At 44.2% G+C, this 44,652-nt stretch carries 41 protein-coding genes; 17 read left to right on the forward strand and 24 right to left on the reverse strand.

Annotated features, from left to right (window positions below):
• On the reverse strand, positions 1-1,851 hold a 1,851-nt coding region (gene yicI, locus FC82_RS14795), incomplete at its 3' end, for an alpha-xylosidase (RefSeq protein ID WP_235809254.1).
• A 278-nt stretch (positions 1,852-2,129) separates the two neighbouring features.
• Between yicI and FC82_RS14800 the strand changes: the two genes are divergently transcribed.
• The 5 genes from FC82_RS14800 (at position 2,130) to FC82_RS14820 (ending at position 9,570) form a co-directional block, all read left to right on the forward strand.
• On the forward strand, positions 2,130-3,536 hold the full coding sequence (locus FC82_RS14800; protein WP_082620395.1) for an MFS transporter: 1,407 nt from the start codon (positions 2,130-2,132) through the stop codon (positions 3,534-3,536).
• A gap of 28 nt (positions 3,537-3,564) precedes the next feature.
• A complete protein-coding gene (locus FC82_RS14805; RefSeq protein ID WP_056997388.1) occupies positions 3,565-4,722 on the forward strand; it encodes an ROK family transcriptional regulator in 1,158 nt (385 codons plus the stop codon).
• A 234-nt stretch (positions 4,723-4,956) separates the two neighbouring features.
• Positions 4,957-6,399, forward strand: coding sequence for a 6-phospho-beta-glucosidase (locus FC82_RS14810; RefSeq protein ID WP_056997389.1), 1,443 nt, complete (start codon positions 4,957-4,959; stop codon positions 6,397-6,399).
• 10 nt (positions 6,400-6,409) lie between these two features.
• Positions 6,410-7,318, forward strand: coding sequence for an ROK family protein (locus FC82_RS14815; protein WP_235809255.1), 909 nt, complete (start codon positions 6,410-6,412; stop codon positions 7,316-7,318).
• A 26-nt stretch (positions 7,319-7,344) separates the two neighbouring features.
• On the forward strand, positions 7,345-9,570 hold the full coding sequence (locus FC82_RS14820; protein WP_056997390.1) for a glycoside hydrolase family 3 C-terminal domain-containing protein: 2,226 nt from the start codon (positions 7,345-7,347) through the stop codon (positions 9,568-9,570).
• A gap of 306 nt (positions 9,571-9,876) precedes the next feature.
• On the opposite strand, the gene FC82_RS14825 is transcribed toward FC82_RS14820, so the two are convergent.
• Positions 9,877-10,428 carry an MIP/aquaporin family protein gene (locus FC82_RS14825; RefSeq protein ID WP_082620396.1) on the reverse strand — a complete coding sequence of 184 codons (552 nt, stop codon included), beginning with the start codon at positions 10,426-10,428 and terminating at the stop codon, positions 9,877-9,879.
• The gene (locus FC82_RS17500; protein WP_369404336.1) at positions 10,367-10,591 is read right to left on the reverse strand and encodes an aquaporin; all 225 of its coding nucleotides are present in this window, start codon (positions 10,589-10,591) and stop codon (positions 10,367-10,369) included. Before FC82_RS17500 ends, FC82_RS14825 begins: the two co-directional genes overlap by 62 nt.
• Positions 10,592-10,800: 209 nt before the next feature.
• On the opposite strand from FC82_RS17500, the gene FC82_RS14830 reads away from it, so the two are divergent.
• The 3 genes from FC82_RS14830 to FC82_RS14840 all read left to right on the forward strand — a co-directional run bounded on the left by FC82_RS14830 (position 10,801) and on the right by FC82_RS14840 (position 12,686).
• Positions 10,801-11,226 carry a hypothetical protein gene (locus tag FC82_RS14830; RefSeq protein ID WP_054760224.1) on the forward strand — a complete coding sequence of 142 codons (426 nt, stop codon included), beginning with the start codon at positions 10,801-10,803 and terminating at the stop codon, positions 11,224-11,226.
• Between the two features lie 109 nt (positions 11,227-11,335).
• The gene (locus FC82_RS14835) at positions 11,336-12,037 is read left to right on the forward strand and encodes a hypothetical protein (RefSeq protein WP_056997392.1); all 702 of its coding nucleotides are present in this window, start codon (positions 11,336-11,338) and stop codon (positions 12,035-12,037) included.
• A 271-nt stretch (positions 12,038-12,308) separates the two neighbouring features.
• Complete coding sequence (locus FC82_RS14840; protein ID WP_056997393.1) at positions 12,309-12,686, forward strand: hypothetical protein; 378 nt, start codon at positions 12,309-12,311, stop codon at positions 12,684-12,686.
• A 161-nt stretch (positions 12,687-12,847) separates the two neighbouring features.
• On the opposite strand, the gene FC82_RS14845 is transcribed toward FC82_RS14840, so the two are convergent.
• Positions 12,848-13,330: a C39 family peptidase gene (locus tag FC82_RS14845; protein ID WP_082620397.1), complete on the reverse strand. Its 483-nt coding sequence runs from the start codon at positions 13,328-13,330 to the stop codon at positions 12,848-12,850.
• Between the two features lie 226 nt (positions 13,331-13,556).
• On the opposite strand from FC82_RS14845, the gene FC82_RS14850 reads away from it, so the two are divergent.
• On the forward strand, positions 13,557-15,179 hold the full coding sequence (locus tag FC82_RS14850) for a peptide ABC transporter substrate-binding protein (protein WP_056997395.1): 1,623 nt from the start codon (positions 13,557-13,559) through the stop codon (positions 15,177-15,179).
• A gap of 408 nt (positions 15,180-15,587) precedes the next feature.
• Here FC82_RS14850 and FC82_RS14855 read toward each other — a convergent pair whose 3' ends face one another.
• Positions 15,588-17,285 carry an MFS transporter gene (locus FC82_RS14855; RefSeq protein WP_056997396.1) on the reverse strand — a complete coding sequence of 566 codons (1,698 nt, stop codon included), beginning with the start codon at positions 17,283-17,285 and terminating at the stop codon, positions 15,588-15,590.
• Between the two features lie 105 nt (positions 17,286-17,390).
• On the opposite strand from FC82_RS14855, the gene FC82_RS14860 reads away from it, so the two are divergent.
• Positions 17,391-17,951, forward strand: a complete 561-nt coding sequence (locus FC82_RS14860) for a TetR/AcrR family transcriptional regulator (RefSeq protein WP_056997397.1) — start codon at positions 17,391-17,393, stop codon at positions 17,949-17,951.
• A gap of 24 nt (positions 17,952-17,975) precedes the next feature.
• Here FC82_RS14860 and FC82_RS14865 read toward each other — a convergent pair whose 3' ends face one another.
• From FC82_RS14865 to FC82_RS14890, 4 genes are all read right to left on the reverse strand, one after another.
• Entirely contained in the window at positions 17,976-18,932 is a 957-nt protein-coding gene (locus tag FC82_RS14865; protein ID WP_054760232.1) for an alpha/beta hydrolase, read from the reverse strand.
• A gap of 590 nt (positions 18,933-19,522) precedes the next feature.
• Positions 19,523-20,725, reverse strand: coding sequence for an acetate/propionate family kinase (locus tag FC82_RS14880; RefSeq protein WP_056997400.1), 1,203 nt, complete (start codon positions 20,723-20,725; stop codon positions 19,523-19,525).
• A 475-nt stretch (positions 20,726-21,200) separates the two neighbouring features.
• Positions 21,201-21,608, reverse strand: coding sequence for a hypothetical protein (locus tag FC82_RS14885; RefSeq protein WP_054760234.1), 408 nt, complete (start codon positions 21,606-21,608; stop codon positions 21,201-21,203).
• A gap of 320 nt (positions 21,609-21,928) precedes the next feature.
• The gene (locus FC82_RS14890; RefSeq protein ID WP_082620398.1) at positions 21,929-22,582 is read right to left on the reverse strand and encodes a histidine phosphatase family protein; all 654 of its coding nucleotides are present in this window, start codon (positions 22,580-22,582) and stop codon (positions 21,929-21,931) included.
• Positions 22,583-22,714: 132 nt separating this feature from the next.
• On the opposite strand from FC82_RS14890, the gene FC82_RS14895 reads away from it, so the two are divergent.
• Together FC82_RS14895 and FC82_RS14900 are read left to right on the forward strand one after the other, a co-directional pair.
• Positions 22,715-23,500, forward strand: a complete 786-nt coding sequence (locus FC82_RS14895; RefSeq protein WP_054760237.1) for a carbon-nitrogen family hydrolase — start codon at positions 22,715-22,717, stop codon at positions 23,498-23,500.
• 158 nt (positions 23,501-23,658) lie between these two features.
• Entirely contained in the window at positions 23,659-24,135 is a 477-nt protein-coding gene (locus tag FC82_RS14900; RefSeq protein ID WP_054760239.1) for an S-ribosylhomocysteine lyase, read from the forward strand.
• 171 nt (positions 24,136-24,306) lie between these two features.
• On the opposite strand, the gene FC82_RS14905 is transcribed toward FC82_RS14900, so the two are convergent.
• On the reverse strand, positions 24,307-24,849 hold the full coding sequence (locus tag FC82_RS14905; protein WP_056997401.1) for a PadR family transcriptional regulator: 543 nt from the start codon (positions 24,847-24,849) through the stop codon (positions 24,307-24,309).
• Positions 24,850-24,928: 79 nt separating this feature from the next.
• Complete coding sequence (locus FC82_RS14910) at positions 24,929-25,465, reverse strand: phenolic acid decarboxylase (protein WP_054760243.1); 537 nt, start codon at positions 25,463-25,465, stop codon at positions 24,929-24,931.
• A gap of 711 nt (positions 25,466-26,176) precedes the next feature.
• Here FC82_RS14910 and FC82_RS14915 point away from each other — a divergent pair.
• From FC82_RS14915 to FC82_RS14935, 5 genes are all read left to right on the forward strand, one after another.
• Complete coding sequence (locus FC82_RS14915; protein WP_056997402.1) at positions 26,177-27,262, forward strand: glutathione S-transferase C-terminal domain-containing protein; 1,086 nt, start codon at positions 26,177-26,179, stop codon at positions 27,260-27,262.
• Positions 27,263-27,406: 144 nt separating this feature from the next.
• Positions 27,407-28,318: a DUF1684 domain-containing protein gene (locus tag FC82_RS14920; RefSeq protein WP_056997403.1), complete on the forward strand. Its 912-nt coding sequence runs from the start codon at positions 27,407-27,409 to the stop codon at positions 28,316-28,318.
• 53 nt (positions 28,319-28,371) lie between these two features.
• Positions 28,372-28,944, forward strand: a complete 573-nt coding sequence (locus tag FC82_RS14925; RefSeq protein WP_056997404.1) for a GNAT family N-acetyltransferase — start codon at positions 28,372-28,374, stop codon at positions 28,942-28,944.
• Positions 28,945-29,082: 138 nt separating this feature from the next.
• On the forward strand, positions 29,083-29,877 hold the full coding sequence (locus tag FC82_RS14930; protein WP_054760251.1) for a transporter substrate-binding domain-containing protein: 795 nt from the start codon (positions 29,083-29,085) through the stop codon (positions 29,875-29,877).
• An 11-nt stretch (positions 29,878-29,888) separates the two neighbouring features.
• Positions 29,889-30,800 (forward strand): DUF1684 domain-containing protein, encoded by a 912-nt coding sequence (locus FC82_RS14935; RefSeq protein WP_054760252.1) that lies wholly within the window; start codon positions 29,889-29,891, stop codon positions 30,798-30,800.
• Positions 30,801-31,068: 268 nt separating this feature from the next.
• Here FC82_RS14935 and FC82_RS14940 read toward each other — a convergent pair whose 3' ends face one another.
• The 13 genes from FC82_RS14940 to FC82_RS15000 all read right to left on the reverse strand — a co-directional run bounded on the left by FC82_RS14940 (position 31,069) and on the right by FC82_RS15000 (position 44,140).
• Positions 31,069-32,214: an amidohydrolase gene (locus FC82_RS14940; protein WP_056997405.1), complete on the reverse strand. Its 1,146-nt coding sequence runs from the start codon at positions 32,212-32,214 to the stop codon at positions 31,069-31,071.
• Between the two features lie 18 nt (positions 32,215-32,232).
• Complete coding sequence (locus FC82_RS14945) at positions 32,233-33,231, reverse strand: D-2-hydroxyacid dehydrogenase (protein ID WP_056997406.1); 999 nt, start codon at positions 33,229-33,231, stop codon at positions 32,233-32,235.
• Between the two features lie 158 nt (positions 33,232-33,389).
• Complete coding sequence (locus FC82_RS14950) at positions 33,390-34,310, reverse strand: glutathione S-transferase C-terminal domain-containing protein (RefSeq protein ID WP_056997407.1); 921 nt, start codon at positions 34,308-34,310, stop codon at positions 33,390-33,392.
• Positions 34,311-34,348: 38 nt separating this feature from the next.
• On the reverse strand, positions 34,349-35,143 hold the full coding sequence (locus FC82_RS14955; protein ID WP_056997408.1) for a transporter substrate-binding domain-containing protein: 795 nt from the start codon (positions 35,141-35,143) through the stop codon (positions 34,349-34,351).
• Positions 35,144-35,234: 91 nt separating this feature from the next.
• Positions 35,235-36,029, reverse strand: a complete 795-nt coding sequence (locus FC82_RS14960) for a transporter substrate-binding domain-containing protein (protein WP_056997409.1) — start codon at positions 36,027-36,029, stop codon at positions 35,235-35,237.
• 13 nt (positions 36,030-36,042) lie between these two features.
• On the reverse strand, positions 36,043-37,395 hold the full coding sequence (purB, locus tag FC82_RS14965; RefSeq protein WP_054760260.1) for an adenylosuccinate lyase: 1,353 nt from the start codon (positions 37,393-37,395) through the stop codon (positions 36,043-36,045).
• Positions 37,396-37,403: 8 nt separating this feature from the next.
• Positions 37,404-38,579: an aminotransferase class I/II-fold pyridoxal phosphate-dependent enzyme gene (locus FC82_RS14970; RefSeq protein ID WP_056997410.1), complete on the reverse strand. Its 1,176-nt coding sequence runs from the start codon at positions 38,577-38,579 to the stop codon at positions 37,404-37,406.
• Positions 38,539-39,642 (reverse strand): iron-containing alcohol dehydrogenase family protein, encoded by a 1,104-nt coding sequence (locus tag FC82_RS14975; RefSeq protein ID WP_082620399.1) that lies wholly within the window; start codon positions 39,640-39,642, stop codon positions 38,539-38,541. The genes FC82_RS14970 and FC82_RS14975 overlap by 41 nt, the downstream gene beginning before the upstream one ends.
• 26 nt (positions 39,643-39,668) lie before the next feature.
• Positions 39,669-40,805, reverse strand: a complete 1,137-nt coding sequence (locus tag FC82_RS14980) for an amidohydrolase (protein ID WP_056997411.1) — start codon at positions 40,803-40,805, stop codon at positions 39,669-39,671.
• A gap of 3 nt (positions 40,806-40,808) precedes the next feature.
• Positions 40,809-41,570, reverse strand: a complete 762-nt coding sequence (locus FC82_RS14985; protein ID WP_054760264.1) for an amino acid ABC transporter ATP-binding protein — start codon at positions 41,568-41,570, stop codon at positions 40,809-40,811.
• Positions 41,503-42,246, reverse strand: a complete 744-nt coding sequence (locus tag FC82_RS14990) for an amino acid ABC transporter permease (protein ID WP_056997412.1) — start codon at positions 42,244-42,246, stop codon at positions 41,503-41,505. Before FC82_RS14990 ends, FC82_RS14985 begins: the two co-directional genes overlap by 68 nt.
• Before the next feature lie 5 nt (positions 42,247-42,251).
• Complete coding sequence (locus tag FC82_RS14995) at positions 42,252-42,812, reverse strand: GNAT family N-acetyltransferase (RefSeq protein ID WP_056997413.1); 561 nt, start codon at positions 42,810-42,812, stop codon at positions 42,252-42,254.
• A complete protein-coding gene (locus tag FC82_RS15000) occupies positions 42,767-44,140 on the reverse strand; it encodes an MmgE/PrpD family protein (protein ID WP_056997414.1) in 1,374 nt (457 codons plus the stop codon). The genes FC82_RS14995 and FC82_RS15000 overlap by 46 nt, the downstream gene beginning before the upstream one ends.
• Positions 44,141-44,652: the final 512 nt, after the last annotated feature.

Genomic DNA, 44,652 nt, shown 5'->3' on the forward strand with positions numbered 1-44,652 from the left:
TGGGGCAACTAAGAGCTTGCTTCCAAACATGTATTCACGTTCGAGGAAGTAGGCGTTGCGGTCCTTAGTGTATTCCAAGAATAGCGGCCGCATGAGTGGTGTCCCAGTTTCGTGGGTGTTAACAGCTTCGTTGAAGAGGTATGGCATCAAAGACAGCTTGAGGTCAACGAACTTGCGAGTGTTATCCACAGCTTCTTCATCAAAGACCCACGGCACCTTGTACTGACCACTACCATGGTACCGAGAGTGAGAACTCAGTAAGCCGAATTGAGTCCACCGCTTGTACAGATCAGGTGTTGCTTGTTCCTCGAAGCCACTAATATCATGCGCCCAGAAGCCGAAACCTGAAAGTAAGAATGACAGGCCGCCACGTAATGAGTCGGCCATTGACTTGTAACGTGACAAACAGTCGCCGCCCCAGTGAACTGGGAACTTTTGGGAACCAACTGTTGCTGAACGGGCAAAGACAGTTGCTTGGTCGTCGCCCTTTTCCTGCTTGATCAAATCGAAAACAGTTTGGTTGTATTGCAGGGTGTAATAGTTGTGTTCGCGCTTTGGATCTGAACCGTCAAAGAACTTAACGTCTTCGACAGGAATTCGTTCACCAAAATCGGTCTTGAAGCAGTCGACACCCATATCAAGTAGGGCTTTTAGCTTGGATTGATACCACTTAACAGCATCTGGGTTAGTGAAGTCGACAAAGCCGTTACCAGCTTGCCAGAGATCCCATTGCCAAACGTTGCCGTCTTGGCGCTTGATGAGGTAGCCGTTATCTTGGGCTTCCTTAAACAGTGGGGACTTTTGGGCAATGTATGGGTTGATCCAGACACAGACTTTGATACCGCGGTCGTGAATCTTCTTGATCAAACCTTCTGGATCAGGGAATTGTTCCTTGTCCCAGAGAAGCGTGCACCATTCAAACCCTTTTTGCCAGAAACAGTCAAAGTGAAAGACGTCGAGCGGAATTTTCCGGTCATGCATGCCATCGATGAACTTCAACACAGTTTCAGCACTGTAATCAGTGGTAAATGAAGTTGAGAGCCAAAGACCAAATGACCATGCTGGCGGCAATGCGACTTGACCAGTCAGACGGGTGTACTTGTTAAGGACATCCTTAGGGGTGGGACCGTCAACGATGAAGTATTGCAGGCTTTCACCTTCAACACTGAACTGGGTCCGGTCAACGTTTTCTGAAGCAATTTCAAACGAAACGGTTTCGGGCTGGTTGACGAAAACACCATAGCCTTCAGAGCTTAGGTAGAATGGAATGTTCTTGTAGGCTTCTTCACTACCAGTACCACCATCTTTGTTAACGATGTCGACAGTTTGGCCGTTCTTCACGAATGAAGTAAAGCGTTCGCCCAAGCCATAGATCAATTCGTCAACACCCATGGAGAGTTGTTCACGCATGTAGTGTTTGCCAGTTGACTTGTCTAAGATAACACCCTGTGCCTTTTCCATGGACTTGGTGATCTCCTTACCCTTATGTAAGAAGTCAAGTTCGAAGTTAGACTTGTATGGGACTTTAGCGGTCAAATCACCAGACTTAAAGGTGATTTCCTTGTCACCCGTGGTGATGTCAACGTTTGGATGTTCATTTTCCAATTGATAAGAAGGTCCCTTATCATTTTGGTCAAAGTGAATCAGCTTAACGCCGATGACACCTTCAATAGGTGAGGTTAGTTCAATCGTTGACATCCCAAGATTCAATTCGTCGCCACGTTCGTTAATGTACTTAAATGGCGCGTAAAGTGTTAATTTGTCGTCCGACTTGCGATAGTCGAACACTTCTTTTGGCGACTGAATCTCAAATTGAGGTCGGTCTAGCCAGTAACCATCAGTAAACTTCATTTTGAAACACCTCTGTTTAAGAATGATAGAAAATTGAATTAATTAATTGTCACGAACAGTGTAACGAATCCGCTTTCATTTGTCAACGCTTTCACAAATTATTTAATACTTGATTATCTCCAATAACCGTTGATATATAAGCGATAAGAAACAATTTTATAGTTAGTTGTGCTTTTGGGCCAATTAACTATTGACACGAGAAAACGGTTACAATATAATCGTCCTTAGAAAATTGAATTAATTAATTATCCTACTATTTTGATTACGAGGTGTTTCATATGAGTGAAAATGTTTCTAAAGACTCGACACCCACGCCTATTGAACAACAGCAACAGGTGCCGTGGAAAGAACGTTTCTCCTATAGCTTAAGTGATTTTGCCTGCAACCTGTCCTTCCAAATGGTCGGGACCTATCTGATGATCTTCTATACCGATACGTTTGGCATCAGTGCTGCCGCAGTCGGGACGCTGTTCTTCGTTGCCCGGTTCTTTGATGCCGTCGATGGTCCTTTCTGGGGGATCATGATTGATCATACCCATACTAAGTTTGGGAAGTCGCGGCCGTACTGGTTATGGTTCTCCATTCCGTTTGCTGTTTTCTGTGTTCTGGTCTTTACCACGCCAAGTTTGAGCTTAACGGGTAAGTTGATCTGGGCTTATATTACTTACATCGGTGTCGATGTTTTGTATTCAGCAGTTAACATTCCGATTACGTCAATTTTGCCATCATTAACTAGCAATCCTCAAGAACGGGTCACCCTTTCAACGATTCGTCAATTTATGGGAACTGCCGGTGCTGCTATCATCACTGGGATTACCTTGACTATGGTTGCCAAGTTTGGTGGCGGATCAACTACCAGCAAACGCGGCTGGTTCATCTGGGCTGTCATTGTTGCTATTATCGTTGTCATTCTTTTTGCAATCGTTTTCAAGAACACGCACGAACGGGTTCAAACCAAGAGCTCTCGTCAGTCAATTCCAATCAAGGAATCTTTGAAGGCGTTGAAGCGCAACTGGCCATGGGCCATCATCATCTTCATCAACTTTATTTACTGGTTGGGGATGCAGACCCGTTCACAAGTTACTGTTTACTTCTTTAAGTACAACATGCACGATGCTACGTTGTCGTCATTCATTTTGAGTTTGCAATTTGTTTCACTGCTTGCTGTTGTTCTGACACCATGGACTTCTCGTAAGATTGGGAAGCGGAATACCATGCTTGGTGGGATGATTCTTGCCTGTGTCGGTCAACTGCTGTTGAGCTGGGGTGCCAGTTCTTTGAACGTACCGATCATTGTTGTTGCCACGATAGTCGGCTACATGGGTACTGGTTATGTTTCAGGCTTGATCGCCGTTATGCTGGCTGATGCCGTTGACTATGGTGAATGGAAGAACGGTGTTCGCGCTGAAGGTATCGTGACGTCATTCTCAAGTTTCTCTGCTAAGTTAGGAATGGGCTTTGGTGGTGTTATCACTGGCTGGATCTTGACGGGTACCGGCTACGTGGCTAACCATGCACAAACTGGCGCAGCACTTCACGGAATCGAATTAAACTACATTTGGGTGCCACTTCTTGGATTTGCGCTTTCAGGTATCTCACTTTTGTTCTATCATGTAGATGGTATCGAAAAGAAGATGCAAAGCGACTTAGCTGCTAAGCATGCTAAGGAAAACGCTGAAGGCTAAACTTCAAGAAAAGTGAGCGTAACAAAACATGATTATTAATAAAGACGTGATGCGTGATTACAACGAACGGTCGGTGCTCCAAACTATTGTGAACTATGGCCCGATTTCGCGAAATGAGATCTCAAAGAAACTCGGCCTGAATAAGGTCTCTGTGTCTGATATTGTGGGGTCGTTCATTGACCGAAAGCTTGTCTATAGTTTGGACGAAGCCAAATCATCTAATGCCAGTGGCCGTAAACCGGAGTTGATTGAGTATAATTCGGCTTACGGTTACGTGATAAACTTTAGTTTGAATGGCAATACGTTGGAAATACTTGCAACAAAGCTCGATGGGCGTTCGCTGGATTACAACATCACGGACATTGATAGTCAGTCAATTTCTGAAATTGTTAGTAAGATGGAAGAAATGGTCAGTCAGTTACCAGATTTTGATACAGAGTTTGGTCTTCAAGCTATTTCCATTGCTATTTTTGGGATGGTCTACCAGGGTGAAGTCGTGACTTCACCGTTCGTAGAAATTGATGATTTTGACTTGGTTGGCCACTTCGAAGCAAAGTATGATGTACCGGTGATTGTGGAAAATGAAGCTAATCTAGCAGCAATTTTTGAGCAGGATTTTAGCAAACAGGAGTTGCAAAATATCGTTGCTGTCAGCATTCACGATGGGATTGGTGCCGGCATTATTATCAATACCCAGCTGTACACCGGTAACTATGGTCAGGCCGGAGAAATAGGGCGCGTTATCGTTCAGGATAAGGGAACCAAGAAACGGCGACTTTCTAAATTGCCGAGCTTTGATTCCGAGTGGTCGCAGCGGGCGTTATTGCGCAAGGCGGCAAGGCTGAAAAAAGATTCAGCCTACACACTTACTGACCTTATCGCTGACTTCAACGCTGGTGATGCTGCCATTAATGGCTTGATTGAAGAATTTTGTTACCATCTGGCAGTCATTGTTAATAATTTGATTGCACTCTACGATCCGCAGATGATTTTCTTTAATTCGCCACTGATCGATGCCTTACCGGAAATTCTGAAAAATATCCAAATGAAACTGGGCTTCATGCCACTAGTTCCGCCCCTGGTCATGTCGAAAGATGTCACCTATGCCACGTTGCTGGGTGGTGCTTCACAAGCCATTCATCGGGTTTTGCACATGGAAGGCACGCGATTGATTTTCCATCACTAGCACGTTAGTCGTCATTGAAGGTGCGGGTTTTGAATGACGCGCCGGTCGTTCTTTTATGGTGATTCGTCTTTGATGAACACCTGATAAGCGGCTCGTCTTACAACACCTACGCCTAACATTATTAAGAATCAATCAAGCCCAAATAATCCTGATTTCCCAACTAACCAGGCATTGTTTGGGCTTGTCTTGTCACTAGAATCGGATAAATAAGTCACTCATGAAAGGATGTTTTAAATGACAGCATTACCAAAGAATTTTCTATGGGGCGGCGCCGTAGCGGCTCACCAAGTTGAAGGGGGCTATAATGCTGAAGGCAAAGGACTTAGCGTGGCGGACGTGATGACGGCCGCGGGTAACTATGGTGAACGGCAGATTACCGATGGTGTCCAACCCGGCGAGTTTTATCCAAACCATGATGCGGTAGATTTTTATCACCAGTACCCCGAAGATGTAAAATTATTTGCTGAGATGGGTTTCAAGTGTTTTCGGACGTCGATTGCTTGGACGCGAATTTTTCCACAAGGTGACGAAACTGAGCCTAATGAAGAAGGGCTGGCTTTTTACGACCGGTTGCTTGACGCTTGCTTGAAATACAACATTGAACCAGTCGTCACGTTGTCTCATTTTGAGATTCCCTACCACTTGGTCACGGAATATGGTGGCTTTCGGAACCGGAAACTAGTGACTTTTTTTACCCGGTTTGCAACCGCTTGTTTCAAGCGGTACAAGGATAAAGTCAAGTACTGGTTGACGTTTAACGAAATCAATAACCAGATCGACTATGACCGGACGTTCTCGTTATTTACAAACTCTGGCGTGCAAATTAAGCCTGGTGAAAATGCAGAAGCCGTGATGTATCAAGCTGGACACTATGAGGTCGTTGCCAGTGCGATTGCGGTTCAAGAAGGTCACAAGATCAACCCTGATTTCCAAATTGGTGCGATGATTGCGATGACTCCAGCCTATCCCGCAACTGATAAGCCGGTCGATATCTTGAAGGCGCAACGTGCCATGCAAGCCCGGTTTTGGTTTTCCGATGTGCAGGTCCAGGGTCGCTACCCAAGCTGGTTGACGCGTTATCAAAAAGCAAAGCACTTTGCCCTGGATATTACAGACGACGATCTCGCCCAGCTTGAAAAGGGCAAGGTTGACTACCTTGGTTTAAGCTACTACAAGTCGTTTGCCGTAGCCGCTCACGATGATGAAGATGATTACTACTCTTACAATGAAACAAATGACGTTGTTGAAAACGACAAGGTGCCGCATTCTGACTGGGGTTGGGAAGTGGACCCGCGCGGTCTGCGGTATTCACTGAACTGGCTCAATGATCGGTATCATGTGCCGTTATTCATCGTTGAAAACGGGATTGGTGCCATTGATAAGTTGACAGACGATCACAAAATTCATGATCAGTACCGAATTGATTACCTGCGCGACCATATTGAACAGATGAAATTGGCGATGATTGATGATGGTGTGCCGGTTATGGGCTACACGCCTTGGAGTGCCATTGATATTGTGTCTGCCAGCACCGGCCAGTTGTCCAAGCGTTACGGTTTTATTTACGTGGATCGAAACGATGACGGCAAGGGCTCGATGGCACGGTACAAGAAGGATTCCTTCTACTGGTATCAGCACGTGATCGAAACCAACGGCGATGATTTAAGTGATCGGTAGGTGAATGGTAATGGCAGAAGCAATTGTCCAAACCGCACTGCTGGCTGTTGATATTGGCGGCACAAGTGTGAAAACGGCCTTGTGGCGCAATAATGGCTTGTTTTGCAAACAACATTTTGACACACCAGCTACTTGGTCGGAATTGTTGACAAAGTTGGATGCCGTTAAGGATGAAAGTACCGCGGCACAGGGCGCTCGGGTAACAGGCATTGCGGTTAGCTTACCTGGCAGTGTTGATACGGTGACAGGCACGATAACCGGGACCAGTGCTGTCCACTATCTCAATGCATTTCCTGTCCGCCAGAGCATGGCCGATTATTTCCGGCTTCCTGTCAGCCTCCAAAATGATGCCAACTGTGCGGCACTTGCGGAGTCTTGGCTGGGCAATGCCAGTGATGTGGCTTCAACGGTGCTGATGATTGTCGGCACCGGTATTGGCGGAGCCATCGTCAACAATCAACAGTTAGTGACCAGTCACGATAATTTTGCCGGCGAGTTCGGGTACATGGAAATGACGGCTGAGGGTGATACGTTAAGTGAATTAGCGAGTCCGGTCAAGATGGCGCAACACTACGGGCAGGCAACTCAGCAACCGGAAATAACCGGACGGGAAGTCTTTGAACGCGCGGATAAAGGTGATTTCCAGGCACAACGTTACGTGAACCGGCTGTATCACTGGTTGAGCGTTGCCGCGTATAATTTGATTGTTGGGTTGAACCCGGATCGCCTGTTGATTGGTGGCGGGCTCTCGGCACGCGAAGCGGTGATCGCCGAAATTCGGCATCGCGTGAGTGCTATGCAGGAACGGCACAGCGCCCAGGCAATTCAGACAGAAATTGAACCATGCAAGTATCTTAATGACGCTAATTTGATCGGTGCGGTCCGTCAGTTTGAACAAGAACAGGATGTGGCGCACTAGAATGTATAAAGGAGCTTATGTGCGAAATGACAAAACAAAATGATCAATCGTTTATTGACCAGTTGACGTTACCTGAGAAGGCCGCCTTGGTGTCAGGAAAAGACGCTTGGTATACGGCAACTTTGGAACGGGTCGGATTGAAACGACTCATGATGACTGATGGGCCATCTGGGCTGCGTAAACAAAATACAAACGCGGCGGTAACGGGTATTAACGACAGTGTGACGGCAGTTAGTTTTCCGTCCTCAGCACTGACGGCTAGTTCGTTTGATCGCGATGCATTGAATCAATTGGGACACCATTTGGGCAAGGCCGCACGGGTGGAAAAGGTTGGCGTGCTCCTTGGACCCGGCATTAATTTGAAGCGGAGTCCATTGGCTGGGCGGAATTTTGAGTACTTTTCTGAGGATCCCTACCTTGCCGGTGAAATGGCGAGTGCTTACGTTGATGGGGTTCAGGCAGAGGGTGTCGGCGTGAGTGTGAAGCATTTTGCTGCTAACAACCGGGAAAATCAGCGCTTTACTATGTCATCGGACATGGACGAACGGACGCTCCGGGAACTGTACCTGACTGCATTTGAAAAGGTGGTCAAACACAGCCATCCAGCCACACTGATGTGTTCCTACAACGCCATTAATGGCACGTTGAACTCACAAAATAAACGGTTATTAACTGATATTCTCCGTGATGAATGGGGCTTCAAAGGGCTTGTGATGTCTGACTGGGGCGCGGTTGCTGACCATACGGCAGCGATTCAAGCCGGCTTAGATTTGGAAATGCCAGGCAAGGGACCGGCATCCACTCAAGAAATTGTTGACGCCGTGAACGCTGGCGCACTTTCGGAGCATGATTTAAACCGGTCAGTTCTTCGGGTTTTGAAACTAGTTTCTGATTATCGACCGGAGAGTGAAACGGTTGAAAAATATGACTTGGATGAACAGCACCAGTTTGCACGAAAACTGGCTGGTGAGAGCATGGTACTTTTAAAGAATGAGAATGTGTTACCACTGAAACAAGGGCGCTCCTTAGCAGTTATCGGTGAGTTAGCTGAACACCCGCGTTATCAGGGCGGCGGCAGTTCTCACGTGAACGCCTATCAAGTGGTGACGCCGCTTGACGCGATTCACAAGGCGGATGCCAAAGCCGTATATGAGGCTGGGTATCAATTAGATAGTGAGACAGCAGATCAAAAGCGACTCGATGCGGCTGTCAGTGCGGCTAAGCAAGCAGACCAAGTCCTGATTTTCGCTGGGTACCCGGCCAGTCGCGAATCAGAAGGATTTGATAAAACGAGTTTGGCACTTCCGAACAACCAGAACGCGCTGATTGACGCTGTGACTGCAGTCAATGACCACGTGACGGTCGTACTGCAAAACGGTTCCGTTGTGTTGATGCCGTGGGCGGATAAGGTGCAGGGTATCTTAGAAACTTATCTTGCTGGAGAAGCAGTTGGCGAAGCAACTTGGGACATCCTCTCAGGCGACGTGAACCCTGCTGGTCGTTTAGCAGAGACCTTCCCGATTCGACTGGCAGATACACCCAGTTACCTGACCTTTAACGCGGATCCGGATCATGAAAACTACCGCGAGGGCTTATTTATGGGGTATCGCTACTATGATAAAAAGCAGGTACCGGTTGCCTTTCCGTTTGGCTTTGGTTTAAGTTACACAACGTTTAAGTATGCGAACTTGCAGCTCAACATTGGGTCGGATTCAGTGACGGCGCAACTCTCTGTGACCAACACCGGTAATGTTGCTGGAACCGAAACTGTACAGGCATATGTGGCAAATAAGGCGAGCCGAATTGAAAAACCAGTCAAAGCACTGGCGAACTTCGCAAAGGTGACTTTGCAACCTGGTGAAACTAAAACCGTTAGCCTCACGCTCAATCAGCGTGCTTTTAGCTGGTACAATCCGGAAATTTCCGATTGGCAAGTCGATAACGGTGAGTATGACATTTTGATTGGGACCAGTAGTCAAGACATTCGTTTGCAAGCAACCGCAACGTTAGACTGGCCTCAAGCTGCTAAGCCTAAAGTCACGTTGAATAGTTACATTGGTGATGTTTTAGCATTGCCCGAAGCACAGGCGGCGCTTAAAGCGAGTGGGTTGACCGAAACCTTTGCGGCGTTAGCATCGGGTGAAACAACCGACCAGCAGATGCTGCTCAACATTCCGTTGCGTTCAGCCAACATGGTTGGGGCAACGCAGGAACAATTGACACAATTTTTAACCCTGATGCATGAACTGTAGGCAAGAACGTGCCAGGTATCGGTTAAAGATTGACACAGAAACGGACGATTTTAGTAAATCCCGGGTGACTTTTGTGATTCTATGCAAGCCTTTAGTTTGCAGCGCTGGGTTGACCAGAAAATGGTTCTAAAATCAAATGTTATTCACAGGATACAAGCGCCCCCATTTAATAATCCCGTTTTAGGATTATTAAATGGGGGCGCTTATATGATTGCTTAGTGCACGTTCAACCTGGATGACTAGCATGCATTATAACCATTATTGTATTGCGTATTGTGCCTATTGGTCCAGTATCTGTTGGTGCCATTACTGCTTTTCTTTTTTTGGTGTTTCTCGGTCGAAAATCATCATCAACAATGCGGCGACTCCCGCACCAAGAACGGAACCGAGGACGTATAGCCAGAGCTGGACTAGTGAGTCACCACCGGCAAATAGCGCCGGACCAAGTGACCGTGCTGGGTTGAGGCTAGGACCGGTCAGGTTGTATCCCGCAATTGAAATGACGGTCAGAGCGAAACCGTTGATCAAACCACCGAGTACCTGATGTTGTTTTTTTGTCATCAGGTAGACCAGAACAAGCATTGTTGTCAAAACGGCTTCAATGACCACTAAACTGACATCATCCACTTTGGTGGTGTTTTGACCAATAAAATTGGCCGCCCCGCCCGTTGCGACAACGGCGGCGCGAACAGTTGCAGCCGCACCGATTCCGGCGGCTAGTTGCGCAACAATGTACCAGAATGATACTGGCCAGGAAATTTGGTGGTCGATTGCCATTCCCAGTGTGATGGCAGGGTTAAAGTGGCCCCCCCGAATAACTGCCGAAAGTGTACGCGCACACCATAAAGGCCAGTCCAAAAGCCAGACTAACGGTGAGCGGGTCCGCGTTCGTTAACGCAATGGTACCCGTTCCTATTGTTACTAGAACGTAGGTGCCTAAAAATTCAGCAATGTAGTTTTTCAATAAAGATCCCTGATTTCGTTTTTGATTGTGATAGAGATGCAGGCGGTTAGGTTGCAAAATGAGACGCCGTTGTTATACCTATTATATGATTGTAACTGTGGAACTGTACATTCAGCAATAGTTTATTTTAAACAATTGTCAATCATATGGACGGTGATACTTTACCGGAAACTAGTGGGCAGCATTCAGGTAAACTGTAACCGCACCTTAATCAAAAATAGGCTATAATATGTAAAATTAACAGTGAAGAAAGAGAGGGCGGCCGCATGCAAGCTACATTGATTTACCGGGTGCCGGTGTATATAGATTGGTTGGACACCATTGGGAATAGTCGGGCAACAACGGGGCAGCAATTGGAAATGGCTGTGCATGAGCTATTGTTGGCACAGAGTCCTTGGACGGATGAATGGCAAGTGGAGGTACCTTACGAAACGCAGGTGCACGGACGAGCACGGTTGTTAAATGTGAAGACAGATGATGCACGCAATCAGGCAGTACTCACGATTGGGTTTCAAGTGCCTTGGGAACCGCTTTACTCAGGGCGAATGGCAGAAATTGTCCAAGTCTTTTTGAAAACGCGGTTGAATCGTTTTTGTCAACGGACCGTGTTCGGCATCAAACAGGCGCGGTTGGCCGTTAGATTTGCAGGGAACGTGGCATTGACGGGTAAACGATATGATTTGACCTTCTAAGGCAATCAGAGTCGATTTTACACTGACGAATTAACAGCCAATTTGCTAACTATTCAAACAAGCCTATGCTAGAATGAATATATATTTGTATGGGGTTGGAGGAATAGTAATGAAAAAGACATTTTTAATTAAGGGCATTTTGACTCTTATTGCAACAATCGGGATTGGGGTAGGCTTCGGTGCGGTTCAACACCCGCAGACTGCCCAGGCTTCTACAAAGTTTAGCCAGAGTGAATTACAGGGGCCTACCGGATATTTTAAGAGCGCCAAGGCAGGATATGCCTTTCGCTGGACAAAAATCAAAGTCGGCAACAGCGGTCATATTCGGGCAATTATTATGGGCGACTTTAAGGCACCGCAACTGACCATGGTTATCCCAGTGAAGAATTCATTCAGCAAGTCGCATCGGACGCTGAATGTCACCTATCGTGCCGTTTCTAATGGTAAAATCGGTTCCAAAAATTATAAGTTGTCCCTCTATAAGAAGACCGGCTCAACTTACACGGCAAAGCTGACAAAGTACAAGGACGGCCGCGCAGTCAACGTTAAGGGCACTACGTATACCTTTACTAAGACAAAGACATCGCCTGCAAAGTCGTACGCCAGTGCATACACGAAACCTGTTATTGAGAAGTTATTGACGAATCAATATAACGCCTATGTTGAAAAAGAGTATCAAGATGATTTAGCAAAGGGTGAAAATGTTGAAGATCCGGCTGAGAGCAGTGATCTGCAGACACAAATCAAAGACAAAGTCGCTACTGAGACAACAAAAGAAATTAAACAATTTGTTGATGCATTTAACGGCTAGTTAACATTAACGACAAAATTAATAACTAAACCAAATATAAGCATATAAGCGGTCACAAGCTCAATATCAATGCGGTATTGAGCTGTGACCGTTTTTGCATCCAAACGACTGTCGGTAGCTGATCGTGTAGCATTCTTTTTGATATTAAGTAAAATCCTAAGTAGATTTAAGAAAACCTTACACTTTTTTTAACCTTAATCGGAGGTTGGGCTGTCATAATACATGGTATTAAACTTTTAATACCATAACTTTTATTGAGAGAAGTGAGCATATGATGACTCAACCAGAATTGGCATCTGATGACATTATTTCGCGGCTGCATCTACCAACCTTGCGTAAATTACTTGACGACCTCAGCTTGGATTATGACCAGCTTGAGAACAACGTTGCGTCACAGGCCGATTTACACAAAAAAGGAAACAATCCGCCGAGTTATACCAACGTCAGAAGTCTGGGTGAAGTGATCGAGGACGAATACGACGGTTACGTACAAGCCTTGTATCAAGACGGAAAGACTGTTAACGATGAAGCTAAAATTGTGACGGCATTCCGGCAACATCTCAACCAAGATCTTACCCAGTTTGTCATGGTCAAAAACACTGGCCGGGCATATTTGGCAGATGAAAATGCTACCCAGTTGTCCGTTTAATAACGGTATACCGGTTTAAAAAAATAAATAGTAGTATCAAACACTAACGATAACGACTGACATGCGATTATTATTTTATTGATGATTGGCTTAGTTGTTGGTATCTAAAAGCGCCCCAGCGGAATAATTTGCTGGGGCGCTTTTTGTTACGTGCTCGAGGCCTATAAACCCAGTGCCATATTGGCTTTATTTGCCCGGATATTAGTAAATTCGGTGTTCGTTAACGGCGTGATCTCATTTGTCCAGCAATCGTTCACAATGACGTGAGTGTCGTTATAGCCCACTAAAACAAGTGCGTGAGTGTGAAAACCATCGAATTCACCCACCCAGATAACAACGGGGTTGTTGGCATCTAGTTGCTGTTTGAGTTCAGCCAAGGAAGCACCGGTCAAGTTGGTTGCGTGGCCAGCGTACTTAGTAACAAGGGGCAACAACGCCGGTGGGTAGATGCTGTTACCATTATCGGTGAACGGGTCACCAACAAAACCGAGATTGCAGTCACTATCTGCACGCGGCATTTCTTTGGCTAGCTGCACCTTGTTAACAGCTGCACCCGCATACTGCAACATCATCGTCACGGCCGTAATTTCACAGCCAGTCGGCAACTCCGGTCGTTGGGAAATTAAGGGAACATTTAACTGCATCGAACGCACCGCCTTTCAGTAATTTGTCACAATTATAGCACAGTTTTTATCGAAAATTGTCTTTGTATAAATACTCAAAAGAAATCACTTACATCGTGTAAGAGCGATGATTTATGCCGTTTAAATTAAATAAAAATTAGAATTCTGGGTTGATATTCTGATAAATATGTTAAACTATTGTTAATGTGTGTTTAATATTTATCTGATGTGTGAGGAGGATTTTATCATGAAGTTGAACCAAAGATGGGCTGCGCTGGTGGGCGTGGCTGGACTTGCGTTAGTGTTGGGTGCTTGTTCATCCAATAGTTCTTCCAGCAAGAACACCTTTACTATGCCGACTGACAGTGAACTCTCAACGATTGATCTGTCAAAATCCACGGCTTTGGGCACCTTTGATACATTGAACAACACCAATGAAGGGCTTTACCGTTTGGGGAAAAACAGTAAGCCGGAAACTGGTTTGGCCACGAAGATGACCCAGTCTAAGGATGGCAAACAATACGTCATCGAAATGCGTCACAACACCAAGTGGAGTAACGGTGATACGGTCACGGCCCAAGATTTCGTTTATTCTTGGCGTCGAACGGTGAACCCGAAGACAGCTTCGCAGTACAGTTATCTGTTTAGCGGTATCAAGAACGCGGATGCCATTTCGAACGGTAAGAAAGCTGCCGATACGCTGGGCATCAAAGCCTTGGGAAAATACAAACTTCAGGTTGATTTGGACCAACAGATCCCATACTTTAAACTGTTACTTGGGTTCCCTGTTTTTTACCCGCAAAATGAAAAAGTGGTCAACAAATACGGCAGTGCTTATGGGACCCGCAGCGACAAGATGGTTTATAACGGCCCGTACAAGCTGACTAAATGGAACGGGACAAGCACGACTTGGACGTTGAAGAAGAACACCGATTACTGGGATAAGAAAGCCGTTAAAATGTCAGCTATCAAGTATCAAGTGGTCAAGGATAACCAAACTGCACTGAACCAGTACAATTCTAAAAAACTTATTGGTGCGCCTTTAACTGGTAACCAAGCTAAGAATCTGAAAAATAACAAGGATTTAATTTCACGGCCGCAATCAAGCAGTTACTATCTTGCCATGAATCAAAAACTCAAACTATTTAAGAATTTGAAGATTCGGGAAGCTATTTCAATGGCCATTAACCGTAAACAGATCACCAACAAAGTGTTAGGCGATGGCTCATTCGTGAATGGCAGTTTCGTTTCGAAGGGCTTGGCGACTAACCCAACCACTGGAAAAGACTTTACTGCAGACATTACAACGCCGGCATCGATGACGTATAATCCAACTAAGGCAAAACAGCTTTGGACGGAGGGCTTGAAGGAAACGGGCATTACTGACCCGCACTTCACGATTCTGTCGGCTGATAGTGACGCTGGTAAAAAGGTCACCGAGTATCTGCAAAGTGCTTTGGAAAAGAATTTACCAGGGTTAAAAGTCAGCGTTTCAAACATTCCGCAACGTTCTGAATTGACTAAGCAAGCCAACCACGATTACGAGATGACGTTTGCTAACTGGTTCGCGGACTTTGCGGACCCAATTACCTTCCTGAACATTCTGACGAAGAACAACCCAAGTAACATTTCGGGGTGGTCCAACAGCGAGTATGATAGCCTGATCAAGGCGTCATCAACAACGGATGCCAACAATGCATCGAAACGCTGGGATGATATGGTCAAAGCACAAAACATCATGATGAAGGATCAGGGAATCACACCGTTGTATCAGTCAGCAGCACCTTGGCTGCTGAGTTCTTCGGTGAAGGATATGGTTTACAATTCCGCTGGTGCTAGTTATAACTTTAAGACGACGTATTTGAAGTAGGCCGTGGAATTGGAAGACCTTCATTTGAGAAATCCTGATGTTGCATTTCACAATTCGAGAACCTGCTGAAGAGGTTTGTGACAGCTGCCACTCAGGTGGGTGCATGTGACCGCAGAAAAATGGCTGTTTTCAGCTATGTGATTCAGCAGTTTAAGGTGCCCCAGATTAAATTCTGTTCGAGAATTTAATCTGGGGCATTTTTTTGTCGTGTTAGCGGAACTGGTTTTTCAATGGCGATTTCTGGGATTGATCAGTGAGATTTTTTTGGACTGTTCCTTTCTTTGGCAACCTAGTGGAAACGAGTTCAGCAAGGCTGAGGGCTACTACAGAAACGACTCTGACCCAAAAAGTCAGACCCGGACTTTTCGGGTCTGAGTCGCTTCTGCTCCGCCCTCAAAACTTCTTGCTTCACTCTCTATTTAAATCCCTCCGGCGGTAGAACAAAAGGGATGTCAAACTTGCGATAATCAAAAACGGCAAAGCTTTTTTATAGGGTGACATAAACGCCTCAGTGATTTGTTGTTTTGAGGCCTGTTTAATGTGGGTGGTTGCACGGTTAATGAGCCGGTTATCAGTTGTCACCTTTTTTTGAATAGCGGTGGTCACTTTTGCGTGGATCGCTTGTTTTGCGGCGAGAGGCAAGTTGTCATTTGAGTTTGTTTGCAAGGCCCTTTGGTAGGTTTGTTGGATTAATTTTGTTTCATCAGTTTTTGAAATACCAGTCGTGTGGTCGGAAGCGGTGTTTTCCGATTTGATCTGTGCGTCAGCCTTAGTCATGATGGTTTGTTTGGCAGCCTTAGGAAGGGCTAACGTTTGGACGTAATCTTCAGTGTTGTTGATTGCGGTCGTCTTTGCCGTTTTTAAATTGGCGGTCAACGCTGAAACAAAGATGGCCACGGCAAGGACGGTACCAATCTGTCTGAAAAGTCCAAGGACACTCTGCGATGCAGTTAGCAGGTCACCCGTAAAATCGGCGGCACCAAGCACAACGATTGGTCCGGCAACTAGACCGAAGCCGGCGCCGATAAACAGCAGAGCAATAACAACTTGAGCGTATTGATCAGGGTTCATGAAATAGATGGTCGCGTACCCTAAAATCAACAGGATAAACCCGGTTGACACCATCACTCGTGGACCGATTTTATTGATAATGTTGCCGCTGATTGGCGCCAGGATGAAAATCATGAGTGAGGCAGGTGTAATCATCAGCGCCGCCGCGAGTTCGGACTTGCCTTGAACCTTTGTGAAGAAGGTCGGGAAAATGACCATAACGGCGACCAGAAAAATACCTGTAAGCACAATGGCAAGGACAGCACCGGCAAATTGCCGATGGGCAAACAAACTGAGCGGGATCATCGGCTCGTTGACGAAACGTTCAGCAACGATAAACGCGATGAGTGAGACACCGCTGATTGCAAATAAGCTGAGAATTGACACACTTGTCCAGCCCCAAACGGATCCCTGTACAAGGGCAAGCGTCAGTGAAAACAGCAGTATCATGGACAGCAGCATCCCGATCACATCAATTTTGGCAGCTGTACGTGATTCATTTTTCAGTGGTAAAAGCCACAGTGATAAACCAAGTGCCACAATAACGAGTGGGACATTCATGAAAAATACCCAACGCCAGCCGAGGTACTGAGTAACGATTCCACCAAGCGTCGGCCCGAGGGCAGCTGCCAAGGCCTGTGTCAACCCAAGGGTGGCAACGACTGGTGTTCTGTGGGCCATAGTGACTGAAGCGATGCCAATCGTCATGCTGGCGGGGAACACAATGGCTGTCCCGAGACTTTGCAGCGCCCGCCCGGCAATCAGCATTGTTGTGTCGGCTGCCGTTCCGGATGCAATCGACCCCAAGAGAAAGAGTGCCAGACCAGCAACGTAGACTTTATGGCGTCCCAGCTGGTCGGATAGTCTTCCCAGCGGAATCGTGAAGACGGCAAAGGTGATCGTGTAGACGTTGAGCGCCCAGGATAGAGAGGATAGACTTACGTGGAGGCCGCTTTGAATCGCAGGGAGGGCAATGTTCATAATAGTTGTATCAAGCATGCAAAGGAAGATACCGACGGCCATCGTTAAGACCGTCAAACGATTTTTAAGTGTCATTTAATATCGTCTCCTTGAAAAGTAATGTTGTAACGGTTTTAAAGCATAACAGTGTGTATAATAGGACTGAATACTTCGGTTACAAAAGGGGGCTTTTTGTAAACTATGTCACCAAAAGAACGACGTGACCAGGCGTTAACGGCAATCTACCACGCGCTGATTGCCCTTATTCAAACGCAAGCGATGGCAACTATTTCGGTCACAAAACTCTGCAAGGAGGCCGGGGTTTCCCGGACTTATTACTACAAGCACTTTACGACTTACAACCAGATTATTGACCAGTATGAAATGTTAAGTGTTGTCACATATATGCGCGGCCTGCCAAACAATACGCGGTTAGCCATGCCGACGATGATGGCCCATTATTTTGAACTAGTCGCAGTGAATTGTGAGGCCCAACTTGTCTTGTTTGAAACGGGCAATGAACAGCCATTGATTCGCGGTTTTGAGACGGCATTTCTGTACTTGCTAAAGTTGGATAAGATCAATCAGAATCCCGGATCATATACAACACGACCGTATTGGGGCAAATTTCTGGCGGGTGCTGTGATCAATACCTCACTGCGCTGGTTGCAAAATGGGATGGTGGAATCGCCCGCATATATGGGTCAACTGGTTGCAGACTTTCTCAAAATTCAACGCACACAAAAACGAGAAACCCACTAGATGAGTTTCTCGTTTTTAGGTTAGCTATTTATTCCAAAGGAATTTGTACAATTGTTCGCGCACCTCTGTATTGTCATTATGCAGACCATAGTGGGAGGCATCGTAACTGGTGATCATCTTTTCTCGGTAACTTGCCACGCGGCTGCCGATCAGGTATGCCAGTGATTCACTTGAGATGTTGGTGACCGTCCCATCGGAGTTTGTGCCGTTTTTCAGGTTACCGTACATGTTGAGCACGTGCGCCGATGACGGAAATTCGTTACGTTTTGCCAACAGAAGTCGGTATTCCGGATGGATGATCCGCGGTTTGCCAGTTGCTGTGAGCCTGTTCAAGTTTGGCGTGTCATCCCACAGCTTTAAGATGCTGTTAGATACCCGACCTATCCAGCGGATCTTTCGAGCGGTGATAATGCCGTCAAATGGACCTGCAAGGGTGACCAGCTTATCGAGTTTTGGCTGATTGCTGTCGTGACTGTAGTACTCTTCATAGTAGACCGCGGCGTAAGCGCCCATGGAGTGGCCAATCATGTTGTATTCCGTGACGTCATACTTTGTTTTAAGGGTCGTCAGGACATTTTTGATCCATTTTGCATCCTGAACCTCACCAGCTACGTTATTGTTGAACCGTACTAAAATGATTGGATTAGGTTTGTTTTTCAGCGTCCCGCGAGTGGTGACTTCGCCGTTTGCTTTAACATGCACAACAAGTCCCCATTGTGCATAGCCCTTTTTCACAGCCTCTTTCATCATTGGTATTTCCGATTTAAATGAGCCGCCAACGCCATGAATCAAAATTGTTGGCACGTTAACTTTAGCGGAAACCGTATTAGCTGTTTGATGTTTAGTTTGATGTGATTTTCGAGTAACGGATGGCTGTGAGCTGGTTTTTGCCGAATTGGTGGCCAGCTTAACTCCGAAGCCGAGCAAGATCCCTGCGACTAGCATGATAGTCAGAGAGAGTTTTATAAGGCGCTTCGACATAGTTGTTTTCTCCTTACCATGAAAGTTTAATCTAATAGTTTAGTATTCCAATGTTTGTGAGAGTTTTCAAGGAAAGGGTGTTATCTTAAGGATTTTATTGATTTTTTGTTAGTTGCGGTTTAATTATGTAGAAAGAGCGTAGCGCAAAACTTTTAAGGAGCGGGCCAGAAACAACGCTGTGTGGAAAAAAACTGAGCTTGATTTTTCTGTCCAGAATTGTGCCTGTGGCCCCTATCGTGCAAAATTCGTTTCGGTAATGAGCACAGGTGAACATGGTGGAACCTTCACAAAGACAAAGGGTACCTGAAGCGTTGCTGCTGCAGTCCGACATTTTCCTTGCGAAATTCGTTTTCACATGGTTCCTGAAAAAATTATCATCATCAAAAATTGACCAATTCCAGGAGGAAACAGGGGGACAAAAGGTGGTTTCACATTCAAAACATAAGGCACGCCAGATCAAAACTCCAATTTGGAATTTTGGACTAGCGTGCCTTATGTGCCCAGTGGGCAGCTGCTTGTTACAAGTTTAGAATAAAGAAATTAGATGTGATGAAGGGTGGTTCATTCTCAAAAAGATTATACTTCATACTTTAATATTTACTGTGCGGTGTCGTCAATCTAGTCACATCCCGAACAATTTCCAGCTCTTCATTTGTCGGTACGACCATGACTTTCACCTTGGCACCATCTGGACTAATGATGGTTTCCTTACCGCGAACTTGATTCTTGTCGTGATCGATGTTGACGCCGAAGACGCCGATCTGGTTAGCAATCCGTTCGCGCATACCGATCCCATTTTCACCTGAACCGGCCGTGAAGACTAAGGCGTCCAAACCGTTTAATTCAGCGACATAACTGCCGATGTAACGAACGACTCGGTTGGCGAACATGTCGAGGGCTAACTTTGCTTTCGGATTCTTATCTTCAGCCTCTTCCAGGTCCCGTTGATCTGGGGAGAGTTCAGAAACACCTAAAAGTCCTGATTTTTTGTTCAAAATATCAGTCATTTCGCTGATACTGATACCGAGCTTTTTGGTCAGGAATGTCACTAGGGAGGCATCAATGTCACCAGAACGGGTTCCCATCATGACACCTGCCAGCGGGGTAAAGCCCATTGAGGTGTCGATAACTTTGCCGTGATCAAAAGCGGTGACAGATGACCCAGAGCCCAAATGCAACGTGATCAGTTTGAGATCCTGCAATGGTTTACCCAAAATTTCGGCAGTCCGTTCAGCAACATACCGGTGGCTCGTTCCATGGGCACCATATTTACGGGCACCAAAGTCTTTGTAATATTGGTATGGAATCGGGTACATATAGTTGACCTTAGGCATGTCCGTGTATAACGACGTGTCGAATACGGCAACTTGATGCGCATTTGGCAACAAAGTTTGGAAAATTTCGATATATTGCGCTTGAATCGGGTTGTGTAAGGGGGCATATTCAGCTAAATCTTTGATTTGTTGCAGCGTTTCGTCGGTAATCACAGCGGAATCAGAGAAAATTTCCCCACCAGCAACAACACGGTGACCGATGCCAGTAATCTCATGTAAATGTTTCACGATGCCTGAATCTTTTAAGTGAGACAGCACCATGGCTGCGGCCAGACGATAAGTAATGTTGTCTTCGACCTTCTTGTATTTTTCAGCGCCAGGTCGCTTAACGGTAAAAATGGACCCCGGGAGATTCAAGCGATCGACGAGGCCGGATGCGATAACGGTCTCATCAGGCATTGAAAACAGTTTCCATTTTAATGTTGAACTTCCTGCGTTGATTGCTAATGTTTTTGTCATGGTTAACTCCCACCTTAATTTTGTCGTATGGTTCAAGTCTAACGAAGAATGTAACCGTTTTCAATAATTTTCACCGAAACTTCATTAATTATTTTAGTCACATGCCCATTGCCTTACCGACCCATTTTGGTTATGTCACCTGGAAAGTACGCACAAAGACGGGCACCCCGAATGATTCAGCTCTGTTTCCTTGGGGCAAAGTTGCTTCGACAACAGTCTCAATCTTGCAAAAATGATTCGCTGGCCTAGCAAGAATTACTGAGGTCACATACCTGACTAGCTCTAGAAAATCAGATTTCTCCCAAAATATGAGCGACCCCCTCTAAAAACCCAATTTGGCTTTTCAAAGGGAGTCGCATATTGTGCCAGTGATGGCTGTTTGTCGCATGTTGAGGCGACATAAAATGACTGAAACTGTCATTCTTACGTTATTGATCGACGGATGACAGTTTTGCCTTAACAGCAGTTTACTTGTTTAAATAAAGTGGGGCGCGTTTGACGACGAAATGCCGCCGCTAAATGTGACCGCGTTATTGCCATCGTAGGCGCGGACAGAGTATTTGCCTGGTGTAACTTTGATGGCCGTGGCAACGTGGCCATTTTTTACCCGATAGGTTTTATAGACTTTGCCGTAGCGAAAAATCTTATAGGTAAACGTCTTTGTGCTGGTCACCTGATTTTCATCGTACGCCGTCAAAACAACGTGCAGTTTTTTGGTTGGTCGGACAGTAATCCGGCGTGTCGATTGTGACGTTGTCCCTTTCTGAATGGCAGATGTCAGGCGAACAGCCGCAAAGACTGCGTGCGCTTGGCCAACGGTCCAGATACAGGCCACGGTCATAAAGCTCACGATAATACCGATAATTTTCGCTTTCTTAGTCATAAAATCCTCCTCGTAATGTTAGTGCTTAGCATAAACGAGGGGCATTAATGGGCCGTAACGATGCCGTTACAGTTGTATGAAGAATCATTACAAAGTGTGTCATATTTTTCAGTGCGTTTTTGGATCCCACACCGCTTATCTCATGAGGCACCAAAAATAAAGGCGCGTTTTTCGCTAATTTACAATTAGGATCAAGCGACACGAGGCCAATTTTCTATATTTGTGCCACATAGGTGTAACAGCTCGCAATTTGGCATTGTATCGAGCTGGCCAATACTTTGAAATTGTCATGGTATCGAAATTTGGATAGGTGACACGCGTTATTGGTTATAAGATTCAAACACAGCTTGATCATCATCGATACTCAACTGGCTAACACCCCCGTTGATTGGGTAGTTGTCCGTTGTATCAACGCCCAGATAGTCGGCCATGGTCCGAATTAAGGTACCGTGGGAGATGACGAGGATGTTTTCACCGGGTTCGCAATGGTCACGTAATTGCTGAAACGCCGCTTTTAATCGGGCGATGACTTGGTCGTAGGTCTCGGCCACGTGGGATGGATCAGCTTTGTTCATAGCGTTGCGAACTTCTTCTTGACCACCGATGTCCATGAGGTCTTTTTGTGAATGTTTTCCATAAGGCGCCGCAATACCGGCCCAGATGTCGTCGGAATTGAGTCCTTCAAAAAAGCCAAAGTTTACTTCCCAAAATTCTGGGAGATCAGCTGCTTCTTTGAGGTTTGATTGTAGCTGGTTAGTAATTAAATTACGAGTATTGACGGCACGGCCTAAGTCAGAAGAAAAGGCCCGGTCAAACGAAATGTCGCTGAGCTTATCAGCAGCTTGTTGCGCCTGTTCGATCCCTTCTTCGGTCAAGTCTGAGTCGATCCAACCCTGCATTCGGTTGTAACTATTCAGCAGGGTACTGCCATGACGAACTAAGTAAACGGTAAATGTGTTATCCATGTTGTCCATTTAAGTGCCTCTTTTCTCAATAAATTAAGGTTATCTTTATTTTGCTTGAAATCGGTACCAAAATCAAACCTTTGTCTGTAAAAAAATGGGGGAAAGTCCTATACTAATCTTAAAAAATTAGAAGGTGTTTGTTTGAAGCTAACAGTCTCATTAGCTCAGATTGATATTGCATTTGGGCAACCAGCAAAGAATTTCGCGAAAATAGAACAATTTGTTAAACAGGCGGCTGACCAAAAAGCCGATATGGTCATCTTTCCAGAAATGTGGAATACTGGCTATGATCTGATTCGTCTGGCCGACATTGCCGACGCGAACGGTGATCAAACGAAACACGTATTAGCTGCCTTAGCACGTAAGTATAACATAATGGTTCACGGTGGTTCAGTGTCGACTAAACGTGATGGTAAATTTTATAATTCCACGTATATTTTCGATAAGGATGGTACCGAGATTGCCAACTACGATAAGGTGCACCTATTTGGATTAATGGCGGAGGATGATTACCTGACTGCCGGCAATCGCAAAGACCGCTTTGAAATTAACGGTGTTGCAGCGACCAGTGTGATCTGTTACGATATTCGGTTCCCTGAATGGTTGCGGACGCAAAGTTTGACAGATAGCCGAATCATTTTTGTCCCAGCAGAGTGGCCAACACCGCGTTTGGAACAATGGCGCAAATTACTGGCTGCACGCGCAATCGAAAACCAGTCGTTCGTGGTCGGCGTAAACCGCGTGGGCAGTGACCCGGACAATCGCTTTGGCGGCAGTTCGGTCGTTTATGACCCGCTTGGCAAGGAATTGTTGCGTCTGAACGACCGTGAACAGCTGCAGACCATCACGTTTGATAGTTCACAGACGGATAAGGTTCGCGGCAGCATGCCGGTATTTGAAGATCGGCGGCCGGATCTGTACGAATAATGCGAATACGGGAAAGGGCGAGCCTATTCAGTGTAGTGAGTGCACCTAAAAACAAGCTTAAAGCGAGCACGTCTCGCCTTGAGGACTATCGTGTTATAATTGACGGTATTAAAAGCGGTCGATGAGGCTGCGAAATTTGATGAGGAGGACTCTGCTACATGGCAAAAGTAGAAAGTTTCGAATTGGATCATACAAAGGTAAAGGCACCCTATGTGCGGTTAATTACGGTTGAAAAGGGCCCCAGCGGCGATGAAATTTCTAACTTTGATTTACGGTTAGTTCAACCGAACCAAAATGCGATTCCTACGGCGGGCTTGCACACCATCGAACATTTACTAGCTGGCTTGCTGCGTGACCGGTTGGATGGTGTAATCGACTGCTCACCATTTGGTTGCCGGACCGGCTTTCATTTGATCACCTGGGGCACCCCGTCAACAACGGAAGTGGCCAAGGCGCTGAAGAGTTCGTTGGAACAAATTGCCAACGATATCAAGTGGGAAGACGTTCCTGGGACCACTATCGAATCATGCGGGAACTATAAGGACCACTCACTGTTCTCAGCAAAGGAATGGTCAAAATTGATCGTTAGTCAGGGCATCAGTGACGATCCATTCGTGCGCAACGTGGTGGACTAATTTAATCGCATACGAACAACTCTTGTGAAACAAAATAACCCGTTATCGCCTTTGTGGCGGTAGCGGGCTATTTTTGTTGGGCGAGGTTCACGGTGCAGTTAGTGGTCGCAAGTGATGGTTCCGGAATAAGAAAAATCCCGGTCGCACTCTGGTGTGCAGACCGGGATTTTGTTATAGTGCTTCAAGCAATTTTTGCAGCCATAAGACATAGTTCGTTTCACGTTCAATTCCCCGTGAGAGGGTAAGGTAGTGACCATAGTGCGAATCAATGTCTGATGGTGTTTGAAAAACGGTTGTCTTGCGGCCTTTGAGGTAGACGACGCGGTCCTGACTGATGGCCAGTTGCTGCGTTAAAAGTGGTCGCAGAAGCTCGCTGTCCTTTGTTTTGATAAAAAACAATTTAAGCGGAAATAGGTCGCTGTCCTTGGCGGTTAACGGTTCGCGTAACCAGTCGAGCAGGACCGTGTGCCCCGCTTCAGTGAGGGCGTAGTAGGTCTGATTTCGGTTTGCTTCAGGTTGGGACGCGGGGGTCACAATTTGAATCCAATCGTCATCGACCATGCGTTGTAATTCCGGATAAATCTGGCTATGTGACGCCGTCCAGAAATCACTGATCTCATGTTTGAATTCCTGAACCATTTGATAGCCGGAAAGCTGTTCTTTGTCGTTGATCAATCCCAGTAGTACGTAGGGTAAAGTTCGTTTTTTTGGCATCGTAATCGCTCCAATTTCTCGTTACGCTTATTATGCCATTTTTTACGGTAACTTTGAAGCGTTCAAGTGGTGTGAAAGATTATTTGCTAACGCGCTTGTAATCAGCATCGAAGTAACGACCCTCGCGAATGTCGTTGGTAATACCATCGTAAGGCGCCTCAGAGATAACGTCCTCATTGTTTTGACCAGCATCGCCCATGTAGGTGATGTGCGCAAATTCAGGCACAACCAGCTTTGGATAAGTGTCATACTTCTCACGTGATTCTTCCATCAGATCAATGTGTTCATTTTGAAAAGTGACCGTAATTTCTGGGTGTTCTTCGACCCACTTGGGGAAGAAAATAGTCCCGTTCAGCTTCTTTTCGTTTGGCACGAAATCCAGCGCAACGTCAGTGCCAGTTGGTTCAGTCCAGGCTACCTTGTAGATGCCTTCGGTCAGCATAACAATGTTGGCTTCCTGATCCTTGACCCACCGGCCAGCAACCATGCCGCCGTGGATCCGGTAATCAACGGTATGGTCATTTTTTGCATACCATTCGTATTCCCAGCCGTTATCGTACGTGTAGATGAAGTGAGTGCCGAGAAAATCGTCAAGTGTTTTGAATGTTTTTGTCATATTTAAGACTTCCTTTTTCTTTGATTATTTTATATGTCGTTATCGACACTGGTTACTATACGTCGTTATCGACTGGTAGTCAAGGAATAGGGTTAAAATAATCAAATTTTCAATTATTTTCAAAAAAGAAAAACGTTCATGAATTGCTTAATATCAGCTTTTTATTTACGTCAAATAACAGATCACATTTAAAAAGATGTTGACAAAAAAATGAGAAGTACTAGTATGAGTTTATAAATTTACTAATTAAATTTTAATAAAAACATCTTTTGATAAGAAGAGTAGCTATTGTCGATTGAATAAAAGAGAGTCTGTTTTGGTGAAATCAGACGTCAGTCAATTTAGCGAAGATGAGCTTTGAAATAGAAGTACTTGGTGTAAGCCGAGCACTCGGTAGGAACCGTTATTTTCCCAGATATTGATTTTTAAAGTATCGTTGAGACATCTTAAGATGTGAAAGAGGGTGGTACCACGGTTAAAACTCGTCCCTTACTGGTCATTAATGACGAGTGGACTTTTCCGTGGACGATCACCTAAAAGCCGCTGCAGTTTATTAATGACTGCGGGGCTTTTTTGTGTCAGTGATGTTTTTAATTGGCAGAGCGATGATCTGATCAGTTATTGCTTCTAGTGCCAATAAAGACATTAAAATTCAATGAAAATTAAAAAGAATGACAATAAATAACATCACATGTTTTGGGAGGATTTTATATGACAAAAGAAGCAGCATTACAAGAAGAACTTAGTAAGATTGATGTTAATGAAAAATTATCAGCATGCCCAATCGATTTTTCACGCAGCAAAGTAGCTAATCCGCGTGCCGGACAAAAAAGTAAGGATTATGTTAGCGGCGAAACGAAATCTAATTTTAATGATCGAAAGAAATTTCAACCCTATCAAGAACCACAATTCAATCAACTGTTTACTGATGGCACGCTTCCCGTCGAAGCCAATCGTTACCGTTTGATTTGGTCGAGACATTGCCCATGGGCTAACCGGCTAGCCATTGCAATTGATTTATTAGGTTTAGATGACGTCATTTCTAAAGGCGTAGTTGACCCTCTGCGACCAGCTGGGGTGGTTGGTGATTGGTTCTTTACTCTGGATGACAATGATGAGGACCCTGTGCTTCATACCAAGTCATTATCGGAAAGTTACCTCAAAGCAGATCCTAACTACACATTAAGAACAACCGTACCAGCATTAGTCGATGTTAAAACAGGGAAAGTTGTCAACAATAACTACAACACACTGATTGATGAATTCAGCATCGCTTGGAAGCAGTACCAGAGTGAAACTGCACCAGATCTATATCCTGAAGAGTTAAGAGAAGATATTGACGCGCTGAATAAGATTATTTACACCGATGTCAATACCGCTGTGAACGAAGCTGGCTTGGCGCGCTCACAGGTTGATTATGAAAAATATTATAACCGTGTTTTTAATCGACTTGATTGGTTAGAGGAACGTCTTTCAAAGCAACGCTACTTATTTGGCTCAACAATTACGGATACAGATATCAGACTTTATGTGACGTTAGCACGATTTGACGTTGTCTTTTATCAAAAGTATTACGTGAATAAAAAACGGCTAGTTGACTATCCTAATTTGTGGAACTACACGAAGGACTTATACTCGCTACCGGCATTTAAAAACAATACGGATTTTGATGCCATTAAGAAGCGTTTCTATCAGGTGGACCATACACCGCAATTTGACTTACCAAGAATCATTCCTAATGGTCCAGACTTGAGTGTTTGGACGGCACCTAATGATCGGAATCGTTTTGCACAATAAGGTTTGGAACCTTTGCGTTGTAGCAGATGGGTTATTAAAAATGAGTTTAGATAAATCTAATTACGGTAAATCATGGATTTGAAATGCTTGTTGCAGGCTTTGTTTTAAACAAATTCATGACCGAATTTTTGGGAGGTTGGTTGAATGACAAATGTACAGAGCTTAACAAAATTAAACAAACAAGAATATGAACAGCACTGGGAAAAATGGCACGAAAAGCGGGAAGATGCAATTAAGACACCATATGGTTGGCTATCACTTAGAAGTATTGACTGGCTCGAAGATGGTAAAAAAATTAAGATTGATGGTTTTCCAGGCCTCTGGGGACAAAGTGGCAATGCCGTTACTTACTACCCAGAAGAAGGGAAAACGGTAATTAACCGCGATCAAATTATTTCGGAACCAAAGGTCATTGTTGTAGATAATGTTGAAGACGTTAATGTTGAGGATTTTTATTATGAAGGTGTCAGGGCACAATTGATCAAGCGAATTGGTTCAACAAAAAAATTTGCCGTTCGTCAAAGAGATCCTGAATCGAAGTTTAGAAAGAACTTTACCGGGTTCCCCCATTTTGAACCCGACGAAAATTGGGTTTTACCGGCGCGGTATGAACCTTTAGATCACTGGTCAAATATTACTACCAAAGCGGTGACCGCCGGGTTGTCACATAACGAAACGCAAATTGGGAATCTCTATTTTAAATACCGTGATAAGGATTATCGATTCGTTGTTTTCCAGGGGCACAATGACGATTCTGGTTGGCTGAAAAAAGACCCAGAAACCGGTGAAACACGTTACTTAAACAACCGTCAGAATACAGAGGGAATCGGATTTATTTTGTTCAAGGATCAAAGCACGGGCAAGCAAACTTATGGTGGTGGCAGAGTGCTGTCAATTGATATTTCCAACCCGAATGAAGTTGATTCTGTTGACTTGAACAAGGCTTTTAATTTGCCATGTGCGTACAGTTATTTCTGCACGTGTCCATTTGCTCCAGAGGAAAACATTCTTCCGTTTGCAGTAACTTCAGGCGAAAAAACACCGGACGTTTATTAAACCATTGGATTTATCGTTTAAGCTGTTGTGATTAACGGTCAGGGGGAATTGGATTGCAATTTAAAAAAATTGAGAATACGGATGTTGCTGAGCAGTTAACGCCATTGCTTCACCGGGCTTACGCGGCAGACGTCAAACTCGGGATTCACTTTGCTGCCTCTTCTGTAACGGTAGAAGATGTTCGCAAGCACATCGAAAGTACACCGACTTTTGTTCTTGAAGACGATGATGGCACGATAATTGCGACAACATCGGTACGGTTGCCTTGGTCAGATAATCCAGGTCCGTTTGGGTTACCGCACTTAGGGTGGGTTGCAACAAATCCTGATTATCAGCAACAGGGATTTTCTAAAGAGATAATCAACTGGGTAGTCACCAATTATGTTCAGTCGGCACTACACACACCCGCTGTCACAATTGGTACTGCCGCTGATCACCCTTGGTTATTGTCGTTTTATCAATCATTAGGGTTTAAGGTGATCGACATTACTCAAAAACCAAATGGACCAAGAGCTGCCTATCTCATTTCAATTTTTGATGAACATCGGACAAGCTTAATTGATGATGCCTATTTAAAAAAGGCACTTTCAAGACAGACATTAAGTGTCCAATCGTTACGCGACTAGATAGAGCAATGTTTTTCCTATCTATTGGGTATGTAACACATAGGTAAGTAAAAATGAGCGGCTAATCACCGTCTCAATAAATATAATAAGGGCAAATTCAGGATTTAGAATTTGCGTTGAAAAGGATGGAAGAAACTTATGAAGAAAATTTGGATTAGCATTGTCGGGGTCGTTGTCGTTATTGGACTTATTTTTCTAGGATTTACACAATTAAATAAATCAACTGCCAGCAGTAGTTCTAGCAAAAAAACAATCACTATTGGGACAACTGGAACTAGTTTTCCGACTTCTTATAAAAAGGGTAATAAGTTAGTTGGGTTTGACGTTGACTTGATCAACAAGGCTGCAAAAGATTTAGGGTACAAAACCAAGTGGGTTACGGGCGAGTATGATGGACTGCTTGAGGATCTTGATCAAAGTAAGGTTGATACTGTTGCTAACGATGTTGCCATCACGCCTGAACGGGAACAAAAATACACATTCAGTACACCATACAACATTGAAGAAACAGCGATTGCTGTTAACAAAGATTCTTCATATAAAACAATTCATGATTTGGATGGAAAAACGGTATCCACTGGGGCTGCATCCAACAACACTGACAATTTAAAGAAATATGATCCAAAAATTAAACTGAAGACGTTTGACGCTCGTGATGAATTCTATGAAGCTTTGTTGGCTGGCCATGTTGATGGGACAGTTGATACACGGAATAACTTGAATGCCATCATTAAAGCCAAAGGTTATAACTGGCGAGTTGTTAGTGGGACAGCTGCAACCGTTAAAATTGCTTTGCCATTTTTGAAGAATGCTCATGGTAAGAAGTTGAACAAGGCATTCAGTAAGGAAATTACAAAGTTGAAGAACAATGGTACTGTCAGCAAGCTATCAGAAAAGTACTTTGGCTACGATGTAACTAAGGCTGAAAAATAAGGGATGACATTATGACTAATAGCGAGGGATTAGAAACTCAAAGCAAACAAGAATATGGTGAGCAATGGCAGAAGTGGCATACAAAGCGCGAAGATGCTTTAAAAGCGCCTTATGGCTGGCTATCATTGCGCAGCATCGATTGGCTCGAAGATGGTAAAACAATTCAGCTCAACGGTTTTCCTGGTTCCTGGGCGCAGGATGGTAACACGGTCACGTATTATCCCGAAGCCAATAAAAAGGTGACGAATCGCGGGAAAGTTCTTGCTGAACCAAAAGTTATTGAGGTGGACAACAAGGAGGATGTTAACGTAGAAGATTTCTATTTTGACGGTGTGCGGGCACAACTCATTAAACGTCTGGGATCAACAAAGAAATTCGCAGTACGCCAACGAGATCCGAATTCAAAATTTCGGGCTGAGTTTGCAGGATTACCGTATTTTTCCCCAGATGAAAACTGGGTTCTCCCAGCAAAGTACGTGCCACTTGATAAGTGGAAAGATGTCAAAACGGCGGCCGTGTTGTCTGAATTATCACATAACGAAACACAAATTGGTGATTTGATTTTTGAACATGATGGTCATGAATATGATTTCGTTGTCTTTCAAGGCCATAACGATGATTCAGGCCTGACCGCTAAAGATCCAAAGACAGGTGAAACACGTTATTTAAACAATCGTCAACATCGCGAAAACGTTGGTTTGATTTTGTTTAAAGATAAAACCAATGGTAAAGACACATATGGCGGTGGGCGACGACTTAAAATTGATATTTCTGAACCAGAACAATTTGATCATATTGATTTTAATACTGCCGCTAATTATCCGTGTGCGTTGAGCTACTTTTGTACCTGCCCATTTCCACCTGAGCAAAACACGCTTCCATTTAGAGTCACTGTGGGTGAGAAAACACCAAATGTTTATTAGAATTGATTGGTCATTATCTAAACTATAATGATAGATGAGATTCAAATGAAATAGGAACGAGAATAGGACAAGAGACAACTTTGCTTCCATAATATAAAAAGACTCCAGCTAAAAACCATCAAGGTTTTGGTTGGGGTCTCTTTATGTTATGGAATTCATGGTTTGTTGCACGTTTAGGTTAGATAAATCGGAAGCATTAAAGCTACAAGTTTAGCACGTTAATGCGTAATATTGATCTCTGCTCCAGCTTCATTTTGGGGTCTGATTGTTATTGTTGGAGTTCATCCAATATCCGAATCGCATTACGTTCAAAGTAGGTCATTCCTACCTTGATCATTGCATCATCCGCTTTGAAATAAGGATTATGTGCACTGATTTTTTCGCCGTTTCCGATGTTTGCATACACACCAGGAATTTTCTCTTGATAACAAGCGAAGTCGTCACTACCCAACCGTTGTTCCTGTTCGTAAACTGTCGCAAATTTACTGGATTCATCACGGACAATTGCAGCTAACTTGGCATCGTTATTGACTGAGGGATCACCATCATACCAATCAATGTTGGCAGTGACCTGATGGGCTTTTGCGGTGTAGTTGACAACGTCGAAAAAGCGGGCTTTGATCAATTTGCGCATCTGCTTGCTTGCGGTGCGAACGGTGCCTTCAAAAAAGGCAGTGTCAGGTAAAATGTTCCAAGTATTACCCGCGGAAACGTGGGTGATACTTAACACACCCGCTTGAAACGCATCTAGATTTCGACTTGCAATGCTTTGGAGCGCATTAATTTCGGCACCTAAAGCAACTATCGTATCCTGTCCCTTGTCAGGTGTGGACGCGTGTGTGCCAACACCTTGAAGCGTCACCTTAAACTTATCAATTGCGCCATTTGTGATGCCTGCCCGGATGCCAATTTGGTCAACGCCGTGGTTGGGGGTGTTGTGAAAGCCCAAAATAGCGTCAACACCATCGATTTGCCCATCGTTGATCACTTGCAGGGCGCCTTCTTTGTCTTCCTCAGACAACTGGAATATGAGTTTCACGCGACCTTTCAACGCCGGTTCATGTTGCTTTAATAGGTAAGCAGCTCCTAGTAGAGAGGCAATATGTGTGTCATGGCCACACGCGTGCATAATGCCATCAATTTTGGAACTAAAGGCGACACCGGATTTTTCTTGAATCGGGAGCGCATCAATGTCTGCTCTAAGGGCAACCGTTGGGCCTGTAGAATTTCCAATTTCTGCAAACACTCCAGTTGCTAATCGAGTAGGCAAAATGGTAATTCCCCAGTCGGTGAGGATTTTGGAGATTGTTTTTGTCGTGTTAAATTCATGATCAGCCAATTCTGGATGTTCATGGAAATAGTGACGATAGGAAATGAGTCGTTTTTCTAATGCATCATTTGATAATACTGTCATGCATCAAGCCTCCAACAATTAGAAGTGAATTTCATGCTCGGTTGGTCGATTCTCTAGAAAGGCGAGGGTGTCGTCAAGAGACTCAACAACCATGTTTCTAACGGCATGATCAGTGAAAAAACCAATGTGCGGGGTCAACAACAGATTAGGTATTTGTTTTAATTCGTTATAAAGCGGCACCGGCGTTTCTTTATCAAATTTTTGATTAAAGACTTGGGTTTCGTCTTCAACAACATCAAGGCCGCCACCAGCAAATTGATGATTTAAAAGTGCGTCACGGAAAGCAACCGTATCAATGACGGGTCCGCGGGAATCATTAATGAAGAAGGCACTTGGTTTGAGTTTTGCAAATTCTTCTTTTCCCACTAAGTGATGATTCTCTTCGCTGTAATAAACATGAACCGTCACAATATCTGCGGTTCGATAGATTTCATCCTTTGTTGTGTATCTCAGAATACCCTTTAAATCATCCCGAGGGTCAGTAATATCGTTTCCTAGAACAGTGGCTCCTAAAGCATGGAAAATGCGTGCTACTGCGCTGCCAATTCGACCAACACCAATAATGCCAATTGTCAGTTCAGAGAGTTCTCGTGACCGTAAACCGTCAACGACGTAGTTATTATCTTGAAAACGAGCTCGAAATTCAGGGATGTGGCGAATTAATTGCATGGCTTGGGTCAATACCAATTCAGCAACTGCTCGTGGTGAGTAGGAGGGCACGTTAGACACACGAAGACCATATTTTTTGGCCCAATCTAGGTTAAGCGTATCAATACCAGCGGAACGAGCAGATAGCTGGGTGATACCGTAGTCATGCAACTTTTTATATAAGTCTGGTTTGTCTGTAATCACGCTGCGCTGTTTAAAATCAACACCGTCATAACCCTTTGCGAGAGCAACTGTATCATCATGCAGTTCTTCCGTCACACTGTCGACTTGGATATGGTGTTCCTTCACCCATTCATCAATAAAGGGTTGTTCATCGTCACGGACATGGTAGGCCAGAATTTTTGTCATCATTATTTCTCCAATCAAATTGTAAAATATAATCTAATAATATTTTAATCCTTTTTTCATCCAAGTGTGCGATTTCACGAAATAAAAACGTCCAAATTTAGGGTACTAAACCGGACGTTTTATAGCTGTTTTGTATTGTTAACCAGATGGGTTAGCGGTCATTCTGTCCATTTGCGGGTATCAGGACCGGCTGGCAATACGTGTGCAAAATCGTGAACATCAATACTGCCTTGGATAAAATGCTGTTTGATAGCAGTGAAATCAGTGTTGTTTTTGAAAGCTGGTAATGCGTAACATTGCTTTGCGTACCGCCAAAGGTTTGGAAAATCTTCAAGCCGTTGTTGGTTCAATTTGTTTTGAAAATAGAAAACTAGATCAAAACGGATGAGTCGTGCGAACAGGAGTAAATCAGAAATCGTGACCGAATCACCAAGTAAGAAATCTCGATGTGCTAAGAGCGTGTCAAATTCCGATAACTGGTCAAAAAATTGCGTTGACAATTTGTCGTATTCAGATTGACTCGTTACATCGCCAATAGTATTAATGACATTAGACAGATTATCAATAATTTTTTGATCATACCCGAGTATTTCTGCCTGTTTGTCTTCTGGAAAAACATCAGGAGCGTCAGCTGTTTCATAAGCTTTCCAAGTAGTGGCCAGTTCTGTCAAGAGAATGCCAGAGTCGTTGTTAACGGCCTTACCAGACTTTATATCGACAAGCGTGGGCACAGCAGCTCGATCATTAAAGGTCGGGTCAGCATTCCGACAAAGATTGGAAAGTCGATTCGTTTTTAAAATTGGGTCCTCATCTGAGTCCTTTTTGCCAAAAAACCAGTCATTGTCGACACCTGAATGCCGTAATGGAAATACTGGGCTCTTGCCAATCACAGTATTCAGGCCTAGCAGATCGATCAACATTGAAACGGGGGTAGCCCATGGACAGAAGGGTCCCCAAACTAGGGTATAGCGATTTGGTTCAACCGGCAGTTCACCGGTTGAAAAACGTTTATTGTAGTTGTTTTTCTTGTTAGCTGCTGGTTGCCACGCGCAGGCAGCAGCTTGGGTTGATTCACTCATTAACGTAACTTCCTTTTAAATGATTGTGTTTTTTACAATTAACTGTGAGAAGCATCCATGCCGGAGAAGTATTTCTTTGATAATTTGCTGAGCGTACCATCTTTTCTGAGTTCAACGACAGCTTTATTGAATTTCTTTTGCAGTGCTTTACCATGTGAGTCTTTGGCAAAAGTAAAGGCAATATTTTCGTTGGCGTATGACCCTTTCAGCAACTTAAGCGGTAAGTTTTTTTGCTTGATGATGGCTGCAATAATGGTTCCAGAATTGGAGTAACCATCAGTTTTACCATCAATTACTGAGTTCAGGACAGTATCCCGATCATCATAGGTTTTAACCTTGATTTTAGGGTTAAATTTCTTGAGCGCAGTAATTTGATTTGAACCCGCCGTTTCTGCAATTGTTTTGCCACTGAGCTGATTGATGTTAGTGAGCTTTGAATTCTTTCGAACGGTTACCTGATACTTAAAGTACGCATATGGCTTAGAAAAGTAGAATTGTTTCTCACGTTCAGGTGTAATGGCAGTTGTGCTGGCAATTAAATCAGCTTTACCGCTTGTTACTTGCCCGAATAAACCATCAAAACTAGTAGTAGTGAATTTAACTTTATAACCAAGTTTCTTGGCCGCCGCTTTGGCAACGTCGACATCAAACCCGGTCAACTTTCCCTTGGATTTGTAGGAGCTTGGGTAGCTGACACCAGTTGTTGCGACAGTTACCGTTTTTTGACTGTTGGTTGACGCTTTTTTGGAACTAGAAGTTGATGAACAGCCTGCGAGGATTAACCCTAAGCTAAACACGAGCACTAATGATCCAATTAATTTGTTTTTCTTCATATTGAACCCCTAAATAATAGTAATTTTTTTGTTGTGTGAGTCGGCAAGACCTAAGGCTATTGTTGAAGGTAGTGATACATTGCCTGAATGGTTATTTGTGAGACGCATCCATGCCGGAGAAGTACTGCTTTGAAATTTTGACAATTTTACCCTGTTTTTGCAGCTTGTTGATTGCTTTACTGAATTTCTTCGCTAACTTTTTACCAGCAGCGTTTTTCTCAAAGGCAAAACCGACCTTTTGAGACTCAAAGCGTCCTTTAAGAATCTTAAGTGACAGATGTTTTTGTTTAATAGTTGAAGCTAAAATTGCACTGGAATGGCAATACCCATCAACTTGTCCTGTTGTAACGGCGTTAATAGCGGAATCACGATCATCAAAGGTCCGTAATTTAATCTTAGGATTTAAGGCTTTGATTGCCTCAATCTGGTTCGAACCTGTAACGACTGCAAGTGTTTTTCCGCTAAGTTGGTTAATGTTTGTCAGCTTTGATTTTTTACTAACAGCAATCGCATAGGTAAAGTAGCCGTATGGTTTACTGAAGTAGTATTGTTTTTCACGCTGCGGTGTGATGGAAACCATATTAGCGACCGCGTCTACTTTACCGCTTGATAGTTGTCCAAAGAGACCGTCAAAGCTAGTGGTCTTAAATTTGGCAGTATACCCAAGCTGTTTGGCCGCTGCTTTTGCAATATCGACATCGTATCCCTTTAGTTTTCCATTTGATTTATAGGAGGTTGGAAAGCTGACCCCCGTTGTGGCAAAAGTAACGGTCTTTTGAGTGCTGGTACTTGAAGATTTGCTGCTGGAACTCGATGAGCAGCCAGCTAATACAAATACTAGGCTAAGTAAAACGACTACTGATCCGATTAATCTATTCTTCTTCAATTTGAACAATCCTTTATAAGTTATTTGCTTCAGCTAAAACATCGTCGATCTTTTCTGAAATACTGCCCAAATCTTTTGAAGGGTCAGTCCAGTCAGTTAACTGGTCACGCGTGAAGTTCTGTTTAACATCGGGTTGTTCATATAGCACATCCAAGAAATTTTCGTGCTGTTCAATAGCTTCCATGGCAGTGTTATAGACAAGTTCATGGGCAGATTGTTTGCCAATAACCGTCCCTAGATTAAACATGATGTGTTCTGCAAAAGGCAAACCGTTTTGCAGATTAACATTGCGTAGCATCTGGTCGGCATTGACCTGAAAGTCTTTTATAATCGTGGCGGCCAAAGTTAACTGTGTATCTAAGTAGTTGGTGAGTTCCGGTAAGGCTACCCATTCATTTCGCCAATGCATAGAATCACGTTCAGAATCAATAATCATGGTTTCTAACATCAGGTCAGCATCTTTAATAATGGGTTGAGTGAGCGCTGCTAGACTTTCAATCAGGGCTGGATTTCGTTTTTGAGGCATCGTTGAGGAACCGATTTCACCCTTTTTGAAGGGCTCGTGGATCTCATCGACTTCGGTCTTCATCAGGTTGAACAACTCATGACCAATTTTGCCAAGGGTTCCTGAATAGATTCCGATAACCGTCGCAAACTCAGCAAGACGGTCACGTGATGATTGCCAAGAAATAGTTGGGACATCTAAGTCTAAATCGTTGAGCACTTTCTTCTCAATTTCCGGTCCCTTTGGGCCAAATGCGGCATAGGTGCCGATGGCGCCATTAATGTTGCCAACAAAAGTGTGGCGATCGTTCAATTCAGCTAGTCGACGGTGGTCTCGAACGAGTTCATCTAACCAAACGGCTAGTTTAAACCCAAAAGTCGTTGGAATCGCTTGAATACCATGTGTTCGTCCGATTTCAATGGTGTCGCGATAACGATTTGTTTGCACTTTTAGGATATCAATCAAGGTCTTGCTGTCTTTTAATAAAATTGCATACGCTTGTTTAACTTGCAGAACTGTGCCGGTATCAACGATGTCCTGAGTTGTGACACCAAAGTGAACGTACTCGCCAGCATCTTCGCCAGCCAAAGCTTGAAGCCGGTGAACGAGCGCAATCAATGAATGCCGTTTTTCACGCGTTTCTTTAGCTAAGTCGTTGATGTCAAAATTTTCAAACTTGGCAATTGACACAATTTTGTCGGCTGCACTCTGAGGAATAACGCCTAATTGGCCCTCAATTTTGGATAGAGCGGCCTCCACTTTAATCTGACTCTTAATCTTATTTTCATCATCCCAGATTGCGCGAACTGCTGGAGTGCTGAAGTTGCCTTGAAGTAATGTTGAATCTAATACGTCGGTCAATGAAATTCCTACTCTCTATATTGTTTTAAATATGTGATCAATTGATTAATGCCTGAAGCTAGTGTCGCCGTATCGGCAACTAAACTAATTCTCAGGTAGCCTTGCCCAGCATCGCCAAATGCGCTGCCCGGCACTACCGCCACGTGTGCGTTATTTAAAAGTGATTTTGCGAAGCGTCGGTCATCCGTTATCTTTTCTGGCAATTTCAGCCAAACAAAAAAGGTACCAGAGGATTGACTAACACTGAGTTGATTTGTTTTCAAAAGTTGAATAACAGTATTGCGTCTGTCTAGATAAGTATCTCGGAGTTGTTTTCGTTCCTCAATTTGAGTTTCGAGGGCGTACTGACTGGCATCTTGAACAACGCCAAAGGTGCCGCCAACCGAATTTTGAATGTAGGCCTTGAGCAGTTTAATAATTGATGCATTACCTACTGCAAATGCGCTGCGCCAGCCGGCCATATTGAATGTTTTGGAAAGGGTGTAGATCTCAATGCCAGTTTCCTTAGCACGTTTGCTCTGCAAAAAGCTAGGAGCTTGGTGCTCAAAAGAAATATCCGCGTATGCAAAGTCGTGCACAATAGCAATATGATTATCCAAACCAAATTGAACCGCTTTATCAAAAAAGGCGTGTGTTGCGCCGGCGCCGGTTGGATTGTGCGGGTAGTTAAGAAACATCATTTGCGCCCGCTCTCGAACTGCTTGCGGAATCTTCTCAAGTTCTGGTAAATAATCGTTACGCTCTAGCAACGGCATTTGCCATTCTTCGGCGCCGCTCATTGTGATTCCGATGTGGTAACCGAAGAATGCAGGAGTTGGGGTTAAAACAACGCCGCTGGGGTCAGCAAGAGCCATTGGCAAGGCTGTTAAAGCTGCTGCAGATCCGCTAAAAACAGTGATTTCATCCTCTTCAAGTGCAACTTGATATTCGCGTTGATAAAACTGCTTAATCGTTTCCTTTAAAGCTGGTTTACCGCCATAAGGCGGATAACCGTGGTTAACCTTATTGTCTAGAGCAGTTTTTGCTTTCTCTACTACGGGAGCGAAGGTGGGCAGGTCCGGGTTTCCACGACCTAAATTCAACACCTCAATTCCAGACTTTTTTAATTGATTGATGTTGGCTTGCTGAATCGCTAAATATTTTTCACCCACGCTCTGCAGACGATGTGACGCTTTGAATTCCATCGGGTTGTAATCCTCCCTGTAGTGAATTGATCGCATCGGCGACTTCATTTTCAGTTAAGTGATCATACACAGTTTGAATTCGGACGTTATCTTTAGCGACCATGTCGCGTGCGATAGTATGAATTTCATCTGTGTTAGCAGTTAAGCCCAGATCACTTGGCTTTGTCGGTAATCCAATGCCTGTGTAAAATTGTGTGAGTTCTTTTAGATCATCAGTTTCGTGTTCGATTGCAAGTTGTACCAAAACGCCTAGGGCAACAATTTCGCCGTGTGTTTTGGTTGGGTGATGGTTAACTTTCAGATAACCATTATGAAAACTGTGAGCGGCAACACTGCGGCCACGGCTGGAAGCAAAACCGTCAACAGAAGCAGCAACCAGAAAAATTGTGTCTAGCAAATTTTTAAAGGTGTCATCATCAATTGTGTCAAGGTCTCTAATAACCAAGGTGCGTTCTTTTGAAATTTCAATGGTGCGACGAGCAATATCAAGAATGGCACCGGCCGCTTCAGGCACGTTGAGACGTCGGCGAATTTCATACCATTTTGCGAGCGTGTCGCCAATGCCTGATAGCAAATAATTTGTTGGTGAGTGCCGAAGCAGCGATGGATCTACTAAGACTAGCGTGACTGCTTGCGGATGGCGTTCGCGGCCGATGAGTTCATGTTTTGTTTCAGAATAGACCATGCTCTTTGTGGTAATTGATGCACAATTTGAGGGTACTGTGGGAATATTGATAAGGTCGATAGCCTTTACATCAGCGACATTTTTAGCGGTATCGAGCAATTGCCCGCCGCCGAGTGCTACCAAAACGTCTGAGTCAGTAATCTCAGACTCGATTCGTTCGGCTTCAGGGTACGTACAACTGCCGTTAAAAATAAGTGTCCTGTGTTTTTCAAAAAAATGGTTCGGTACATAAGCGGAAACGGCCTCAATAACGACTGAATCCGTTAAAATTACTGGATTTTTGTAATGTTTTTCAACAATAATTTCATCTAACTGTTTTAGAATCCCGGGTTCATTAACGTACTCCACGGGGCTTAAACGAACTGGTTGCCAAGTCATTGCTAAAACCTCCTGAATGTTTGTGATTATAGTTCTGATAAAAGACGTTTTGCGACGTAGTAGTACCAATTAACTGCAGGGGCTAGGCCGTTATCATCCAGCTTTAAATCGGAATGATGCCAGTCTGAATTGCCATTGCTACCTACAAAAGCGAATACACTAGGAATACGTTGACTAAAGAAAGCAAAGTCTTCCCCAGCGTTTGAAGGCTGTGGACGCACTAGCGTTAAATGCTTTTGTGTTTCATCCTCAACAATTTTTGTCAACTTTGCGTCATTGTTGACCACGTCAGGGCCTTCAACCCACTCGATATCAGCCTTAACGCCAAATGAAGCGGCTTGACCATTTACGATTTCGATGAATTGCTTTTTTGCGACTGCACGTGCGTCATGGTCGAAAGTTCTAACAGTTCCTTCAAACCAGGCTTTTTCTGGCAATACGTTCCAGGTGTTACCGCCATCGATATGGGTCACAGAAACAACGGCAGTTTTTTGCGGATCTTCGTTGCGGCTAACGATAGTTTGGAGTGCGTTGACCGTACTAGTGAGCGCAATAATTGGATCCTTACCAAATTGCGGCATTGCAGCGTGGGTACCAACGCCGGTGAAGGCAACGGTAAATTGATCAACAGCGGCCATTAACCCACCGGGCAGCAACCCAATTTCACCGGCTTTCAAGTCTGGTTTGTTATGAAACCCAAAAATAGCATCAATTCCGTCAGCACCACCAGCATCAACAACTTCCTGTGCGCCAACGTGAGTTTCTTCGGCAGGCTGGAAAACGAGACGAATGGTGCCTTTTAGTGTGTCCTTTTCTTCAGCAAGTAATTCTGCAGCGCCGAGCAGGGAAGCCATGTGGAAATCGTGGCCACAAGCATGCATAACGCCATCGTTTTCAGAAGCAAACGGTAATCCAGTAGTTTCTTTAATTGGGAGTGCATCAATATCTGATCGAAGGGCGACCACTGGATGACCAGATCCGATTTCAGCGATGACACCGGTGTTTAGACCTTCTGGTGTGATGATTCGATAACCGAGTGTTTCGAGTCGATCTGCAATGTACTTCGTTGTCTCGAATTCGTGATCTGATACCTCTGGATGCTGGTGAAGATAGTGACGTGTTTCAATGACACTTTGATTAATGCTGGTGGCAGTTTTTGCCATGAGTTAAGCTTCCTTTCTAATAGTCGGATGTGACAATGAGTTAACAAATGAACTGATTCGACCTGGACGAGTGCCCGAAAGCAGGTCATCTGCTGGGCCTTGGTCTAAGATTGCGCCATCTTCAATAAACACCGCACGATCAGCGATTTGGCGTGCAAATTCCATTTCATGAGTGACAAGAATCATTGTGACATGTTTACTTGCTAAGTTTGCAATTGTTCTCAAGACACTTTCCACTAGTTCAGGATCGAGTGCCGAAGTGGGTTCATCTAGCAGGATGACCCGTGGATGAACAGCAACTGCGCGCGCAATTGAGACCCGTTGTTGTTGCCCGCCTGACAGTGTCACAGGATATTGTTCCGCAACACCACTGAGCCCGACTTGCTCTAAAACGTTTAGGGCTGTTTCCTCGGCTTCTTTCTTGTTAGCAAGACCGTTAAAAATCAGAGGTTTTGCCACGTTATCTTTAACTGTCATATTTTTAAAAAGGTTGAATTGTTGAAAGACCATTGCAGAATTTTGACGCAGGTCACGAATTGTTTTTTTATGGAGATCACCAGCGTTTGCTGTGATTTCACCAACTTTTACGCTGCCTTCGCTTGGTAATTGCAGCAGGTTAAGGGTTCGTAATAGTGTTGTCTTGCCTGAACCGCTCGGACCAACAAATGCGGTTACTGAGCCTTCTTCTGCGGATAAGTTAATGTGTTTCAAGACTTGCTTCTGGCCGATTTTCACTGACAGGTTCTTTACTTCGATTAATGACATTAGCGGTCCTCCTATATGGTTTTTGCAGTGCGTTTTCAAGTAAGTGTTGCAACCAAGTGTAAACAACAATCAAGATCCAATAGATGATTCCAACAGCAAGGTAAGTTTCAAAGTATTTGAAGGATTCTCCGGCAATCATCTTCCCGTCACCGAACAGTTCGGTAAGGCCAAGTGTAAAGGCCAGCGAGGTTTCTTTCACAAGACTGACAAAGGTGTTCCCAGTAGCTGGGAGTGCGTTAATTGTCGCTTGAGGCAGGACAACATTTAGAAATAGTTTTGAACGACTAATGTTCAACGATTGACCAGCTTCAATCTGACCTTTATCAACTGAGTTGACGGCAGCTCTAAATATTTCGGCTAGATAGGATGCTTGTTTGAATCCTAGGCCAAACACGACAGCGGCGAAAGCTGATAGGCCGCGCAATGCTGGAAAAATTTGCGGCAAGCCGTAGAAAATAATAAACAACTGTACCAAGGTCGGCATGCCACGAAATAGTGAAATGTAGAGGTGAGCAAATCCTCTGAAGGGCGCTACCGGTGACAATTGAAGTGAGGTTAGAAAACCCCCGATAAAAATGGCTAATATCATAGAAAGTACAGCCATCAGTATTGTAATTGGAACATAAGCAGGTAATTGTGTAAAAAGGCTAAAAAAGTAATGCCAGTCAAAATTCATTTTGTTCACCTCTCGTTTAAAATCGTTTGCGGCAGAATCTTTTTAAGATAAACATCTTCAATCTGATGTGTGCGATGTTCATCAAAAATTGAAATGAGATATGCAGTTTGATGATCCTGAAACTTTCGAACGATATCAATTGTTTGAAAACCAATCGAATGGTAAAAATCTTGCAGCCAAGGATGTTCAACTGCGGTCCCTAGACTAACGGCTGGTGCATGCAATTCATCTTTGACAAAGTGGGTGATTACTTGAGTAATAATTTGTTTTGCAAAGCCTTGATGTTGATACAGCGGGTTTGTAGCTACCCAGCCGATATGCGGTAAGGTAAACGGTCCTGGATTATCGGACCACGGTAACCGCACGGATGCGGTGGCTGCAATTTTGCCATCGTCAGTTTGAAGGACAAAGGTTGGCGTATTTAAGATGTGGTCACGCACTTGAGCTTCCGTAATGGTCGAAGCACCGAAATGAATGCCTAAATTAACGTCTGCGGCGTAAGCATTATGCAAAAGTTGTGTTAGCTCAGCTGCGCTAGAGAGATCTGTGAGTTTTTTGAAGTGCAATCTAAATACCTCCTATAATTTAAAAGTGAATCAATTTCCTTCAATTGAGTTTTGGGCTTGCTAAGAAGTTGGATGATATTGGAAGCAAGATCACCCAGCCCAATGACAAGCTTTTTCTCTAAGTCAGTTTCCTCAAGCGGATTAAGTGGCGACCCCTTTGGATTGATGACTGTAAAGTAAGAAGTATTCTCGCCTTGAATGACCTCTAATTTAACTGGCCGAGCACTTTTATCCTCATTTGGTAAATCGTGTTGCCGAGAAAATTTAGGTAAAACAGTTTCAAATTTAGAATCGATTCGGCGATTGTCTAGATCCTGTGTTGAGATATCGCCATTTTCTAAAACCCGCCAGGCGATATATTCGATTGAGAACTTGCCTTCCTGACCAGTGAGCGGATGCGTTTTAGTTAATGCTTTGTCACCATTTTCCGGGTAGTGAAAGATAAGTTTTGTCACATTGGAAATTCTGATACCAGCTTCGTATGCTTGGCGTGTTGCATCATAGCCGGAGATTGCAGCAGAGCAAAAAGAATTTTGTTTGAACCAAATCCCCGGGGTCTCAATTTGAGCAGGTGACAGCCAAGACTTACCCCAGTTGGATGCCGTTATTTCAATTCCAGCAATCGTTTTAAGCCAACCGTTATGGTTATTGAATGGGTCTGTATTTGCAGTTAACCCGCTTTCGGTCAGCTGATAAGCAGCAACGGCGTTTCGGACAGCTAATCCAGCCTGTGAAGGTTTCACATCACTGCCTTCTTGGAACATCATCCCAGAAGCTTGGCTAGCCGCAAAAGACAAAAAAGTGATGAATTTATCTTCAGGAAGCTTTTTGTAAACGCCAATAGCAGCTGCGGCGGCAATCGTTCCAATGGTGCCAGTTGAATGCCAGCCATTTAACGCATGTGCTGGATGAATGGCTTGACCGATGTGCCCTGCAAGTTCAACGCCTTGAATGAATGCCGCGAGAAGTGACTGAATTTTATCTGTCGGGTGACTGACTGCTAGTAAAGCGGAAAAAATGACGACGCTGGGATGACCGCGAAAATTTGCTTGAACGTCATCAAAATCTAAGTAATGGGCTGTGAACCCGTTTAATAAGGCCGCCTGTTCTACCGGTAAATTTCCCTTTTGACCAATAATCAGGTATTGGTCCGGGTAATGAAGCGCTTGTTTTAATTTTTCAACCGCAAGTTCTTTATCAGCGAGGGTTGCAGAGGCGAGATAATCTAAAAAAGATTTTCTTGCTTGTTGCTCAAGCTTTATTTCTTGAGCCCTTGGCACTCGCGCGCTTAGTAGATGTACAATTTCTTCAGTGTTTGTTTTAACCATGTGAACCCTCCTTAATTAACGCAAAAAATGCTTTCGTCCCAGTTATAGATATAAGTCTATAACTGGGACGAAAGCATCGTGGTACCACCCAGATTCGTGTAAGTTTGTTCTTACACCTCAACAACACAAAAACATGTTTGGGATTATATCGTATCCTCACGGGTTTTCAGCTTTCACCGGCGACCACAACTCAGAGCTCATCTTCAACCATTGTTCGGTTTCACCTTTTCACTAACGGTGATCACTTTGTACCTAATACGTGGTCTACTCTTCTCTTCAACGTTTTTTATTTGCGATTAATTGACTTTTACAATAACGATTCGATGAGTAAATGTCAACATCTTTTTAATCATGTTTTAATTGTGAGAGACGCTTATTAATTGAAAATGTTGAAACAGTAGGGCTTCATCGAAAACGATATTTTTTTAATTTTTAAATTGGGTTACTTGTCTTAAATTCCCCGATTTAAAATTGAAGTGCAACACTTGATAACTAGACCAATTAGACTAGCT

Source organism: Secundilactobacillus collinoides DSM 20515 = JCM 1123, assembly GCF_001435975.1.
Classification (GTDB): domain Bacteria; phylum Bacillota; class Bacilli; order Lactobacillales; family Lactobacillaceae; genus Secundilactobacillus; species Secundilactobacillus collinoides.

What these genes read in the sequence shown, in the direction of transcription:
- FC82_RS14800 (WP_082620395.1), top strand. Translation starts at nt 2,130, where the DNA reads ATGAGTGAAAATGTTTCTAAAGACTCGACACCCACGCCTATTGAACAA.
- FC82_RS14805 (WP_056997388.1), top strand. Translation starts at nt 3,565, where the DNA reads ATGATTATTAATAAAGACGTGATGCGTGATTACAACGAACGGTCGGTG.
- FC82_RS14810 (WP_056997389.1), top strand. Translation starts at nt 4,957, where the DNA reads ATGACAGCATTACCAAAGAATTTTCTATGGGGCGGCGCCGTAGCGGCT.
- FC82_RS14815 (WP_235809255.1), top strand. Translation starts at nt 6,410, where the DNA reads ATGGCAGAAGCAATTGTCCAAACCGCACTGCTGGCTGTTGATATTGGC.
- FC82_RS14820 (WP_056997390.1), top strand. Translation starts at nt 7,345, where the DNA reads ATGACAAAACAAAATGATCAATCGTTTATTGACCAGTTGACGTTACCT.
- FC82_RS14830 (WP_054760224.1), top strand. Translation starts at nt 10,801, where the DNA reads ATGCAAGCTACATTGATTTACCGGGTGCCGGTGTATATAGATTGGTTG.
- FC82_RS14835 (WP_056997392.1), top strand. Translation starts at nt 11,336, where the DNA reads ATGAAAAAGACATTTTTAATTAAGGGCATTTTGACTCTTATTGCAACA.
- FC82_RS14840 (WP_056997393.1), top strand. Translation starts at nt 12,309, where the DNA reads ATGATGACTCAACCAGAATTGGCATCTGATGACATTATTTCGCGGCTG.
- FC82_RS14845 (WP_082620397.1), bottom strand. Translation starts at nt 13,330, where the DNA reads ATGCAGTTAAATGTTCCCTTAATTTCCCAACGACCGGAGTTGCCGACT.
- FC82_RS14850 (WP_056997395.1), top strand. Translation starts at nt 13,557, where the DNA reads ATGAAGTTGAACCAAAGATGGGCTGCGCTGGTGGGCGTGGCTGGACTT.
- FC82_RS14855 (WP_056997396.1), bottom strand. Translation starts at nt 17,285, where the DNA reads ATGACACTTAAAAATCGTTTGACGGTCTTAACGATGGCCGTCGGTATC.
- FC82_RS14860 (WP_056997397.1), top strand. Translation starts at nt 17,391, where the DNA reads ATGTCACCAAAAGAACGACGTGACCAGGCGTTAACGGCAATCTACCAC.
- FC82_RS14865 (WP_054760232.1), bottom strand. Translation starts at nt 18,932, where the DNA reads ATGTCGAAGCGCCTTATAAAACTCTCTCTGACTATCATGCTAGTCGCA.
- FC82_RS14880 (WP_056997400.1), bottom strand. Translation starts at nt 20,725, where the DNA reads ATGACAAAAACATTAGCAATCAACGCAGGAAGTTCAACATTAAAATGG.
- FC82_RS14885 (WP_054760234.1), bottom strand. Translation starts at nt 21,608, where the DNA reads ATGACTAAGAAAGCGAAAATTATCGGTATTATCGTGAGCTTTATGACC.
- FC82_RS14890 (WP_082620398.1), bottom strand. Translation starts at nt 22,582, where the DNA reads ATGGACAACATGGATAACACATTTACCGTTTACTTAGTTCGTCATGGC.
- FC82_RS14900 (WP_054760239.1), top strand. Translation starts at nt 23,659, where the DNA reads ATGGCAAAAGTAGAAAGTTTCGAATTGGATCATACAAAGGTAAAGGCA.
- FC82_RS14905 (WP_056997401.1), bottom strand. Translation starts at nt 24,849, where the DNA reads ATGCCAAAAAAACGAACTTTACCCTACGTACTACTGGGATTGATCAAC.
- FC82_RS14910 (WP_054760243.1), bottom strand. Translation starts at nt 25,465, where the DNA reads ATGACAAAAACATTCAAAACACTTGACGATTTTCTCGGCACTCACTTC.
- FC82_RS14915 (WP_056997402.1), top strand. Translation starts at nt 26,177, where the DNA reads ATGACAAAAGAAGCAGCATTACAAGAAGAACTTAGTAAGATTGATGTT.
- FC82_RS14920 (WP_056997403.1), top strand. Translation starts at nt 27,407, where the DNA reads ATGACAAATGTACAGAGCTTAACAAAATTAAACAAACAAGAATATGAA.
- FC82_RS14930 (WP_054760251.1), top strand. Translation starts at nt 29,083, where the DNA reads ATGAAGAAAATTTGGATTAGCATTGTCGGGGTCGTTGTCGTTATTGGA.
- FC82_RS14935 (WP_054760252.1), top strand. Translation starts at nt 29,889, where the DNA reads ATGACTAATAGCGAGGGATTAGAAACTCAAAGCAAACAAGAATATGGT.
- FC82_RS14940 (WP_056997405.1), bottom strand. Translation starts at nt 32,214, where the DNA reads ATGACAGTATTATCAAATGATGCATTAGAAAAACGACTCATTTCCTAT.
- FC82_RS14945 (WP_056997406.1), bottom strand. Translation starts at nt 33,231, where the DNA reads ATGACAAAAATTCTGGCCTACCATGTCCGTGACGATGAACAACCCTTT.
- FC82_RS14950 (WP_056997407.1), bottom strand. Translation starts at nt 34,310, where the DNA reads ATGAGTGAATCAACCCAAGCTGCTGCCTGCGCGTGGCAACCAGCAGCT.
- FC82_RS14955 (WP_056997408.1), bottom strand. Translation starts at nt 35,143, where the DNA reads ATGAAGAAAAACAAATTAATTGGATCATTAGTGCTCGTGTTTAGCTTA.
- FC82_RS14970 (WP_056997410.1), bottom strand. Translation starts at nt 38,579, where the DNA reads ATGGAATTCAAAGCGTCACATCGTCTGCAGAGCGTGGGTGAAAAATAT.
- FC82_RS14975 (WP_082620399.1), bottom strand. Translation starts at nt 39,642, where the DNA reads ATGACTTGGCAACCAGTTCGTTTAAGCCCCGTGGAGTACGTTAATGAA.
- FC82_RS14980 (WP_056997411.1), bottom strand. Translation starts at nt 40,805, where the DNA reads ATGGCAAAAACTGCCACCAGCATTAATCAAAGTGTCATTGAAACACGT.
- FC82_RS14985 (WP_054760264.1), bottom strand. Translation starts at nt 41,570, where the DNA reads ATGTCATTAATCGAAGTAAAGAACCTGTCAGTGAAAATCGGCCAGAAG.
- FC82_RS14990 (WP_056997412.1), bottom strand. Translation starts at nt 42,246, where the DNA reads ATGAATTTTGACTGGCATTACTTTTTTAGCCTTTTTACACAATTACCT.
- FC82_RS15000 (WP_056997414.1), bottom strand. Translation starts at nt 44,140, where the DNA reads ATGGTTAAAACAAACACTGAAGAAATTGTACATCTACTAAGCGCGCGA.